Here is a 55171-nt window from a genome sequence, read left to right on the forward strand (position 1 = left end):
ATAAAGAGTAGGCAGTGCTCGGCAAACAACAACTTATTTTTTTACATTTTGCAACAGTGGCAATAACACCATACAACGCGCTTTTCCATCAAAATTAAAATGATAGTGCACTGTGCTGCTCCACTTATTCAATAATAAATCTTAGGCTATCGCACTAACGTCTCATTTTTATAATACCCGTCACTACCCCAAAAATATCGAGGATACCGTCGCTGCCGATAATAATCGGGCTATAGGCATCGTTCATTGGATTAAGTTGAATAACAGGCCGCAGCTGTAGCTGCTTAACGGTAAACTCTCCGTCCACCGCCGCAATCACAATATCACCGTGCTTTGCCGTCACGGCGCTGTCGACCACCAGCAGGTCGCCGGTGCTAATCCCACCGTCAATCATGCTGTCACCGGAGGCCTTAACAAAATAGGTGGCCGAAGGATGCTGGACAAGCAACTCATTGAGGTCGATTCGCTGTTCAACATAGTCCTGCGCGGGGCTGGGAAAACCGCACGAAACAGAGGTTGAAAACAACGGCAGCGCAACGACTTCGCGCAGTTCAGAAAAAGTAAAAAAACGCATGATAACCGCCAAACCAAGATACTGTATTTATATACAGTATACATATAATGCGTAGCTATCAAGCGCCCACAGAAGCGGGAAACGAAGATACCGCAACAAAATCGACCTGTTTTAAGGGGTTATCAGCGATAAAAAATATTGCCAGTGACACCGCGTTACTCGTGAAAACTACCCGCAATAATGACTCACGAAATAATTACCAGTGTTAATTGTTTTCACGGTAACAGTGGCTGTGATTAAACATCCATCACTTAGCGCAGATAAATCTGATAATGCTGCGGATACGTATTTAAATCATCAAAACATGACGTAAGTAAAAACCCCTTGTGCTGTTTAGGCTCCCCTTTCTTTAATCGAAAGTTACAAATTACCTTCCATTTATCGTCAAGCGGTTTTGAAATAACCTGTCAACTTAATGACTTGTTATCAATGACATTATCTGTAAACTGTTTCTCCAGTTCACCTGAAAATTGATATTTCTACGGTATCATTACGATCGCCATTATCGTGATGGACTGGAATCTGATAATAAAAAATAATACTCACGTGGTTTAATGTTACAAATGAAAAGAAACTCAACAGAAAAGAAAAATAAAGACTCATTTATTACATCTCGTTACATAATACTCTGTGTGGGTATTCTATTTTGTCTTGCTGTTTTATTAGTTCGGGTGGCCGATTTGCAGTTTTTGAACCACCCCATGCTGGCGCGTGAGGCCGATCAGCGTTCGTTACGAACGGTAGTGCTGCCAACAAACCGTGGCACGCTGGTCGACCGTAACGGCGAAGCGCTCGCCATGAGCGTGCCATCGCGGGATATCGTGGCCGATCCGATGAAAATTGTGGCAGCCAGCCCTAACTTCCACGATCCCAAATGGCAGTATCTTGCCTCCGCGCTCAATACCACCGCCGATCAAATCGCCAACAAAATTTATGAAAATGGACATCGCCATTTTCTATTTCTTGGGCGCAAAATCGAACTCGGTATCGCTAAAGATATTGCGAATCTGCATATGAAAGGAATTAGCGAAGTTTATGATGACAGCCGCTATTACCCGATGGGGGAATCCGCCGCACCGTTAATTGGCATCGTGGGTGCTGATAATATCGGGCTGAATGGCGTCGAAAAAGGCTACGACAATATTCTGCAAGGGGAACCGGGAAAAGAGATTTATCGTAAGGATGGCTCCGGCGGTATTATCAGTGTATTAAATTATGATGCACCAAAACAGGCACCGACCGTACAGCTGAGTATCGATAAATTCGACCAGTACACGTTGTACAGCAAACTGCGTGACGGCGTGTTATTGAATAAAGCGGATTCTGGTGCGGCGGTGCTGGTAAAGATTGATACCGGCGAGATCCTCGCGATGGCCTCTTACCCATCTTATAACCCGAACAACTTTGATAATGCCACCCAGACCCAGATGCGCGATGTGGCAATTAACGATAGCTTCGAGCCCGGATCAACGGTCAAACCGCTGGTGATCATTGAAGGGCTGGAGCGAAATATCATCCAGCCTAATACGTTGCTAAATACCACTCCGTATCGCGTCAATGGGCACCTGATCCGCGATGTGGGTCATTGGCCTCAACTGACGCCGACCGGTATTTTGCAAAAATCGAGCGATATTGGTGTTTCCCATATTGCGCTCGCCATGCCTGCACAGGCGCTTGTGGATACCTATCAGGCATTTGGTCTCGGTAAGCCTACTGAGCTTGGGCTAAGCGGTGAAAGCGTGGGCTATTTCCCGCTTCATCGCCAGCAGTGGGCCGACATCGAACGCGCCACCTTCTCTTTCGGCTACGGTCTGCGCGTGACGCCGCTACAGATTGCCCGAGAATACGCCACCATGGGGTCGTATGGTATTTATCGTCCGTTGTCGATAACCAAAGTGACGCCGCCCGTGCTGGGGCAGCAGATTGCCGACCCGGAAATTGTAAAAACGGTCGTGAGAATGATGGAGAGCGACGTTCTCCCCGGAGGGAGCGGCGTGCGCGCGGCGGTGCCGGGATACCGGTTGGCCACCAAAACCGGTACGGCAGAAAAGCTTGGCGATAGCGGAAAATATGATGGTGGTTACGTGAACTATACCGCAGGCGTTGCCCCGGTCAGCCACCCGGAAGTGGCGTTGGTGGTGGTAGTCAATAATCCGACGGCAGGCACGCACTTTGGCGGTTCGGTTGCGGCACCGATATTCGGCAACATCATGGGGCCGGTGTTGAAAAATATGAATATTGCGCCGGATGCGTTGCAATAACGGTGGTGCCGGTGCGGTCCCGGCGGCGCTGCGCTTGGCCGGGCTACGGGCTGATGAATTTGAATGTTGTGCCAGATGGGTTGCAATAATGGTGGTGCCGGTGCGGTTCCCGGCGGCGCTGCGCTTGGCCGGGCTACGGGCTGATGAATTTGAATGTTGTGCCAGATGGGTTGCAATAATGGTGGTGCCGGAGCGGTTCCCGGCGGCGCTGACGCTTGGCCGGGCTACGGGCTGATGAATTTGGATATTGTGCTGGATGGGTTGTAATAACGGTGGTGCCGGAGCGGTTCCCGGCGGCGCTGACGCTTGGCCGGGCTACTTATTGCTGTAGGCCGGATAAGGCGTAGCCGCCATCCGGCAATCTATCCTAACTCACCACGGCGGTCGTCAGACGCGATGAGCAGCATAAGCGTTCCTGCTCATCGAAGATCTCAATCTGCCAGACCTGATGCCGACGTCCAACGTGCAAAGCCTTGCAAACGCCGCGCACTCGCCCGCTGCGTGCAGAGCGAATATGGTTAGCGTTCACCTCAAGCCCCACCACCCGCTCTTCACCTTCGGTACACAAATATCCGGCAACCGATCCCAGAGTCTCCGCCAGTACCACCGATGCGCCACCGTGCAGCAGGCCAAAGGGTTGATGCGTTCGGCTATCGACCGGCATGGTCGCCTCGAGTGAATCCTCAGCAATACGTTCGAACTGAATATCCAGTAAGCCAACCATATTGCCTTCCCCCATCGCGTTGAGGGCAGCCAGCGTCGTTTGTCGTTTCCAGATCATCCCATTATCTCCAGTAAAGCCTGCAATGGATGGCGAACGCCGTTACCCTCAATCCGCTTCACCTGACTACGGCAAGAGTAGCCCGTCGCCAGACAGCGGTTACGCGGCAGCCTCTGCATCGCCTGATGCCAGGAAAGCTCATAGATGCCGAGCGAATGCGCATGGTTTTTCACTTCGTGACCGTAGGTACCCGCCATGCCGCAGCAGCCTACGCTGACGTTTTCAAGCGTCGCCCCGAAGCTCGCAAAGATAGCGGCCCACTGTTTTGTCGCCGTCGGCAGTGCCGTCACTTCCGTACAGTGACCAAACAGATACCACGGCTCGCCCGCAGCTTGTGAAGACGCCGAGCTTTCCAGTACCTGTGGCAACCATTCATGAACCAGCATCACGTTGAAATCGCCGCGTTTATCGCCCAGAACCTGTTTATATTCATCGCGATAACACAGCACCAGCGCCGGATCGACGCCCACCATCGGCATTCCCAACGCAGCCACCCGATTCAAATAATCTGACGTTTTTTGCGCTGTTTTCATAAAACGATTGACGAAGCCTTTGATATGCTGCGCCTTACCATTCGGTGAGAACGGTAACAACACCGGCTGATAACCCAGTTTATCGATCAAGCGGACAAAATCTGCCACTACCTGCGCATCGTAATAGCTGGTAAACGGATCTTGTACCACCAGCACGGTCTGCGCCTTCTGCTCAGGCGTCAGCGTTTCCAGTTGTTCAAGCGTGAGGTTCGCCGAGCGGTGCGCCACCATCTGTTTTTGCAACGACGGCGCGGACAGCATCGGTAAATCGACCATGCCAATATGCTTTTCTGACAGCCTGCGCATCCACGGTTGGCTCATGAAGAAGTTAAAGGTCTTCGGCGCTCGCGCCATCAATGGCGCATAGCTCTCGACCGTTGCCACCAGATGGTCGCGCACTGGCCGCAAATAGCGAGTGTGATACAGCTGTAAGAAGCGAGAACGGAATTCCGGCACATCGATTTTAATCGGACATTGAGTAGAGCAGGCTTTGCAAGCCAGGCAGCCGGACATCGCCTCTTTCACTTCATGCGAGAAATCATATTCGCCTCTGCGGGCATGCCAGCTATTGCGCGTGCGCTCGACCAGCGCGCGCAGGCTAAGACGTTTTTCCGACAGCTCTTTTTCCAGCTGTTCAGGTGAAACGCCGCGGTCGGCCAGCAAACGTAACCACTCACGCACCAGCGTCGCGCGCCCTTTCGGGGAGTGCATACGGTTATTGGTGATCTTCATCGATGGGCACATCGGGCTGTTTACATCGAAGTTAAAGCACAAACCGTTGCCATTGCACTCCATCGCGCCGCGCCAGGATGCGCGTACCGCAATCGGAATCTGCCGGTCGTAAGTGCCGCGCTTCACCGCATCAACCTTCATCATCGGTGCATCAATCCCTTCCGGTGGACAGATTTTCCCCGGATTAAGGCGATTGTGCGGATCGAATGCCGCTTTGACTTTGCGCAGTTCACTGTACAACTGCTCGCCAAAGAAGGCCGGGCTATACTCGGCGCGGAAACCTTTGCCGTGTTCTCCCCACAGCAGGCCGCCGTATTTGGCGGTCAGCGCCACCACATCGTCGGAGATCTTTTTCATCAGGATCTCCTGCTGCGGGTCGCACATATCCAACGCAGGACGAACGTGCAGCACGCCTGCGTCAACGTGACCAAACATCCCGTAGCTTAGACCGTGGCTATCAAGCAGCGCGCGGAACTCCACGATGTAATCCGCCAGATGCTCCGGCGGCACGCAGGTATCTTCGGCAAAAGGAATCGGTTTCGCCGCGCCTTTTGCATTGCCCAGCAGGCCCACCGCTTTTTTCCGCATCGCGTAAATACGTTCGATACCCTCTAATGCATCGCAGCGCTGCCAGCCGATGACCCCGCCTTCTTGCTGGGCTATCCGTTCATCAAGACGTTGGCACAGCGCGGCAACCTGACTTTCAATCAGCGCCTCGTCGTCCCCGGCAAATTCGACGATATTGAGCCCGAGCATCTCTTTATCGGCAACATCGGTAATCAATTCGCTGACCGAATGCCAGACAATATCTTCCCGCGCCAGATTCAGCACCTTCGAATCCACGGTTTCAACCGACATGGCCCGGGCTTCAACCATAAACGGCGCATTGCGTAGTGCGGAATCAAAGGAGTCATATTTGATGTTGACCAACCGACGTACCTTCGGGAGCCGCGTGATATCCAGGCGCGCCTCGGTAATAAAGGCCAGCGTCCCTTCGGAGCCGGTCAGAATCCGCGTGAGGTCAAACTCGGTCATTTCGTCGTTAAAGACATGGCGAAGGTCATAGCCGGTCAGGAAACGGTTAAGTTTTGGGAATTTATCGATGATTAACTGGCGATTATCACGACAGCGTTCAAAAACGGTGCGGTAAATTCGCCCCGCCGCCGACTGCTCTTTGGCCAGCATTTCAGCCAGCGTCACAGGCACAGGCTGGGTATCGAGGATATCGCCCCCCATCAGGACGGCGCGTACGCCCAGGACGTGGTCTGAGGTTTTACCATACACCAGCGAACCTTGCCCGGAGGCATCGGTATTGATCATCCCCCCCAGCGTCGCACGGTTACTGGTCGACAGTTCAGGGGCAAAAAAATAGCCGTAGGGTTTTAAATACTGGTTAAGCTGATCTTTGATAACGCCCGCTTCTACGCGCACCCAACCCTCTTCCGGGTTAATTTCGATGATGCGGTTCATATAGCGCGACATATCAATAATAATGCCCTGATTTAACGCCTGGCCATTGGTGCCAGTCCCGCCGCCGCGCGGCGTAAAAATCAAGGATTGAAAACGTTCTTCGGCCGCAATACGTGCCAGCAACGCCACATCGGCCGTGGAGCGCGGGAAAACAACTGCATCGGGAAGAAGCTGGTAGATACTGTTATCCGTCGCCATCGTCAGCCTGTCGGCGTAGCGCGTCGCGGTATCGCCGGTAAAGCCTTGTTGCTCCAGTGCTTTTAAATAATTCAATACCAGCGGTATTTCGCCGGGTGCCTGGGAAATCAGTGGGATCATTAGGTTTGACCCTTTCTTGAATGTTGTGTTGTACGCACAAAATCTTCCCGACTCGTATGAATACGACAAACGGCAAAGATAGTGTGTATAAATGATTAATCGTTTGCGTCGTGCCATTATCGTTTTATCACATTTTTTTCTTATGCGCCCGGTAGATTTTGCCGCAGAATCAGCAGCGGGAATTTATTGATATTATTATCAATGAACGGATTTTCGCGACGTCAACGCTCTGGCGCGCAACAGAAGGTAACGCTTATTTATGAACACGGTTCTTAAGCCACGGGATATTCCGCAAATACTGCTATCAGTGGTGTTTATTACACTGATGATCATCGCTTGTTTATGGATTGTTCAGCCGTTTATTCTGGGCTTCGCCTGGGCCTCTACAATCGTTATTGCCACCTGGCCGGTTTTGATTAAACTTCAGCGCCTTCTTTTTGGCCGCCGCTCTCTCGCCGTGCTGGTCATGACGCTGCTGCTTTTTTTGCTGTTCGTCATTCCTATCGCCCTGCTGGTCAATAGCCTGGTGGACGGTAGCGCGCCGCTGATTCACGCTATCACCAGTGGAACACTCACGCTGCCCGATTTTGGTTGGCTGAACGGAATTCCGTTTGTTGGCGCGAAGCTGTATAGCGGCTGGCACAGCCTGCTCGACATGGGTGGCAGCGCATTAATGGCAAAAGTTCGTCCTTACCTCGGCACCACCACCACCTGGTTTGTCGGTCAGGCCGCACACGTTGGGCGTTTCCTGCTGCACAGCGGCTTGATGCTGCTCTTTAGCGCCTTGTTGTACTGGCAAGGTGAGAAAGTCGCTTTTGGTATGCGTTATTTCGCCACCCGTCTGGCAGCGAAACGCGGTGATGCCGCAGTGCTATTAGCAGGCCAGGCGATTCGCGCCGTGGCGCTGGGCGTGGTGGTGACGGCGCTTGTGCAGGCCGTGCTTGGCGGAATTGGTCTGGGGATTTCAGGCGTACCTTATGCAACGCTGTTGACCGTGGTGATGATCTTCTCCTGTCTGGTGCAGTTGGGGCCGCTTATCGTATTGGTTCCCTGCATTATCTGGCTCTACTGGACGGGAGACACCACCTGGGGCACGGTGCTGTTGGTGTGGAGCGTGGTTGTCGGTACGATGGATAACGTGATTCGACCAATGTTAATTCGTATGGGCGCCGACTTGCCGATGATCCTGATCCTCTCCGGCGTTATCGGGGGACTGGTGGCATTCGGCATGATTGGTCTGTTTATCGGCCCGGTTTTGCTGGCCGTCTCCTGGCGTCTGTTTGATGCCTGGCTGCATGAGGTTCCACCGCCGTCCACCGACCCGGACCAGGTTCTGGAAGAACTCGCGGAGCTAGAGCAGAATAACTACCCGAAACAGTAAGATAACGAAAGGCGGGTTACCCCGCCTTTTAGTTAAGAAAAACTGTTCATTCCCTTACGGCACACCCACGATCCCGCTCTCAAATCACGTCATGCCTCGGAAATTATTCACATTTATTTAACTATTGGGATGAATCCGATCGACGCAAAAAACTCACATGCCTACTATTAGTCACAAGGTAGTAAATCAACCCCTTGATTTATATATCCCCTGAGAGAAACACCGAATTGCTGTGTGTAGTCTTTGCCCATCTCCCACGATGGGCTTTTTTTTGTCTATCGCACGCTCCTCTTTGGGAACGGGTACGAGCGATCATCACCGGAAGTTTTCTCCCGTTAACTCACTTCGCAGTGACTCATCATTCGCCAGTCTGATGGCAACGTACGAGTTTCCCCACTCACCAGTACGGTAACACGACCGCAAATATCCGCCGATGAACGGCCTATCTGGAGTTCAAACTCTCCAGGCTCAACGATGCGCTGCCCCTCATAACTGGTGAAATTCAGCATATCGACTGGCAGGGTGAAGGTTAGCGTTTTCCGCTCGCCAGGTGACAACGTCACGCGTTTAAAGGCTTTTAGCTCCTGCAACGGACGCACCATAGAGGCAACGTTATCGCGGACATAGACCTGCACAACTTCACTGCCACTACGCTCACCGACATTAGTTACCGTTACGCTCACGCCAATTTCCCCGTCGATAGCCACCTGAGTCTGCGCAAGCTGCGGTGCATCAAAGCGAAAATCGCCCCAACCTATGCCGTAGCCAAACGGATACAGCGCGCCGAAATGGAAAGCGAACGGCGTACCGCCGCTTTTCAGCTTATGGTTGTAGTAAAACGGCATCGCCCCTGCACTCTTCGGTACGCTGACGACCAGCCTGCCCTGAGGTTCAGCACGGCCGGTTAATACGTCGGCAATCGCCCAACCGCCTTCCTGACCGGGTGCCCAGGCCAGCATTAACGCCGCGACTTTAGACTCAAGCCCTTGTAAATTATACGGACGCCCGCCGGTCATCACGACCACCACCGGTTTCCCCGTCTCCACCAGCGCCTGTAATAGCTGCTGCTGAACGCCCGGCAGATTGAGGCTGTCGGTATCAGAGCCTTCCCCCACGGTGCCGCTCTGGAATAAACCCGCAAGATCGCCCACGCAGGCCACAACCACGTCGCTGTCCTGTGCGGCACGAACGGCGTCTGGAATCAGGCTGAGATCGCAGGAGACCGGTGAACACTGCATCGGTTTACCGGAGCTGTCTCCCGGGAACACCGGCGCGCCTGCCATACGCTGTTCGATAATATGACAACCTTTAGCATAGCGAACCTGGCTATCGCCGAGAAAATGACGCAAGGCCGCAAGCGGTGTCGTCACCTGGGTGGTCTTTTCCAACATATCGCTGATGATCAGATGCACCGGGAAACTGTAGCCGCTTAACAGTGCCAGCGGATCGTCGGCCGTTGGCCCCACCAGCGCCACGCGGGGTTTACCGGTGAGCGGCAGCGCACCGCGATTCTCCAGCAGCGTTATCGATTGAGTCGCCACTTGTCGTGCAACCTGACGCGTGGCATCGGATTGCAGGGAAATCGAATTTTCATCGGTATAAGGATGTTCAAACAGCCCAAGGCGGAATTTCTCCGTCAACGTGCGTCCGACAATTTCATCAATTTTCGCTGTAGTGATCAGGCCGCGTTCAACCGCTTCTGCAAGATGGCGAGCACAGTCATCCTTAGGCAATTCCACATCCAGACCCGCGTTAAAGGCCAGCGCCGCTGATTGCGCCGCATCCTGGGCAACGCCATGATGCTGATGCAACAGGCTGACGCCGCCGTAGTCTGCAACCACAATGCCATCAAAGCCCCAACGTTCACGCAGTACCGTGGTCAATAAGAAGCTGTCGCTGTGTCCGGGTTGATTATCAATGTCGTGGTAGGCGGGCATGACCGAACCCGCATTTGCCTGTTTTACCGCCATTTCAAACGGCAGCAGAAAAGTATCATTCAGCTCCCGGAAACCCAGATGTACCGGAGCATGGTTGCGCGCACCTTCGCTGAAGGAATGTCCGACGTAATGTTTAAGAGTCGCCAGCACATCGCGCTTCTCCCCCTGCAAACCTTCGACATACGCGCAAGCCATCACCCCCACCAGCCACGGGTCTTCGCCAAACGTCTCCTCGGTACGCCCCCAGCGCACATCGCGAGAGACATCCAGTACAGGAGCCAGCCCCTGCTTGCAGCCGGTGGAACGAGCCTCTTCACCAATTTGCTGCGCCGCACGTTTCACCAATTCAGGATCCCAGGTGGAGCCGTAGTTCAGCGACGAAGGAAGCAGCGTCGCATCTTTGCACAATAACCCCACCAGACATTCCTCATGGAACAGCGCCGGAATGCCCAGCCGCGTCTCTTCCATCATCATTTTTTGCAGACGGTTAGCCGCTCGCACGCCGGTTTTTGCCTCAACAATATGCGTTCCCAGCGGGCGGGTAATCTGCCCCACGCCCAGTTTCAGCCGCTCACTCAGCGCAGCCTGCTCGCTAACGCCGGCAAATTCATCGCTCATGTCCGTGCGTTCGCGATGCTGACCATCTTCCGATAACACCAGCCACCAGGCGTGCATCTGGGCATATTTCTCTTCCGGCGTCATCCGCGCCAATAAGTCGCTTACGCGTTCGTGAATCGGGCGTTGGGGATCTTTATAAATCGGGGTCATAGCCATTCTCCTGAGTCGCTGTTAGCTCCCCGAAATCATTCGTTTATGAAGACGGGTAGTGGCAATTGCGAATCAGTATTCAAAAGTGACGGGCGGGGAACAATTGTAGAAATTGCTAGCAGATTTATGATTTTTGGTTTCTTTGCGGAAGTGTGATCGACCGCAACACAAGATGGGCAAAAAAAATCCCGGACACGCGCCCGGGATTTTAACAAGAGAACAAATTATTTATTCAGTTCAGCCAGGCTAAGCCAGGTTTGCACCACGGTATCCGGGTTCAGAGACAGACTGTCGATCCCTTCTTCCATCAACCAGGCCGCGAAATCTTCATGGTCAGATGGACCCTGACCACAAATCCCCACGTATTTCCCCTGTTTCTTTGCCGCGCGAATCGCCATCGACAGCAGCGCTTTCACCGCCTCGTTACGCTCGTCAAACAGTGCCGAAACGACACCGGAGTCACGGTCAAGGCCCAGCGCCAGCTGCGTCATGTCGTTCGAACCGATAGAGAAACCGTCGAAATGTTCAAGGAACTGTTCTGCCAACAAGGCATTGGACGGAATTTCACACATCATGATGATCTTCAGCCCGTTCTCGCCGCGCTTAAGTCCCTGACGCGCCAATTCATCCACTACCGCTTTCGCCTGCTCAACGGTGCGGACAAACGGCACCATAATCTCAACGTTGGTCAGCCCCATGTCGTTGCGAACACGTTTTACCGCATCGCACTCCAGCGCAAAGCAATCGCGGAAGCTGTCGGCAACGTAACGCCCCGCACCGCGGAAGCCCAGCATTGGGTTCTCTTCTTCCGGCTCGTAGCGCGTACCGCCCACCAGGTTGGCGTACTCGTTAGATTTAAAGTCAGACAGACGGACAATCACGCGTTTCGGATAGAATGCAGCACCCAACGTTGCGATCCCTTCGGTCAGACGGCCAACGTAAAACTCTTTTGGCGAGTCAAAACCTTTCATCATTTCGCGGATTTCGTTTTGCAGCTTCGGTTCCTGGTCATCAAATTCCAGCAACGCCCGCGGGTGAACGCCGATCATACGGTTGATGATGAATTCAAGACGCGCCAGACCAACGCCTTCGTTTGGCAGGCAGGCGAAGTCAAATGCACGGTCAGGGTTACCGACGTTCATCATGATTTTCAGCGGCAGATCCGGCATGGTATCCACGGTAGAGCTGTTGACGCTGAAGTCCAGCAGGTCGGCGTAGACGTAGCCGGTGTCGCCTTCGGCACAGGAAACGGTGACTTTTTCGTTATCTTTCATGCGTTCGGTGGCATCACCACAGCCCACGACGGCCGGGATGCCCAGCTCACGCGCGATAATCGCCGCATGGCAGGTACGACCGCCACGGTTGGTGACAATCGCCGCCGCTTTTTTCATGATCGGTTCCCAGTCCGGGTCGGTCATATCGGTGACCAGAACGTCACCCGGCTCAATACGATTCATTTCACTGATATCGTGAATCACCTTCACGCTACCGGCACCGATGCGGTGGCCGATGGCGCGGCCTTCAGAAACAATTCGTCCCTGGGAATGCAGCGTGTAACGCTCCATGACCTGCCCACGGGAACGCACGGTTTCCGGGCGCGCCTGAACGATATACAGTTTGCCCGTGTGGCCGTCTTTTGCCCACTCGATGTCCATCGGGCGACCGTAGTGTTTTTCAATCTGCACGGCCTGTTTGGCCAGCTCCTGCACTTCATCGTCGGTCAACGAGAAGATATCGCGCTGTGCTTGCGGCACGTCTTCGATACGAACCTGCTTCCCATGCTCCTGCGTCGGCGCGTAGACCATACGGATCTTTTTCGATCCCATCGTGCGGCGCACGATAGACGGACGACCGGCTGCCAGCGTCGGTTTGTGCACGTAGAACTCATCAGGGTTCACCGCGCCTTGCACCACCATCTCACCCAGACCCCAGGCAGAGGTGATAAACACCACCTGGTCGAAACCGGATTCGGTATCAATGGAGAACAGTACGCCTGAGGAGGCCAGATCTGAGCGCACCATCAGCTGTACGCCTGCGGAAAGCGCGACGCCACGATGGTCGTAACCCTGGTGAACACGATAGGAGATAGCGCGATCGTTGAACAGTGAGGCAAACACGTGCTTCACCGCCACCAGTACGGCGTCAAAGCCGTGGACGTTGAGGAAGGTCTCCTGCTGCCCGGCGAAAGACGCGTCCGGCATATCTTCTGCGGTTGCGGATGAACGCACGGCAAAAGATGCATTGGCGTTATCTGCAGCCAACTGGTCATACGCTTCGTGAATAGCCTGTTCCAGTTCGCTCTGGAAAGGAGTGTCGATAATCCACTGACGAATCTGCGCGCCGGCTTTCGCCAGGGCGGTAACATCGTCAATATCGGTGTCATCCAACAGTTGATAAATCTGCTGGTTCACGCCGCTCTGGTCGAGGAACTGATTAAACGCATCGGCGGTAGTGGCAAATCCGTTAGGGACGCTAACGCCCATGCCGGAGAGATTCGTAATCATTTCACCCAAGGAGGCATTTTTGCCTCCAACTCTGTCTACATCATTCATGCCGAGTTGGTTATACCAAAGCACCAGCGGTGACGAGCCATTGTTGGACATCGAGACAATCCTTTTTTGATTAAAGAAGCAGTGATAAGTAACGACTGACTACTTAAAATATCCTCGCATATTTAAACGGCTGAAAAAAACGGTGAATCGAGTAAGCAAATTATTTTTTTACTTTTTAGGATTGATCCCCTCTTATTCATAAACTACTGATTAGGCTAAAAAGGCACAATTACATACGGTCTATTTCCGGTCTTCGAAAAATGAAATGGGTAGTTCATTAAAAATAAAAATAGCGTTTCATTTTTATTTTTAAGACAAAGGCTGCGGGGTTGTGTTTAAATTTAATTTACGCTTTCAGGCAATTAACGGGGAAATAGATTATGGAAAACGCAGTCGATCGTCAGGTGTTTTATATTTCCGATGGCACCGCGATTACAGCAGAAGTGCTTGGCCATGCGGTGATGTCTCAGTTTCCGGTGGCGATAAACAGCATTACGCTACCGTTTATTGAAAGTGAAAGCCGGGCGAAGGCGGTGAAGGAACAGATCGATGCTATTTATCAGCAAACCGGCGTGCGTCCACTGGTTTTCTACTCCATTGTTATTCCCGAAATTCGCGACATTATTTTGCAATGTGAAGGATTTTGTCAGGATATCGTGCAAGCGCTGGTTGCTCCGTTACAAGAAGAACTCAAACTCGATCCGACCCCGATTGCACATCGAACTCACGGCTTAACCCCCGGCAATCTCACCAAATATGATGCGCGAATCGCCGCTATCGATTACACCCTGGCGCATGATGATGGCATCTCACTGCGCAATCTCGATCAGGCGCAGGTCATTTTACTGGGGGTTTCACGCTGTGGAAAAACCCCTACTAGCCTCTATCTCGCCATGCAGTTTGGCATTCGTGCCGCCAACTACCCGTTTATTGCCGACGATATGGATAACCTGATCTTGCCGGCCTCGTTAAAACCGCTGCAACACAAGCTGTTTGGCTTGACCATTAACCCGGAACGTCTGGCCGCCATCCGCGAGGAAAGGCGTGAGAATAGCCGTTATGCCTCCCTGCGGCAGTGTCGTATGGAAGTTGCCGAGGTTGAAGCGTTATACCGGAGGAATCAGATCCCGTGGATCAACAGCACCAATTATTCCGTTGAGGAAATTGCTACTAAAATCATGGACATCATGGGATTAAGCCGCAGAATGTACTAATACACTAGTACGATACAGCGAATTTGTTTATCATAGCAGTGTGATTGAGCGCACATTACGCTCCGTGCTTGAAATCAGCGGAGATTGGTTTATCGTGATGTGCATCACTTCCCAGCATATTGACTGGCGAAGCAACAAATTTCTGAGACCCCCATGAATAAGACCGATGAATTGCGTACGGCCAGAATTGAGAGCCTGATTACGCCTGCTGAACTTGCCGAACGTCACCCGGTATCACCGGACGTTGCGGCGCATGTTACCGCTTCCCGCCACCGTATCGAGAAAATTCTCAACGGTGAAGATCGCCGATTGCTGGCGATTGTAGGCCCCTGCTCGATTCACGATCTTGATGCCGCCATGGACTACGCCCGCCGTTTACAGGTGCTGCGCGAAAAACACCAGGGCGAGCTGGAAATCGTTATGCGCACCTACTTTGAAAAACCACGCACCGTGGTCGGCTGGAAAGGATTAATTTCTGACCCCGATCTTAACGGCAGCTATCGGGTGAATCACGGTATTGAGCAGGCGCGTAAATTATTACTGCAAGTCAATACATTGGGTGTTCCTACCGCTACCGAGTTTCTCGATATGGTGACCGGTCAGTTTATCGCCGATCTCATTAGCTGGGGCGCCATTGGTGCACGTACCACCGAAAGCCAAATCCACCGCGAAATGGCCTCCGCGCTCTCCTGCCCGGTCGGTTTTAAAAACGGAACGGATGGGAATACGCGCATTGCGGTTGATGCGATTCGTGCCGCCCGCGCCAGCCACATGTTCCTGTCGCCGGATAAGAGCGGTCAGATGACCATCTACCAGACCAGCGGCAACCCGTATGGTCACATCATTATGCGTGGCGGTAAAAAACCGAACTATCATGCGGATGATATTGCCGTCGCTTGCGATACGCTGCATGAGTTCGACTTACCTGAACATTTGGTTGTCGATTTCAGCCACGGTAACTGTCAGAAACAGCATCGCCGTCAGCTGGAAGTGTGTGACGATATCTGCCAGCAGATCCGCAACGGTTCTTCCGCCATTGCCGGCATCATGGCGGAAAGCTTCCTGCGCGAGGGCACGCAGAAAATCGTCGCCGGTCAACCGCTCACCTACGGCCAGTCCATTACTGACCCTTGCCTGAGCTGGGAAGACACCGAGATCCTGTTGGAAAAACTCGCCGCCGCCGTCGCAACCCGCCTGTAATCTCCCCGCCCGCCTTTCAAGGCGGGCGATTTTCGCCCCCACAAAATATAAAAAATACTTGCGGTTAATCAGCGCATTACTGATAATGGTTATCATTGTTAAATTGATTTTCATTATGAAAGACGCTAATGGATACCTGCGCAGAACTGGAACATCCCAAGGATAATACCCCTCGCCCCCTCCCAAGCGATCGGCGGATTGACAGCCAGACGCTGCTGGGTCAGGAAGGTCGAGTGATTATTGAACACGGGGAACAGCAATACCTGCTGCGTCAAACCCAGGCTGGCAAACTCATTTTAACGAAGTAATTGCGCCGCCAGTCGGCGACGCAATCACGAAGACATTAGCTCGAGCAGCTCACTTCCAGATGTTTACCCCAGTCCGGTGGACGGCGAGCGTAATCATCATGACGTTCAGACCAGGGGTCGCGAAGCGCTTCATGCAGACGGTGTAACTCGTGATAATCACCCTTTTCTGCTTGCTCGATTGCCCGTTGTGCCAGCCAGTTACGCAATACCACCGCCGGATTCGCGAGCTTCATCGCCTGTTGACGCGCCGAGTCCTCAACCTGTTCATGCTGTAAGCGTGTGCGATATTGCGTAAACCAGTCATCAAACGCCGCGCGGTCGATAAACTCATCGCGCAGCGGCGACGCCGAACTTTTTTGCTCGGTCTGGCTTAATAAGCGAAACGTCAGAGTGTAATCGCTCTTCTCACGCTCCATCAGCGCATAAAGACCGTTAAGCAGGTCATTATCGCCAGTCTCATCACTAAACAAGCCCAGCTTTTTACGCATCCGCTGACCATATTCACGGAAGAGAATTGACTGATAGCTATCCAGCGCGGCATTGAGCGCATCGGTGGTCATCAGCGGCGACAGCGTCTGTGCCAGACACTGTAAGTTCCACAAACCTACCGCCGGTTGATTATCAAACCGGTAGCGCCCCTGATAGTCAGAATGGTTGCAGATATACTGCGGTTTATAATCGTCAAGGAACCCGAACGGACCATAATCCATCGTCAGGCCAAGAATCGACATATTGTCCGTATTCATCACGCCATGAGCGAAACCGACCGTTTGCCAGCGGGCTATCATCTGTGCCGTTCGGGTGACGACATCCTGAAACCACAGCACATACCGGTTAGCGTCGTCGACTAGATGCGGCCAGTGGTGACGGATAGTGTAATCCGCCAGCTTACGCACATTGTCGATATCTCGACGGTAATAAAAATGTTCGAAATGACCAAAGCGGATATGGCTTTCGGCAATACGCATCAGCATCGCCCCCGTCTCGACGGTTTCGCGCTGAATTGGCGTATCGCTAGCAACGATTGACAGCGCACGGGTGCCGGGGATCCCCAGATAATGCATCGCCTCTGATGCCAGGCTTTCTCGCAATGTTGAACGCAGAACCGCGCGGCCATCTCCCATCCGCGAATACGGCGTGAGTCCGGCCCCTTTCAGGTGCCAGTCGACGCTCTTACCATTGGGTAATTGCTGCTCGCCGAGTAAAATTCCACGCCCATCGCCAAGCTTTCCGGCCCAATTGCCAAACTGATGGCCGCTGTAAACCTGTGCCAGGGGTGACATGCCCGGAAGCAGGGCTTCACCGCCCCAGACGCCTGCGCCATGCTCAGGAGTAAAGAGCGCTTCGGGAATAGCTAATTCCTGCGCTAGCGGCTCGTTATGCCAGACAAGACGGGCATTGTGTAAAGGCGTCGGCCGAAGTGCCGTGTAAAACTCTGGCAACTCATCGCGCCAGCGGGTGTTAAATGACAGGTTCATGGTTCCTCCTGTCCGTAGTGTATTGGGTTACTGTAGGTTAAACACCCGGGTAAGTGCAGGGTTATTGTTGCACTAATGTTATTAGCGATGATTCGGACACGACCGGCCACAAACTCCCTAACATGCCACTAAAGCCAAACGGTTCTACGCGCTGCCGGGTGGATTCATCATCCACACCAGAGATCATAATTGCCTGACAACAAGGCTGGATCTGGCTCACAATCGCCCGCATAAACGGCTCAAAAGAGGCTGACTTGAGCTGGCGTTGGACAAAATTTCTATCCAGCACCACGCGGCTAAAAAGCCCAGCGAATACGGCTTTTGTCGAGGCTTCCCCGGAACCAAAATCACTGAGTACCAGCGGGAAACGTTGAGATAATTGGGCTAGTGGATGCTGTTCATTTATCTCATCAAGCCCAGGGAAACTTTCGCTAACGGCTAATTCAAGGAAAGGAAAACGTAGGGCTTCCGCCGCAAGGTCATCCTGGGTGAGTAAGGCATCAACAACGCCAGGAGGAATGGCGATCCACGCTTTAAGCCCATGCTGTAAGAAAAAAAACTGATAGGTCATCAGGAGAGCGAGTTTTTCCTGAAATAACGTTATTTCTTCTTGTGGTGTTAAACGCGGCAACACCAAACTGGTTGGGATGCGCACGTGATTATTAAGGTCGCTGAAATGACTGACCACTTTCAAACCAACCAGTTGCTCCTCACTATTTCTGGCGGGGAGAAAAAACAACTGAGAACAATATGTATTATCCAGCGATATAATCATTGCGACTGCCCTTCACTAAAAGTCATGTCCGGGTTCCTGACGTCACAAAGCGAAAACCTACGGTAATGGGTGCCATGCTTATTCCGTTCATCGGTTCCTTTTTAATTCATTGGTCCGTCACTGGATCGTAATGATTGTAATCGAAACTAATGGATTAGCACAATCAACCTTAAGTTCCATGATCTCGCCCGACTAAATGCGTATTCCGATTATGGTTTTATTTAATTTTTATCAATACGATAAAAAAGGAGGCATTGCGCCTCCCTTACCCTATTTTTTTAAATTCTCCGGGCCTGCCAGAAATTTTTTCGCCAGTATACATTGTTCAACGATGAGCGAGTGACGCCCTGGCTTGTGGAGGCGTGGATAAATTTATTATCGGTGTCATAGATTCCAACGTGCAGACCACTTTCACCGGAGCCGGTTTTGAAGAACACCAAATCGCCGGGCAGCAGATCTTCTTTATCTATTTCCGTGCCAAGTTTAGCCTGCTGGCGCGTTTCTCTGGGTAACTGCATTTCGAACTTATCGCGGAATGTCATCAGAACAAACGCTGAGCAATCTACACCCCGACGGCTCATTCCGCCATAGCGATAAGGCGTACCATGCCAATGGTGCAGCTGGTCGTTTAAATTGGCGATCACGGTAATTGAATCCGCAAGCCGAGGATTCGGCGGTGGCGGACGATGGCTGCTACAGCCAGCCAAAATGAATGCTAAAAGAAAAATAGCCCAGAAACGCATATCCCGCGCATCCTCTGTTTTTTAATCTGCTAACAAATTATATCGATAAGCAATTGGCTGGCAAGCCATGCACCCTCAGCAAGACCGAATATGGATTATTTTTATCACCTTTCATCGTAAATGAGCATTTGATGACCGGCTATTTCTAACTTCTGGAAAGTCATATTATACGCGGTGGCTAAATGTTCCGGTTGCAGCACAGCCTCGGTGCTACCGCTGGCAATCAGTTTGCCGCCACATAATAACCAGACCTGGCCCGCGTGGCGCAAAGTATAGTTGAGATCATGACTGCTCATCACTATTGTCACGCCGGCCGTGCTAAGCTCGCCAAGCAGTTTATCCAACGCGGCCTGCTGAGCAACGTCAAGGCTATTCATGGGTTCATCAAGCAACAACAGCTGCCCCTGCGGATTATCCTCAGGATGAATCTGCAAAATCACCGCGGCCAGCCGCACGCGTTGCCATTCTCCCCCCGATAGCTGACTAACATTGCGCCCCAGCTTGTTGTCCAAACCCAGCGCATGCGTCACATGCACCGCCAGGGCTGAAGAATGAGGAGTTTGTTGATGCAGCATCAGGAACTGCCAGACCGGCATGGCAAAAGGCGGCGATTGGTGTTGGGAAAGATAGGCCCGATGACGAGCAAGTGCAGATGACGACCACGACGCTAACGGCTGGTCGTTTAATGTCACAATGCCCTTCCCCTGACTGAGCCCTGCCATTCTTGCCAATAACGTACTTTTTCCGGCGCCGTTGGGGCCAACCAGATGGATTATCTCGCCGTGACCAACATCAGCGCTTATTCCCTGAAGCCGAGTGTTTTCACTCAGATCCCGAAGCTGCATCAACGGCATCATGACTGAGCGAGAGCCTGTTTAATCGCCGCGACCAGCTGCGGATCGTCTGGCGTCATATCCGGTGAAAATCGATTGATCACCTCACCATGACGGCCAATTAAGAATTTCTCAAAGTTCCACAGAATATCGCCGGGATGCGCAGGTGCGCGCCCTTTGCTCGCCATCCGCTCATAGAATCCACTCCCTTCCGGTGCGAGAGCTTTCGGTGCAATGCGCTTTAATTGCGCATAGAGAGGATGGCTGTTTTCACCATTCACCTCAATTTTGCTAAACAGCGGGAACGTCACACCATAGGTCATGCTGCAAAACGTTTTGATTTCATCAGCACTGCCCGGCTCTTGCCCCAGAAACTGGTTACAAGGGAATCCAAGAACGGTGAATCCTTGGTCCTGTAAAGATTCCTGTAACGCTTCCAGCTGTTCGTACTGTGGCGTAAGCCCGCATTTAGACGCGACATTAACAATCAGCAGCACCTTGCCCTGATATTCTTCCAGGGTGGTATTTTCACCGTCAATGGTCGTGACCGGCGTGTTCAGAATGGTGGTTTGCATAGCATCCTCTTTTCAGGTTAAGCCGGGTCTAACGCCCGGACTTTAATAGTAACCAGATAAATACCGGCGCGCCTAGCGTTGCCGTGACAACGCCTATCGGCAATTCAGCCGCTGACAGCGCCAGCCGCGCCACAATATCAGCAAATAGCAATACACTCGCGCCCGCCAAAGCGCTGGCAGGAAGCAGCACGCGATGATCTGTTAAACCACACAGCCGCAGCATATGCGGTACGACCAGCCCAACAAAACCAATCGCACCGGCGAGTGCCACGCTCACGCCCACCAGCCAGCCTGTCGCCATGACCAGCAGTTTTCGCCACAGCGCAATAGGCACACCGAGCTGGCGCGCGGAGGTATCGCCTAAGGCTAACAAATTGAGCGGTTGCGATTGCAGGCAGACCCAGAAAATCACCGGCAAAAGCGCAATCATAAGCCACAGTTGCTGCCAGTCTACGCCACCAAATCCGCCCATCATCCAGTACATTAACTGACGCAGGTCGAAAGAGGTTGAGAAATAGACCGCCCAGGTCATCAACGCGCTACAGATGATACCAAGCGCCACGCCTGCCAATAGCAGTCGGCTGGTGGACAAATGTCGACGCGCAAAACGCATCAGGATGGCGGTAATAAACAGTGCGCCAGCTATAGCAGCCAGCCCCGGAGCCCAACCGGGTAAGGCCCCTTGTCCGAGCATAATCACGGCGATAAGCCCGACGCCTGCGCCATTAGAAACGCCCAGAAGCCCAGGTTCAGCCAGCGGATTTTCAAACAATGCCTGCATCACCGCACCGGAAAGCGCTAGCGCTGCGCCAACCAGTAGCACCGCCAGCGTGCGCGGAAGGCGAATTTGCCAGATAAAGAGCTGCCCTTTTGCAGTGAACCACTCCATCGGGGAAATCCATTGGTCACCCGCACACAGGCCAATAACCAGCATGACAACCAGTACCAGCGTAAGCGCGGTAAGCCAGCAACGGTTTCGCCGCTGCTGTTGATGTACATAGACCTGCATAATGCTCCAGGAGCTTGCTAAGAAGCATTTAATTTTACGGTGGAAGAGCCTGTTAAGAAAAGAAAAAGGCCGCATAAGCGGCCTTTTTAGTTAGTTCAGATTACTCTTCTTTGGGTGTTGCATTCTCGACCCGACTTTTTAACTTCTGTCCTGGTCTGAAGGTCACCACACGCCGGGCTGTAATGGGAATATCTTCACCCGTTTTTGGGTTACGTCCCGGGCGTTGATTTTTATCACGCAGATCAAAGTTCCCAAAACCGGAAAGCTTGACCTGCTCGCCATTTTCCAGAGCACGACGGATCTCTTCGAAAAATAGCTCTACCAGCTCTTTGGCATCCCGTTTGCTAAGCCCAAGCTTATCAAACAGATATTCTGACATTTCAGCTTTTGTAAGCGCCATAGGTTCAATCCCTCAGTGATGCCTGGAATCGCTCTTTTAATGCCTCTACACATTTGGCGACGGTAGCGGCAATCTCCTCTTCTTCGAGTGTACGGCTGGTATCTTGTAAAATCAGGCTGATAGCAAGGCTCTTGAAGCCCTCCGCAACACCCTTACCACGGTACACGTCAAACAAGTTTACGCCAACTATCTGATTTACGCCAACTTTCTTACATTCGTTTAAAATATCAGCCGCGGGTACATTTTCAGCAACCACAACGGCGATATCACGGCGGTTAGCCGGGAAGCGTGAAACGTCCTGCGCCTCTGGAACGACGCGGTCTGCAAGCTTGTTCCACTCCAGTTCGAAGGCCAGCGTGCGACCATTCAGATCCAGTTTACGCTCAAGTTCAGGATGAATAACACCAATGAAACCAATGCGTTCATCTTTCAGATAAATCGCCGCAGACTGCCCCGGATGCAGCGCTGGATTCGCTTCTGCTTTGAACTGAATTTCAGATAATTTACCGGTCAGTTCAAGAACGGACTCCAAATCACCCTTCAAATCATAGAAATCAACGGACTCTTTTGCCAGATTCCAGTGCTCTTCATAGCGGTTGCCACAAATCACGCCACCCAGCATCACATCCTGACGGATACCCAGCGGCGCTTGCGTGTCTGGCACAAAACGTAAGCCGGTTTCAAAAATGCGCACGCGGTTCTGCTGACGATTTTGGTTATACACTACCGTTGACAGCAGGCCGGTCAGCAGCGACAGACGCATCGCCGACATTTCGCTGGAAATTGGGCTTGGCAGAATCAGCGCTTCATCGCCAGGATGTACCCATTGCTGGATTTTCGGATCCACGAAACTATAGGTAATGACTTCCTGATAGCCTTTGTCATTCAGCATGGTTTTCACACGCTTAAGCGACAAGTTAGCTTCTTTATGGCTTCCCATAATCAGGCCAGCTTGAACCGGTTCGTTCGGAATACTGTTGTAGCCGTAAACACGTGCCACTTCTTCGACCAGATCCTCTTCGATCTCCATATCGAAACGCCAGGTTGGCGCAACGGCCTGCCATTGGTCATTACCGACGGTCACTTCACAACCCAGGCGAGTCAGAATATCGGTCACTTGCTCATCAGCAATATGGTGGCCGATGAGGCGATCCAGTTTGCTACGGCGCAGGGTGATGGTCGCACGTTTCGGCAGTGCTGCTTCGTGGGTCACATCAATGATTGGGCCCGCTTCACCGCCGCACAGTTCAATCAGCAGACCGGTCGCACGTTCCATTGCTTTGTATTGCAGGGCCGGATCAACACCACGCTCATAGCGATGGGATGCATCAGTGTGCAGACCATGGCGGCGAGCCCGTCCGGTGATGGACAGTGGGCTAAAGAATGCCGATTCCAGCAGGACATTTTGGGTTTCATCGTTAACACCAGAGTGCTCACCGCCAAAGATACCCGCCATCGCTAGCGCTTTGTTGTGGTCAGCAATCACCAGCGTGTCGGCGCTAAGCTTCGCTTCGTTACCGTCAAGCAGAACCAGCGTTTCGCCCTCTTTTGCCATGCGAACTTTAATCCCGCCTTCGATACGATCTTTATCGAACGCGTGCATCGGCTGACCCAGTTCCAGCAGAACATAGTTGGTCACATCTACAACGGCATCAATAGAACGGATGCCGCAACGACGCAGTTTCTCTTTCATCCACAGCGGGGTCGGTGCTTTGACGTTAATCCCTTTCACCACACGGCCCAGGTAACGTGGGCAAGCGTCGGCGGCTTCCACATCAATAGGCAACACATCGGAGATAGTCGCCGCGACAGGCGCGATTTCTGGCGCATTCAACGGCAGCTTGTTGAGTACCGCCACGTCGCGAGCAACGCCAATAATGCCTAAGCAGTCTGCACGGTTCGGCGTGACGCTGATTTCGATGGTGTTGTCATCAAGTTTCAGATATTCACGGATATCCGTTCCCAGCGGCGCATCGGCAGGTAGTTCAATAATACCGGTGTGATCGTCGGAAATACCCAGTTCAGAGAAGGAGCACAGCATCCCTTCTGAAGGTTCACCGCGCAGTTTGGCGGCTTTAATTTTAAAATCGCCCGGCAGGACGGCACCGATAGTCGCCACGGCAACTTTGAGCCCCTGACGGCAGTTTGGTGCGCCGCAGACGATGTCCAGCAGACGTTCACCACCCACGTTCACTTTTGTGACGCGCAGCTTGTCAGCGTTTGGATGCTGAGCGCATTCCACGACTTCACCCACGACAACACCATGGAAGCTACCGGCAACAGCGTCAACGCCGTCAACTTCCAGGCCTGCCATGGTGATCTGCCCTGACAGCGCTTCGCTATCAATAGCCGGGTTAACCCATTCGCGTAACCACAGTTCACTGAATTTCATTGTTTTATCCTGCCCTTATTTAAACTGTTTGAGGAAACGCAGATCGTTTTCGAAGAACGCACGCAAATCGGTGACACCGTAACGCAGCATGGTTAAACGCTCCATACCCATGCCAAATGCGAAGCCGGAGTAAACCTCTGGATCAATACCGACATTACGCAGCACGTTCGGGTGCACCATACCGCAACCCAGTACTTCCAGCCATTTGCCATTCTTGCCCATAACATCAACTTCAGCGGATGGCTCAGTGAACGGGAAATAGGACGGACGGAAACGAATCTGCAAATCTTCCTCAAAGAAGTTGCGCAGGAAGTCGTGCAGCGTCCCTTTCAGGTTGGTGAAACTAATGTTTTTATCAACAATCAGACCTTCCATCTGATGGAACATCGGGGTGTGCGTCTGGTCGTAGTCGTTACGATATACGCGGCCCGGCGCGATAATACGGATTGGCGGCTGTTGATCCTTCATGGTACGGATCTGTACGCCGGACGTCTGAGTACGCAGCAGACGAGTCGCATCAAACCAGAAAGTGTCGTGGTCAGCGCGTGCTGGGTGGTGCGTTGGGATATTCAGCGCATCGAAGTTGTGGTAGTCGTCTTCAATTTCTGGGCCCGTTGCAACGGTAAAACCGAGCTCACCGAAGAAACTTTCAATACGGTCGATGGTTCGTGTCACCGGGTGCAGACCACCATTTTCAATGCGGCGTCCCGGCAGAGAGATATCGATAGTCTCTGCGGCCAGGCGAGCATTTAACGCAGCGCTTTCCAGGTCAGCTTTGCGCGCATTCAGCACCTGCTGTACCTGCTCTTTGGCTTCGTTAATCACCGCACCCGCTGCTGGACGCTCTTCCGGCGGCAGCTCACGCAGGGTAGTCATTTGAAGGGTCAGATGCCCTTTCTTGCCCAAATATTCGACGCGGACATTGTCTAACGCGGCAACATCTGAAGCCTGGTTAATGGCGGCTGTTGCACTGGCAACCAGCTCTGCGAGATGTGACATGGTTTTCCTCGTTATGTGGCGATATTCATAAGCGACATATACATTTTATCTTTCAAGCTGCCTTACAAAGCCCGCGAAAGCGTGTTGTGATGCAACTTGAAAATTATGTGTATAAACAAAAAAAAAGCCTCCATCAGGAGGCTTTCTGGCGCTGTTTTCCGTTTCTTCTTTCACGCGCGAGCCCCCTGTATTCAGGTGCTAAAGTAAAAGAAGAAGCGGAAAATAGCAGCATTCATGCTTGCGTTACCTTGTGTGGTAGAAAATGTAGAGCCTTTATTGAAAGGGCTACAGGAATAAATGTCAATGCGCTGAAGCAGTTAAAATGAAAAGAGGGAGACAAGCTCCCTCTTCCAACTGGCTTACGCCAGTGCTGCTTTCGCTTTTTCAACTAACGCGGTGAACGCGATTTTGTCGAATACTGCGATGTCAGCCAGGATCTTACGGTCGATTTCAACAGAGGCTTTTTTCAGGCCGTTGATGAATTTGCTGTAAGAAATACCGTTCTGACGTGCTGCTGCGTTGATACGCGCAATCCACAGTTGACGGAACTGACGCTTTTTCTGACGACGGTCACGATAAGCGTACTGACCTGCTTTGATAACAGCCTGGAAGGCAACGCGGTATACGCGAGAACGCGCACCGTAGTAGCCTTTAGCTTGTTTCAAAATTTTCTTGTGACGTGCACGGGCAACTACACCACGTTTTACGCGAGCCATATGTGCTCTCCTGTATCTATTCTAATTAAAAAGTTAAAAGGGTTAACGACTTATGCGTACGGCAGGCACGCGATTACCAGGCCCAGATCGCCTTTAGAAACCATGGCTTTTGGACGCAGGTGACGTTTACGCTTGGTAGCTTTTTTGGTCAGAATGTGACGCAGGTTTGCGCGTTTGTGCTTAAAACCACCTTTACCGGTTTTTTTGAAGCGCTTAGCAGCACCGCGTACGGTCTTAATTTTTGGCATTTTAATAACTTCCACTTCGCATTGTTAATAAACGAAACGTAGGCGAACAATACTCGTGAAGCCCAAAGGCTTCACGAACGTTGTTACTTGAAGGCCTTACTGTTTCTTCTTAGGGGCAAGCACCATGATCATCTGGCGGCCTTCGATCTTCGTAGGGAAGGATTCGACCACTGCCAGTTCACTCAGATCGTCACGGACGCGCGTAAGCACTTCCATACCAATCTGCTGGTGAGCCATTTCACGACCGCGGAAACGCAGCGTGATTTTAGCTTTATCACCCTCTTCGAGAAAGCGAACCAGGCTGCGGAGTTTTACCTGGTAGTCGCCATCATCGGTACCAGGACGGAATTTGATTTCCTTAACCTGGATAACTTTTTGTTTCTTCTTCTGTTCCTTAGAAGACTTACTTTTTTCATAAAGGAACTTGCCGTAGTCCATGATACGACAAACTGGCGGTTCGGCGTTAGGGCTGATTTCAACTAAATCTACTCCAGCTTCTTCAGCTTTTTCGATAGCTTCTCTCAGACTCACAATACCCAAAGCTTCGCCTTCAAGACCTGTTAAGCGAACTTCCAGGGCGCGAATCTCGCCATTGATACGATTCGGACGTGCCGTTTGAACTCGTTTTCCGCCTTTAATACCTTATTCCTCCAGTTGTTTTAGACTGCGGCTGCGAATCTCTTGTTGCAGCTTCTCGATAACTTCATTTACGTCCAGGCTGCCCAAGTCTTTGCCACGACGGGTACGCACGGCAACTTTGCCTGCTTCTACCTCTTTGTCGCCACAGACCAACATGTAAGGGACACGACGTAAAGTGTGCTCGCGGATTTTAAAGCCAATCTTCTCATTTCTCAAGTCTGCTTTTACACGAATGCCTGCATTTTGCAATTTACGGGTCAATTCGTTGACATATTCAGCTTGAGAATCAGTGATATTCATGACCACAACCTGCACTGGTGCAATCCAGGTTGGGAAGAAACCGGCGAACTCTTCGGTCAGGATGCCAATGAAGCGCTCCAGTGAACCGAGAATTGCACGGTGAATCATCACCGGTACCTGACGCTCGTTGCTTTCGCCAATATAAGAGGCGCTTAGACGAGACGGCAGAGAGAAGTCTAACTGTACAGTACCGCACTGCCATGCACGATCGAGGCAGTCATAAAGGGTAAATTCAATTTTTGGACCGTAGAATGCGCCCTCACCCAGTTGATACTCAAACGGGATGTTGTTTTCTTCCAGCGCTACGGCCAGATCCGCTTCCGCACGATCCCACGTTTCATCGCTACCGATACGTTTCTCAGGGCGCGTTGAAAGTTTGACGACGATTTTCTCGAAGCCGAAAGTGCTGTACATATCATAGACTAAACGAATGCACGCGTTAACTTCATCACGCACCTGTTCTTCAGTACAGAAGATGTGGGCGTCATCCTGAGTAAAGCCGCGTACACGCATCAGTCCATGCAGAGCACCTGATGGTTCGTTACGGTGGCAGCTACCGAACTCCGCCATACGCAGCGGCAGATCGCGGTAAGATTTCAGACCCTGGTTAAAGATCTGCACGTGCCCCGGGCAGTTCATCGGCTTGATGCAGTATTCACGGTTCTCAGAAGAGGTGGTGAACATCGCATCTTTATAGTTGTCCCAGTGGCCGGTTTTTTCCCACAGCACACGGTCCATCATGAACGGGCCTTTCACTTCCTGATACTGGTATTCTTTGAGCTTAGAGCGCACGAAAGTTTCCAGTTCACGGAAGATTGTCCAGCCATCGTTATGCCAGAATACCATACCCGGCGCTTCTTCCTGCATGTGATACAGGTCAAGCTGCTTACCAATTTTACGGTGATCGCGCTTCGCCGCTTCTTCAAGACGCAACAGGTAGGCATTGAGGGCTTTTTTGTCCGTCCATGCGGTACCATAAATACGTTGCAGCATCTTGTTGTCGCTATCGCCGCGCCAGTAAGCGCCAGCGGTTTTCATCAACTTGAAGTAGTGACAGAAACGCATGTTCGGCACGTGCGGACCACGGCACATGTCGACGTATTCTTCGTGATGATACAAGCCAGGCTTGTCATCGTGCGAAATATTCTCATCAAGAATGGCGACTTTGTAGTTTTCACCACGTTTCACGAAGGTTTCGCGAGCTTCATGCCAGCTAACTTTCTTCTTGATGACATCATAGTTTTTCTCGGCGAGCTCATGCATACGTTTTTCGAGCGCGTCGATGTCTTCCTGGGTCAGCGTATGGTCTAGATCAACGTCATAATAGAAGCCGTTGTCGATAACCGGGCCGATGGCCATTTTAGTGTTTGGCCAAAGCTGTTTGATAGCATGACCAAGTAGGTGTGCACACGAGTGACGAATGATCTCCAGACCTTCTTCATCTTTTGCAGTGATGAGCGAAAGTGTGGCGTCGTTTTCGATCAAATCGGAAGCATCAACCAGTTCACCGTTAACGCGCCCAGCGATGGTGGCTTTTGCCAGACCGGGGCCGATGTCCAGTGCGACATCCATAGGGCTAACGGCGTTGTCGTAATGGCGTTGGCTGCCATCAGGAAGAGTAATTACAGGCATTTAATGTCCTTATTTGCAGTGGTGCCCCACACGAAAGAGCACATACAAAACTATATGATTAAATTTATCAACACGTTAAGGACTGATTTCCGCTTCACTCTGCGAAAAATGAGCAATGAGTACACAGCACCCAGAACCACCTACATCCACTTGTTGATAATACCGTGGGTTAGTTTACACATCATCTGTACGGGATAAAAGGCGCAATTACCCTTCCCTGTATGCATTGCTATTTTTAACAGCGATTCTGATACACTGACTCAAAGTTGATATAAGAAAAGGACGTGGCGATGCCAGGCGACCGATTTGCAAAAAAACACTGGAAAATGGTACTGGTGCTAATAGCCATCTGCGGGGCGATGCTTTTGCTCCGGTGGGCTGCGATGATTTGGGGGGATTAAGGTGTGATTCACGTTGCAGAGGTCGTCATGAGTTATACATTTTCTACAGCGTGGCCAGGGAATTAAATTATATACAAAAAATGCGCTTCACGAATATTATTTGACAATAAATGCGAATTAATACAATTGATACTGACAAATCAAATACAAAAATGACAATTCCTAATTTGCTGAAAACAGCAGCAAGAAAAACCGGTACCACTCTACCCGGTTTTCTCTGCCGGAATTAATAATCAATAAAAAATCAAATTATTACAGCACAGAAATATTAGGACCAGCCGCCTGCAACCAGGGTATGCACGTTAAACGCGTCATCCATGGACTGACCGGTAGACTGAGAGCCTGGGGCGATGTTGGAGCCTGCTTCAACGTCATATGCGCTGGAGATACCAACGTGCTGAGCAGTGGTTACGGTAGTGGAACTGGCTGGCTGTGTTGCAGGTTCAGCGGCAAATACGCCAAAAGAAAGTGCAGACAGCAAAATAGCTGCAGATGCGATTTTGATATTTTTCATAATGTTTATTCTCTTACTTGATTAAGACTTTGAAACGCTGAGGCATCATATTGCCCATGAACACAGTGTAGATCCAGATCACACTTTTGGCTAGTCAAAATATTTAGCCATTCGTGTCAAATTTATTGAATATATGTCTGAAGAGGCAAATATGGAGATATTATGGAGAACCTGTATTTTTAATTAAATAAAACAACGGTTGGATTAAATAATAACACAAAACGATAAATATCAGAACACAGGCCGGGTATTTCCCGGCCTGAAAAATGATTACATGGTATAGCCTAACGTCAACGAAGTACGACGGTCGGTATGATTGGGCGCCGAAGCCGGTGGCTCTGAGTTCCAGGTCACGTTATAAGCAACCTTCAGACCGAAGTGGGCATTAATTGCCACATTCAATGCGGTTTCGGAGTTAACGGTTGTGTCGTCAGCGCCGAGAACCGATACACCTTGCGTGAATTTAGCGGTATCAGTCATCTGCCAGGCATAAGCACCTGAAGCATAGCCGAGCGCTTGCGTTTCGGTATTACCGTCGGTGAACTCGTCATAACGAACGCCTGGACCAAATTCAAACCGGAGGGTATGGATAGGCCCGGTCAGGAATTGGTAGCCGTAACCTGCGGTGAAAACGTCACGCTCATGATAACCATTGTAACGGTCGGTTAACCAGCTAGCCTGGCCAAACAGATAGTCGATGCTGGTCATATTGTAGCGGCTACGCCCGCCGACCGAATATTTCTCAGAGGAACGATCATCATTTGCTGAGGTATTACTGGCTGCGCCCCACAAAGACCAGGCGGTGGAATCACCGTACCAGGTGAGCGTGGAATCAGCGGTCGCTGAGGTACTTTTGGTATTACCTGATTGCGACAGGTAGCCCGCATTAACACTACCTTCAAAAGGCTTCGTCGCGGTGGTTGGGTCATCCATGACAGTAAAAACGGTATCACTGGCGGAAGCATACGTAGACGCAAAGGCGCCCCCCAGCAGCACAACCGCTACCGGTACTGTCTTCAAAAGCTTCATTTCGTTTCTCTAAAAGATACTTGGTTTAACGTGGTGTTTTGCAGTGTGCGATTAGACTCTCAGAAGTTGAAAACTTCAATAGATGTTGAGGGGCGAACGAAGAAATATTTCACACAACCTTACGACCTGTAATGCCTTTACAGGGTGTTACATTGGCCTCAGCAAGCCTTAATCTAAATCAGCACACCTTATTGCGCGTAGCCTGGCCGCTGATTTGAATATAAAAACAGAGACTCGTTTACATTTTCCTATAAAAATCATGTTGTTGCTTCTTTCATTATTTCGCCACAAGTGCCAGACTGAAAGCGATGTTTTTTCGAACAGTCAATCTGTTCATAAAAGGAGGTTATCAGTATGGTTAAAATATACACACTTACGCTTGCTCCTTCTCTCGACAGTGCGACTCAAACGCCGCAAATATATCCCGAAGGTAAACTCCGCTGTAGCGCCCCTGTGTTCGAACCCGGCGGCGGCGGTATTAACGTGGCCCGCGCCATAACATTTCTGGGCGGCACGGCCAGCGCAATATTTCCCTCCGGTGGTGCCACCGGTGAACATCTGGTCGCCCTACTTCAAGCGGAAAATGTTCCGGTTGAAAATATTGAGACCCGCGAGTGGACGCGTCAGAACCTCCATGTTCACGTAGAGGCCAGCGGCGAGCAGTATCGCTTCGTGATGCCGGGGGCGACGCTTCACGCAGATGAGCTGCAACGCTTGCAGGAAAAAGTACTCGAGATTGAAGCCGGATCGCTGCTGGTTATCAGCGGTAGCTTGCCGCCGGGTGTCGCACTCAGTGCGTTTGTTTCCCTGATTAAGGCCGCTCAAGCGAAAGGTGTACGTTGTATTATTGATAGTTCAGGCGATGCGCTGGCGGCGGCCCTGGAGATTGGTGAGATTGAACTGGTGAAGCCGAATCAGAAAGAACTCAGCGCGCTGGTTGCCCGTGAACTTATCCAGCCTGACGATGTGCGTAAGGCGGCTCAGGAAATTGTGCGCAGCGGCAAAGCGCTCCGTGTTGTGGTGTCGTTAGGCGCGCAGGGGGCGCTGGCCGTTGATGCAAACAGCTGTGTGCAGGTTGTCCCGCCGCCTATCAAAAGTCAGAGCACTGTCGGTGCTGGCGATAGTATGGTCGGGGCGATGACATTAAAACTGGCTGAAAATGCCAGCCTTGAGACACTGGTACGCTATGGCGTTGCCGCCGGGAGCGCGGCGACCATTAATCAAGGAACGCGCCTGTGTTCGAGCGAAAACACGCAGAAAATATTCGATTATTTGCAACAGCACTAATTGCTCACGATATCCGGCTCATGGCTCGTCCATGAGTCGCGAAATTAGCGTGATCGACTATGCTAACAAAAGTCCATTGTTAACAATGGGGTGCGAAATGGTCATAGACTCATCATCGTTATGGATGAACGACCATATAGCTATCTTAGAGAGCCAGCGCCTTTACCTCTGTTTTGTATACTCTTTTTATCCGATGTGCGGTGTAGCTCGTATTTTTACCCAGTATTTGTGCGCTAACCTTATGATATGGCGGAAAACATGGGGAGAGATATCATGTGGCAAACGATCGGTAGCCTGTTAAGCGAACAACTTGGACGTGGCGAAATCGAACAGCGCACGGAGTTGCCTGGCGGAGAGATACATGCCGCATGGCACCTGAAGTTCGCGGGTCGAGACTTTTTCGTTAAATGCGATGAACGAGAACTACTGCCTATCTTTACTGCGGAGGCCGACCAGCTCGAATTGCTCTCCCGCAGCCGTACCGTGACCGTCCCGGAGGTTTTCGTCGTCGGAGCAGACCGCGACTCCAGTTTCCTGGTCATGGAATACCTGCCGCCGCGTCCGCTAGATGCACATAACGCCTTTTTATTGGGGCAACAGCTGGCGCATCTCCATCAATGGAGCGACCAGCCACAGTTTGGCCTCGACTTTGATAACGATCTCTCAACGACCCCACAACCGAACGCCTGGCAACGCCGCTGGTCGAATTTTTTTGCGGAGCAGCGTATCGGCTGGCAGCTTGAGCTTGCGGCTGAAAAAGGCATGAAGTTTGGTGAGATAGACTCGATTGTCGAACACGTCCAACAGCGTCTGAGCTCGCATCAACCTCAGCCGTCGTTACTGCACGGCGACCTGTGGTCGAACAACTGTGCTCTGGGGCCAGACGGGCCATACATTTTTGATCCTGCCTGCTACTGGGGAGATCGTGAATGCGACCTGGCAATGCTACCGCTTCATCCCGATCAGCCACCGCAGATATACGATGGCTATCAATCCGTTTCGCCCCTCCCCGCTGATTTTCTCGAGCGCCAGCCGGTCTATCAACTTTATACATTGATTAACCGCGCTATTTTGTTCGGTGGGCAACATTTGGTTCAGGCTCAAAAAGCGCTGGATAAGATGTTAGCGGCGTAAAAAAAAGCCCCTTCCGGGGCTTTTTTTAGTTCATCTGCACGCCTTTCAGGCGGAATTCAATATTCATGATAAGGCCGGTGCCCGGTTTACCCGCTTCATAGCGCCATTTGCGCATCGCGGTTTTGACGTCACGTTCAAACATGTTAGATGGCTGGGCAGACAGAATCTGGACGTTATCAACACGACCATCGGCAGTCACATCAAATTTCACCCGCACTTTCCCTTCTATGCGCAACGCCTGCGCGCGGGTCGGATAGCCCGGCTGCTGGCGAGTCAACGCACGTGGCCCGGTAGGAGCATTAACCGACGGCGCGCTGGCCCCTGGCTGATTGTTTGCCACAGAGCGTGCTGGCGGAGCATCACGGTTAACCGTCGATAAAGGACGTTGTTCAACCGGCTTCACTTCTGGCTTCGGCTGTTCAACCTTTTTCACCGGCTTCGGTTTTGGCTTAGGCTTTGGTTTCGGTTTGTGGATAACAACCGGCGCCTTCGGTACCTCTGGAATAGGCTCCGGCTCAGGTTCTGGTTCCGGCTCAACGACAGGTTGCGGCTGTGCTACGGCCTGAGGCGGTTCTAAGTCTTCAGGTGCAACCATCGTGATAGTGATTGGTTGAGCAGGTGCGGGCAGCTCAATAACCTGATGTACCGAGGTATAAAGTAGACCGGCCACAACGGCAACGTGGATACCAACAGAGAGTAACGTCGGCCACGGGAAGCGGCGAGGTAAATCAAGGGTCATTGCAGTCATAGTCGTTACAGTTGAAAAATGAGAACTCGATTTTAAATGCAAATAGCAATCATATTCAATAAGACATCTTATCCACGGTCAACTTTCTCCCGCAGTTGACCAAAAAAAACGCGCAAGTTCGCGACTTTAAGGCCATGGAAAACTTTGCATTGCAGTCAAAGACGCTTTGCCTTACCGTGATCCGCAAATTATTTAAACAGGAGTTCCGCCCGTGCTTTACGTCATTTATGCCCAGGATATCGCCGACTCTCTTGAAAAACGTCTTTCCGTACGCCCCGCTCATCTGGCACGTCTGCAATTGTTGCATGATGAAGGCCGACTGCTAACCGCAGGCCCGATGCCTGCCGTAGACAGCAACGAGCCGGGTGCCGCAGGGTTTAGTGGATCGACCGTGATTGCTGAATTTGCATCTCTGGAAGCGGCTCAGTCCTGGGCACAGGACGATCCGTATGTCGCGGCAGGGGTTTACCAGCAGGTTTGGGTGAAACCGTTTAAAAAAGTATTCTAATCGGCACTGAAGGCTTCAGGCCTGGCAGAAAAACTGAGGGCACCATTGACGGTGCCCTTTTTCATTATCAGAGATCGTAAATTGCATAAAGCAGGCAATTTCGCTGCCGGCTGCCAAGATACTTTCTGATAGAATGGATGCGCATATTTCGGCGAGACTGGGACTCCAGCCAACGCGATTTACGGCGGTTTGCCTGTCTCAGCATCCGCCAGCGCCCCACTTCGGGTCTACTACGCTTCATTTCTAATGCTCTTTCTAAAAAAAGACGCCTCATTATAGCCCCTTGCTTTAGGCTGACCAGTGCTTTCTCAATGCGTTTTTATTTGCCAGATGCCGCCTGATGCGTAAACTCTTAACAACTGGCTTTCAAAAGGATTTTCGAAATATGACAACCGTCTACACCGTTGTAAGTTGGATGGCTATTCTGGGGTATTGGTTGTTAATCGCCGGGGTAACATTACGCATCTTGATGAAACGCCGTGCGGTTCCTTCTGCCATGGCCTGGTTGCTTATTATTTACATTCTGCCGTTAGTCGGCATCATCGCCTATCTCTCTTTAGGTGAGCTCCATTTAGGAAAGCGCCGCGCCGAGCGTGCGCGTGCTATGTGGCCTTCGACCGCAAAATGGCTTAACGACCTTAAGTCCTGCGAACATATTTTCGCCGAGGATAACAGCCAGGTAGCCTCCTCGCTCTTTAAACTCTGTGAGCGTCGCCAGGGCATTGCCGGGCTGAAAGGCAATCAACTGCAGTTGCTCACCGAAACTGACGATGTCATGCAGGCTATCATTCGCGATATCCAGCTGGCGCGGCACAATATTGAGATGGTCTTCTATATCTGGCAACCCGGCGGTATGGCCGATCAGGTGGCGGAATCGCTGATGGCCGCTGCACGTCGAGGTGTCCATTGCCGCTTGATGCTGGACTCAGCCGGTAGCGTTGCCTTTTTCCGCAGCCCCTGGGCGGCGATGATGCGCAATGCGGGCGTTGAGGTTGTCGAGGCGCTTAAAGTTAATTTAATGCGTGTGTTTTTACGCCGCATGGATTTACGTCAGCACCGTAAAATGATCATGGTGGATAATTATATTGCCTACACCGGCAGTATGAATATGGTCGACCCACGCTTCTTTAAACAAGATTCCGGTGTCGGCCAGTGGATTGACCTGATGGCGCGTATGGAAGGCCCTATCGCCACCGGTATGGGTATCGTGTATTCCTGTGATTGGGAAATTGAGACCGGCAAACGTATTTTACCGCCGACGCCGGATCTCAATATTATGCCGTTTGAAGAAGCAAGCGGGCACACGATTCAGACAATTGCCTCAGGCCCCGGCTTCCCGGAAGATTTGATTCATCAGGCGTTGCTGACCGCCGCCTATTCCGCGCGCGAATACCTGATTATGACCACGCCTTACTTTGTGCCGAGTGATGATTTACTGCATGCCATCTGCACCGCAGCCCAGCGCGGCGTCGATGTGAGTATTATTATGCCGCGTAAAAATGACTCCGTTCTGGTGGGCTGGGCAAGTCGGGCGTTCTTTACTGAGCTGCTCGAGGCGGGGGTCAAAATTTACCAGTTTGAAGGCGGCCTGTTACACACCAAGAGCGTATTGGTTGACGGCGAACTGAGTCTTGTTGGCACCGTTAATCTCGATATGCGCAGTTTGTGGCTTAACTTTGAAATTACCCTGGTTATCGACGATGCCGGATTTGGTGCCGATCTCGCCGCTGTACAGGACGATTATATCTCCCGTTCTCGCTTACTCGACGCGCGGTTGTGGGTAAAACGTCCCTTCTGGCACCGTCTTGCAGAGCGACTGTTTTACTTCTTCAGTCCGTTGCTGTAAAACGTGCCCAACAGTATTTAACAGGTAGTCATCATGGATATGGATTTAAATAATCGCCTGACCGAAGACGAAACACTCGAGCAGGCTTATGACATTTTTCTTGAGCTGGCGGGCGACAATCTCGACCCTGCTGATATCATTCTGTTCAACCTGCAGTTTGAGGAGCGCGGCGGCGCCGAGCTTTTCGACCCAGCAGAAGACTGGCAGGAACACGTCGATTTCGACCTGAACCCTGACTTCTTCGCAGAAGTGGTGATTGGTCTTGCGGACACCGACGGCGGTGAGCTGAACGATATCTTCGCGCGCGTGCTGCTGTGCCGTGAAAAAGATCACAAACTCTGCCACATCTTGTGGCGTGAATAAGTTAGAGAGTGCTAAAAGGGCCGCGTTAAGCGGCCCTTTTTTATGTCAACGCGCCGCCTTTATTCGTGAGGAAGCGCGGTACCGCAAGTGTTGCAATAGTGTGCCTTAAGATCGTGATCGCGCTGTTTACAGTGCGGACACACGCGTTCATGGCGGCGTTTTTCAAACTCATTGGTCATCTGGGCGGTGATAATTCCGGTCGGGATGGCAATCACCGAGTAACCGATTAAGATAAGTATCGACGCCACCGCTCTGCCCGGTGCGGTATGCGGCGTAATGTCGCCATAGCCCACCGTCGTCACCGTCACAATCGCCCAATACACCGACGTGCTCAGCGTGGTAAATCCATTGACCGGCCCTTCTATGCCATACATCAATGCACCCGCGACAACCATCACAATCCCGATAAAGGCATAGAACAGAATAAGCTGATGTCGGGAATTAACGATAGCGCGCCAGAGACTGTTCAGCGCAGGCATCAGGCGCAGCAGTTTAAGAATACGGAATACGCGGATTACGCGCATTGCTCGCCAGGCGAACAAATATTCCACGCCAATTTCTGGCCACAGTAAAATAACGTACAGCGGCAGAATGGTCGCGAGATCGATAAATCCCCAGAAGCTGAATACATAGTTCGCAGGTTTCGGCCAGCAAAATACCCGCAATAAATACTCCAGCGTAAACATCAGGGTAAAGCCGGCTTCCAGTATCACGAACGCATGCCATTCGTCGAAAGTCAGATGGTAGGTTGTGCCAATCCCTGATTCGATAAAAATAACGATAACGCTTAAAAGCGCAAACAGTCCGCATAACGCTTCAAACCGCCGGCCAGTACGTGTACGTTGATCGAATAAGAAATAATAAAGACGATGGCGCAAAGCGCTAATAGCCGCCACGTTTTCTCCTCGTCAAAAAAAGGGCTGGCAACTTGCCAGCCCTGACGATTATAACGGGTCAACCTTGAGACAGGAAACCGCGTGTCGGAAACTTCCTTCCAAAAGAGGACGCGTTTGCGCACATTCTGGCCCGGCCAGCGGACAGCGTGTACGGAATACGCAGCCTGACGGCGGGTTAATAGGCGAAGGCAGCTCACCTTCGAGCAACTGAATGGTTTTGTTTTTCTCCCGATCCGGGTCGGGAACCGGGACGGCGGACATCAGCGCTTTGGTATAAGGGTGCAATGGGTTGTTGTACACCTCATCATAAGTGCCAAGCTCGACCGCATGCCCAAGATACATCACCAGTACACGGTCAGAAATATGCTTCACCACCGCTAGGTCGTGGGCGATAAAGATAAGCGATAAGCCCATCTCACGCTGTAACTGCTGGAGTAAGTTGACCACCTGAGCCTGAATTGACACATCCAGCGCGGAAACAGGTTCATCGCAGATAATCAGCTTAGGTTCAAGAATAAGCGCTCGGGCAATACCGATACGTTGACACTGGCCGCCGGAAAACTCATGCGGATAGCGGTTAACGAGGTTGGGCAGCAACCCCACCTTCATCATCATGGTCTTCACTTTGTCACGGACTTCCTGACGTGACATTTTTGGGTAATAGGTCCGCAGGGGTTCGGCAATAATTTCGCCGATGGTCATACGTGGGTTAAGTGACGCCAGCGGATCCTGAAAAATCATCTGAATATCGCTGCGCACTTCACGCCATTCGTTTGGCTTCATCCCCAGTAAATCTTTACCCAGCCACGCTACTTTACCGTCCGTCGCTTTGACCAGCCCAATAATCGCCCGGGCAAACGTCGACTTGCCGCAGCCAGACTCGCCCACCACGCCCAGGGTTTCCCCCTCATATAAACGCAGGGTGACGCCATCGACCGCTTTCAGCGATTTCGGCGGCTGCCAGAACCACTGCTTGCCATCTTTAATCTCGAAGTGGACTTTTAAATCCGCAATCTCAAGCAGAATTTTTCTTTCGTCGATCACAGCGCTCATACCAGCTCCCCCACGGTTCTAAAGCAGGCACGCAAACGGCCTGGCGCAAACTCTTCCAGCGGCGGCGCGGTATTGCAGACGTCCATCGCATGCGGACAACGAGGCTGGAATGGGCAACCCGCAGGCAGTCGCAGGAGATTGGGTGGATTCCCGGGGATCGTCAGCAAAGATTCACCTTCAGCATCAAGACGCGGTACGGCATTGAGCAGGCCGATAGAGTAAGGATGCGCCGGTTGATAGAAAACATCCCGTGCATTCCCGTATTCCATTGTCCGCCCCGCGTACATCACCAGCACTTTATCGCAGATACCGGCAACCACTCCCAGGTCGTGGGTGATCATGATAATGGCGGTGTTAAACTCACGTTTAAGCTCGTTCAACAGCGTCATGATCTGTGCCTGAACCGTCACATCGAGCGCGGTCGTCGGCTCATCGGCAATCAACAGTTTTGGACGACACAGCAGCGCCATTGCGATCATCACGCGCTGACGCATACCGCCGGAGAACTCATGCGGGTACATCTTCATGCGTTTGCGCGCTTCCGGCATTTTGACCGCATCCAGCATTCTGACCGACTCTTCAAACGCCTCAGCCTTCCCCATGCCTTTGTGCAGCATCAGAACTTCCATCAGCTGTTCGCCAACCCGCATATAGGGGTTAAGCGAAGTCATCGGGTCCTGGAAAATCATCGAAATTTGTTCAGCGCGCAAGGTGTTCAGCTCACGCTCAGGAAGGTTCAGGATCTGCTTACCGTTAAACAGCGCCGAACCACCGATCCGCCCATTGCTGGCCAGAAGCCCCATCAGCGCAAATGCGGTCTGCGACTTACCAGAACCCGACTCACCAACAATTCCCAAGGTTTCGCCCGCGCGCAGGCTAAAGTTGAGATCATTTACGGCAGTCACGTCGCCGTCTGGCGTTTTGAAGGTTACGCGCAGATCTTTTACATCCAACAGTCGCTGCGATGCTGTTGCCGTTTCAATTATGCTCATGGCAACACTCCTTAACGGTCTTTCGGGTCGAGGGCATCACGCAGGCCATCGCCGATAAAGTTGAAACAAAACAGCGTCACGACCAGGAAACCGGCCGGGAACAGCAGCAGCCACGCCGACACTTCCATCGAGTTCGCGCCATCGCTCAACAGCGCACCCCAGCTACTGAGCGGCTCTTGCGTACCCAGCCCCAGGAAGCTCAGGAAGGATTCGAACAGAATCATGCTTGGCACGAGCAGCGAGGCGTAAACCACCACCACGCCTAAAACGTTAGGCACAATATGGCGAACCACAATGTTAAAGGTAGAGACACCGCCTACCTGCGCGGCTTCAATGAACTCTTTACGTTTTAAGCTCAACGTCTGGCCGCGCACAATACGCGCCATATCCAGCCAGGATACCATCCCAATCGCCACGAAAATCAGCAGGATATTTTGCCCAAAGAAGGTCACCAGCAAAATAACGAAGAACATAAATGGGAAGGAGTTGAGGATTTCCAGAATACGCATCATCACTGAATCGACTTTGCCGCCCAGATATCCTGACAGAGACCCATAAAGCGTCCCGACCACCACGGCCACCAGCGCCGCTGCAATCCCTACCATCAAGGAGATTCGTCCACCAATCGCAACACGTACCAGCAGGTCACGTCCTGATGAATCGGTACCAAAATAGTGACCGGACTCCATATCCGGTGGGTTTGACATCATGCCCCAGTCGGTATCGAAGTAGGAGAATTGCGACACCATCGGCGCCAGGGTTACAAACAGAGCAATCAGCACCAGAACAATGAGACTGGTTACCGCCGCACGGTTATGCATAAAGCGTCGACGCGCATCCTGCCAGAGGCTACGTCCTTCGACTTCTAGCTTCTCGCTGAAGTTTTCCAGCGCCTCGCTGTTTTTCTTACTTAACATCATGGCGAACTCCAGCCTTAGTAGCGAATTTTCGGGTCAATCACGGCATAGAGAACGTCTACTACCGCGTTAAACAGGATCGTCAACGCGCCAACCAGAATCGTCAGGCTCAGCACCAGGGAATAATCGCGGTTAAGCGCCCCGTTGACGAACAGCTGTCCAATCCCCGGCAAACCGTAGATCGTCTCAATGACCATCGAACCGGTAATGATACCGACGAAGGCAGGCCCCATATAAGAAAGCACAGGCAGAAGTGCGGGTTTTAATGCGTGGCGGAAAATTATCCGGCGCATCGGCAAACCTTTAGCGCGAGCGGTGCGAATAAAGTTGGAGTGTAAAACTTCAATCATTGAGCCACGCGTAATACGCGCAATGCTGGCGATATAAGCCAGAGAGAGCGCGACCATCGGCAGGATCATAAATTTAAGCGCCCCGCCGTTCCAGCCGCCACCGGGCAGCCAATGCAGCGTAATGGCAAAAATCATCACCAATAGCGGCGCAACAACGAAGCTGGGTATGACGACGCCGGTCATTGCCACCCCCATAACCGCATAATCCCACCTGGTGTTTTGTTTTAATGCCGCAATAACCCCGGCCGTTACGCCCAGTATCACCGCGAGGAAGAAAGCTGCAGCGCCGAGTTTGGCCGATACCGGGAAACTGACGGCGACCAGATCGTTAACCGTATAGTCTTTATATTTAAATGAAGGGCCGAAATCACCGTGGGCTAATTGCTTAAGGTAATTACCGTACTGAAGCAGAATAGGATCGTTTAAATGGTATTTCGCTTCGATATTCGCCATGACTTCCGGCGGCAGCGCGCGTTCACTGGTAAACGGACTTCCCGGCGCAAGGCGCATCATAAAGAATGAAATAGTAATAAGAATAAATAGCGTCGGAATCGCTTCCAGACAGCGACGTAGTATAAATTTTAACATTGCCCGTACCTTCTGGCATGTGCCTTTGCACTGCTCTTAAAAATAAGACACGATGGGGCGAATCAGCGTTCGCCCCACGTATTGCCATTAATGCTTGATAACGTAAAGGTCTTTAGTATAAACGTTATCCATCGGGTCTTTACCGGTATATCCGCCAACCCATGGTTTCACCAGACGGGCGTTAACGTAGTAATAAACCGGTACAATTGCCGTATCTTTATCCAGCTGTTGTTCAGCCTTCGCATAGGCAGCGGTACGATCCGCATCACTTGACGCTTTCACCGACTCAGCCATGATTTTGTCAAACGCTTCACTCTTATAGTGTGCGGTGTTCATTGAGCTGCCTGACAGCATGGTATTCAGGAAAGAGGTCGGTTCGTTGTAGTCCGCACACCAGCCAGCACGCGCAACGTCGTAGGTTCCCTGGTGACGAGTATCGAGGAAGGTTTTCCACTCCTGGTTCACCAGCTTCACTTCAACGCCGAGGTTTTTACGCCACAGTGATGCCGCCGCGATAGCAAGTTTCTTGTGCAGATCGGAAGTGTTATACAGGAGGTTGAAGGTCAGTGGCTTATCGGCGGTATAGCCCGCTTCCGCCAGCAGTTTTTTACCTTCTTCGTTACGCTTATCTTGTGACCATTTGAACCATTCTGGCTCGGTCAACTTAGCACCATCGGTATAAGGTGGGGTGTAGCCGTAGGCTGGCAAATCGCCCTGACCTTTTACTTTATTCGCGATGATATCGCGATCCAGACCTAACTTCAGCGCGGTACGCACACGGGCATCGGTAAACGGTGCTTTCTGGTTGTTAATTTCGTAGTAATAGGTACATAGATACGGATCAACGTGAACTTCGTTCGGGATCTCTTTTTTGAGTTTCTGGAACAGTTCAATCGGCAGCTGGTTATAGGTCATATCCAGCTCGCCGCTGCGATAACGGTTAACATAGGTCACTTCTGAAGAGGTTGGCAGCCAGGTCACTTCATCAACAACCGTTTTCTTGTTATCCCAGTACTGCGGGTTGCGCGTCATCACAATACGTTCGTTTACCACCCAATCTTTCAGGGTGTAAGCGCCGTTGGTGACAATGTTACCCGGCTGAGTCCACTTCTCTCCAAACTTATCAATCGCCTGTTTGTAGACAGGAGACATTGCTGGGTTAACCAGCAGTTTGTAGAAATACGGTACTGGCTCGCTGAGCGTAACTTCCAGAGTGTGGTCATCCAGCGCTTTCACGCCTAGCTCGCTTGGGGCCTTTTTACCGTCGATAATCTCATCAACGTTAACAATGTGGCCGTATTGAGGATAACTGGCATAGGGGGAGGCGGTTTTCGGATCCACCAGACGCTGCCAGCTATAAACGAAATCTTGTGCGGTAACCGGTTCACCGTTTGACCATTTAGCATCTTTACGCAGATGGAATGTCCAGACCTTAAAGTCTTTATTATCCCAGCTCTCCGCAACGCCCGGGACCGGGTGACCGTCTTTTGGTGAGGTATTTAGCAGACCTTCAAACAGGTCACGACTAATATTCGCCTCGGGAACCCCTTCAATTTTATTGGGATCGAGGGATTGTGGTTCTGCGCCGCTGTTACGTACCAGCGTTTGTTTGCTCGCCAACTCAGTACCTGCAGGAACATCTGCAGCCATCGCATTCCCTGCAATCAGTGCGGTAAGGATCCCAGCCGCAACCAGGCTTTTTTTTGTGATGATGGACATTGTGTTGATACTCCGTTCATTATTATTACTGACTGATGTCAGCTGTTTAGTCCCCTTGCGGGTTCCTGTGCAGCGCAGGAGATTTTTGCGTCTGCCAGGTCATTTACTGCCTGCTATCACCGACTTTTTTATTACGGCCGCTCTATGGCAACCTGACGTCGATTCTTGTAAAAGCTCCCCCCTGTCGGGAGCCTTTTTGAATATTCTGTTCACAACCGTTTACAACTTGAAACGGTTACCCTCTACGGCTCTAAATCTTGCAAAATAACTTAGGCCGGAAAGTACCAAATGCCCGACACTGCCGCCAATATAATTTGCAAATTTGTTAAGCAATTCTCTTTTGATCAATAACTCGCCCCTTTGGCGACAGATTAATCACAATAAGAGAACGAATAAAATAAATATTTATCAATTAGATATGAGGAAAAAGCTGTCCAGCTTACGTCTCGGCTCATTAGCGCTTGTTTTTTGCACAAAAAATTAACAGTTGTTCATTTCTTAGCACATAACTCTGTGAGCAAACTGAAATTACTAATATCATTTCGATTATCTAACAGCAAGCACCAGAGTATTGTGTGAAGAAAATAACATTTGAGATAACGAGGAATGCGATGGGGGAAGAGTCCATCTGAATGATTTTAATGGATTTTTATATCCATCGGAATTGTTTATCGCTGGAGGATGAACGTGCAGCTAAGATAGTTTTTTCTGATATTCACGGCGGCAGCAAGGAGATTGTTCCCCCCTGCTACCGCCAGACAATTATCCAACCAGACCGGGGAAAATCGATTTGATACCGGTGACAATAAATTCGATACCCAACGCCATCAATAAAAGCCCCATGATTCGCGTCACAACGTTAATGCCCGTTTGCCCAAGCATACGAACAAGCCAGGGAGCAAGACGGAAAATTCCCCAACAGCATGCGGCAAACAGCGCAATAGAGAGCGAAAAACCTAATAGATAAGTCAGAGAGTGATAACGCGTCCCCCAGACAATAGTAGAACTTATCGCCCCCGGCCCCGCCATCAGCGGCAGAGCTAACGGCACCACGCCAAGACTTTCACGTACAGCAGTTTCTGACTTTTCCTGTTTATTCTGCTTATCTTCTCCCAGCTTTCCGCTGATCATCGACATCGCAATGGTGACAACCAGAATCCCCCCGGCGATACGGAAAGAATCAATGGAAATGCCGAACAGTTGCAGAATCAAATCACCGAGGAACAGTGAGGTCAGCAAAATAATCGCCACCGACAGACTGGCGGTCATGTTGGTTTTATTGCGTACTACCGCCGTTTGATAGCTGGTGAGACTGATAAAAACGGGGATCAATCCCACCGGATTGACTAACGCAAAGAGTCCGATAAAAAACTTAAAGAAGATTGGAAAATCAAACAGCGCTTGAGTCACATTCACCCCAGTGGACCATGAAAAGTTGTAGTTGACGAACATAAAACCGTGAAATGCGCTGACAATACCCTTTTTATTAGCCGCCTTCATTAGAATTATCCATAAAAGAAGGGATAAAACAGGGTGTTAAGTATTTGTATAAATTATGCTAATGTCTCCATCATCACCACTCACGATTGATTAACAGTTTCTCTGTTTTACTAAAGGCACCCTGCTGAAAGGTGTCAGCTTCGACTAAACTTGATTTAGATCACGTAAATCGTACTCAGAAGTGGGTAATCTGCCTACACCGGAAGTGAAGTAGCTTAATAAAAAAGGCGTACTTCAGACGGTAAGCTCCTTGGCTAAATCGAAGCTCTTTTAGTAAATCAGTGAATCAGCACGTGAGTAACTTATTGTTTTATTTGCTTTTTCACCAGCTGCAGGTGATTTGTCTATAATGACTTGTCGAGCAGATGATTCACTAAAAAAGTTTAACATTATCAGGAGAGCATTATGGCTGTTACTAATGTCGCTGAACTTAACGCACTTGTAGAGCGCGTAAAAAAAGCCCAGCGTGAATATGCCAGTTTCACTCAAGAGCAAGTTGACAAAATCTTCCGCGCCGCCGCCCTGGCCGCTGCAGATGCTCGAATCCCTCTCGCAAAAATGGCCGTTGCCGAATCAGGCATGGGTATTGTTGAAGACAAAGTGATTAAAAACCACTTCGCGTCTGAATATATCTACAACGCCTATAAAGATGAAAAGACCTGTGGTGTCCTCGATGAAGACCACACTTTTGGTACGATCACCATTGCTGAACCTATCGGCATCATCTGCGGTATCGTTCCAACCACTAACCCAACTTCTACCGCAATCTTCAAATCGCTGATCAGCCTGAAGACGCGTAACGCCATCATCTTCTCTCCGCACCCACGTGCGAAAGATGCAACCAATAAAGCAGCAGATATCGTTCTGCAGGCTGCTATTGCCGCTGGCGCACCTAAAGATCTGATTGGCTGGATTGACCAACCTTCCGTTGAGCTGTCTAACGCGCTGATGCATCACCCGGATATCAACCTGATCCTTGCGACCGGTGGTCCAGGCATGGTTAAAGCAGCATATAGCTCCGGTAAACCAGCCATCGGCGTTGGCGCAGGTAACACTCCAGTTGTTATCGACGAAACGGCTGATATCAAACGTGCCGTTGCTTCTGTACTGATGTCTAAAACCTTCGATAACGGCGTAATCTGTGCTTCTGAACAGTCTGTTGTCGTTGTTGACTCTGTATACGACGCAGTTCGCGAGCGTTTTGCAAGCCACGGCGGTTACTTGCTGCAAGGCAAAGAACTGAAAGCCGTTCAGGACATCATCCTGAAGAATGGCGGTCTGAACGCAGCTATCGTTGGTCAGCCAGCGCATAAAATCGCTGAACTGGCAGGTTTCACCGTACCAGCAAGCACCAAGATCCTGATTGGCGAAGTCACCGTTGTTGACGAAAGCGAGCCATTTGCACACGAAAAACTGTCTCCAACTCTGGCAATGTACCGTGCAAAAGATTTCGAAGACGCTGTTGATAAAGCTGAAAAATTGGTGGCAATGGGCGGTATCGGTCATACCTCTTGTCTGTACACCGACCAGGACAACCAGCCAGAACGCGTCGCTTACTTCGGTCAGCTGATGAAAACCGCGCGTATCCTGATTAACACCCCTGCTTCTCAGGGTGGTATCGGTGACCTGTATAACTTCAAACTCGCACCTTCCCTGACTCTGGGTTGTGGTTCATGGGGTGGTAACTCCATCTCTGAAAACGTTGGTCCTAAGCACCTGATCAACAAGAAAACCGTTGCTAAGCGAGCTGAAAACATGTTGTGGCACAAACTTCCGAAATCTATCTACTTCCGTCGTGGCTCTCTGCCAATCGCGTTAGATGAGCTGATTACCGATGGCCACAAACGTGCGCTGATCGTGACTGACCGCTTCCTGTTCAACAACGGTTATGCCGATCAGATCACTTCCGTACTGAAAGCAGCTGGCGTTGAAACTGACGTGTTCTTTGAAGTTGAAGCTGACCCAACCCTGACCATCGTTCGTAAAGGTGCAGAGCTGGCAAACTCCTTCAAACCAGACGTTATTATCGCGCTGGGCGGCGGCTCCCCAATGGATGCTGCTAAAATCATGTGGGTTATGTACGAGCACCCAGAAACGCACTTCGAAGAACTGGCGCTGCGCTTTATGGACATCCGTAAACGTATCTACAAGTTCCCGAAAATGGGCGTGAAAGCAAAAATGGTTGCGATCACTACCACTTCCGGTACCGGTTCTGAAGTCACACCGTTTGCGGTTGTAACCGACGATGCGACTGGCCAGAAATACCCACTGGCTGACTACGCGCTGACTCCAGATATGGCTATCGTTGATGCTAACCTGGTTATGGATATGCCGAAGTCACTGTGTGCATTCGGTGGTCTGGATGCCGTTACTCACGCTCTGGAAGCTTACGTTTCTGTACTGGCGTCTGAGTTCTCTGACGGTCAGGCTCTGCAAGCGCTGAAACTGCTGAAAGAAAACCTGCCAGCGTCCTACCATGAAGGTTCTAAGAACCCGGTAGCTCGTGAACGCGTTCACAGTGCAGCCACCATCGCGGGTATCGCGTTTGCGAACGCCTTCCTGGGTGTATGTCACTCCATGGCGCACAAGCTGGGCTCTCAGTTCCACATTCCTCACGGTCTGGCGAACGCCCTGCTGATCAGCAACGTTATTCGTTATAACGCGAACGACAACCCAACTAAACAGACTGCATTCAGCCAGTACGACCGTCCACAGGCTCGTCGTCGCTACGCTGAAATCGCAGATCACCTGGGTCTGTCTGCACCGGGCGACCGTACCGCAGCGAAAATCGAGAAACTGCTGGGCTGGTTGGACGAAATCAAAGCGGATCTGGGTATTCCTAAGTCTATCCGTGAAGCTGGCGTTCAGGAATCTGACTTCCTGGCACACGTTGACAAACTGTCTGAAGATGCGTTTGACGACCAGTGTACTGGTGCTAACCCACGTTATCCGCTGATTGCTGAACTGAAACAGATCCTGATGGATACCTTCTACGGTCGTAACTACGTTGAAGGCGCATCTGAAGTGAAGCAAGAAGTTGTGCATGCTAAAGCTGAGAAAAAAGCGAAGAAATAATTCGTTTTAACTCCGACTGAAAAGCAAAGCCCCATCAATGATGGGGTTTTTTTTGTTACTGATAAAAAGATGACAACCCCTTACGGTTCCCCTGCCCCTGTGAGAGCAGGAGACGCATTCTGAGAGGATTAGCCAGGCTGACGGCTATGGATGTGTCTATCCTGGATAACAGCCAGAGAGCCCTTTTCCAGCGCTTCTTTATAATGTTTACGGCATACGGAAACGTAGCGTTCATTGCCACCGATAACGACCTGCTCACCTTCATTGTACGGCCGTCCTTCCTGATCGAGACGGAGTACCATGCTGGCTTTACGCCCACAGAAACAAATCGTTTTTAATTCCACCAGCTTGTCTGACAGCGCCAATAAATACTGGCTACCGCCAAATAACTCACCCCGGAAATCCGTTCTCAGCCCGTAGCACAAAACCGGGATATCCAGATTATCAACCACGTCAGACAACGCGTAGACCTGCTCACGCGTCAGGAACTGGCATTCATCAACCAGCACGCAGTTAACAGGCTCTCGTGCGTTCTCAGCGCTAATTTCAGCGAATAAATTACTGCTTTGATTAAACAGCTTTGCCGGGGAAGAGAGACCAATACGCGAGCTCACCTTACCGGCGCCATAACGGTCGTCTATTTCAGCGGTATAAACGACGGTACGCATACCGCGTTCCTGGTAATTGTAGGACGACTGTAACAGCGCCGTCGACTTCCCCGCATTCATCGCTGAGTAGTAGAAATAAAGTTGTGCCATGGGCCAAAAGATCCTAATCGATGCGTTTTTTAAACGGGCCGCAGTGTAACATATTTTGCCTTTCGGCTTCCCGCGTCATCCTGCCAATTTGTATCAGCGCACACAAAGATAACCAGCCGGGACGAAACTCTGTTAACCGCAAGTTAATGATAATATTTGCTAACATCATCCAAACAGTTATATTCATCACGCTTACATGGGTAACATCATCATAATACTACGATATTTTACGCGCCGTCTGGCTACGAAGCGCTACCTTCAGGCATCTAATATGGAAATAGGTAGCAGGGTTAATAGTTGATACTATTAATGAGTCCGCACCAAAAATGTGACTCCCCGCAATTTGTATGCTGAAAGACAGTCCACGGTTATCCGGGAATTAACGCGGTCTTCGTTGAAATAACATCGCCATAACTAAGGGCTTGTTGCATGCGCTGCCGCATTTTAAGTCCACTATTGCCATCACCAAACATTGAACGCTTTTATCATAGGAAAACAATGCCGCAACACGCCTGGCTGGCTAATAGTCTTATAGCTGACGTGATAAGCAAGGCATGAACACTGGTAAGACAAGCACTGGTTAAGCGAAGCAGTCCTTTTTACAACTAAAAAAATAATGCACAAAATTGATGCATGCCGGGTAATACATAAGGTTGATATTTATCCACACGGAGTATATTTCACGGTAAAAACCGCCTGCACCCCGCGTGTAATCCCGTCAGGCGGCCGGACAATAAGTACGGTTACCGTGTACATGCCCCCTGGCAATTTAACTTATAAATATTAAAGACAGCACCAAATAACACGTTATTTTGAATTCCTTACATTCTTACCTATTGCACAACTGAATTTATCGCTCTATTATTACTTCAACAAACCACCCCACAATATAAGTTTGAGATTACTACAATGAGCGAAGCACTTAAAATTTTGAACAACATCCGTACTCTTCGTGCGCAGGCAAGAGAATGCACCCTTGAAACGCTTGAAGAAATGCTGGAAAAATTAGAAGTTGTTGTTAACGAACGCCGTGAAGAAGATAACGCTGCAGCTGCAGAAATCGAAGAACGCACTCGTAAACTGCAACAATATCGTGAAATGCTGATTGCTGATGGTATTGATCCTAACGAACTGCTGAATAGCATGGCTGCTGCTAAAACTGGCACCAAAGCTAAACGTGCTGCACGTCCGGCCAAATACAGCTACGTTGACGAAAACGGCGAAACCAAAACCTGGACTGGCCAGGGCCGTACTCCAGCAGTAATCAAAAAAGCAATGGATGAGCAGGGTAAATCTCTGGACGATTTCCTGATCAAAGGTTAATCCTTACGCTTTGTGAAAATCCCGCTACGGCGGGATTTTTTATATCCAGCGTCTGAATTTCTTATGTTATCTACCGCCAATATTCGCTTTTTTTTATCCATTCGTGTTATCTGGATATAAAAAAACCGGGTTTCCCCGGTTTTTAACAGTCATTGCCAAATTACTTAGCGATGTCCAGAGTCTCTTTCAGCCAGGTTTTAAAATCTTCACCCAGCGTATTGTGACGGACGCCGTATTCTACAAACGCCTGCATATAACCCAGTTTATTACCGCAGTCATGGCTCTTGCCTTTCATGTGGTACGCTTCAACCGTCTCTTTTTCAATAAGCATGTCGATAGCGTCAGTTAACTGAATCTCGTCACCCGCTCCTGGAGGCGTTTTCGCCAGCAGTGGCCAGATTTCCGCACTCAGGACATAACGACCTACCACAGCGAGGTTAGACGGCGCGACATTGGCTTTTGGTTTCTCAACGACACCAACCATCGGTACGCTGTCACCAGGGTTCAGAGTTGCACCTTTGCAGTCTACAACGCCATAAGCGGTAACATCAGCGACTGGCTCAACCATAATCTGGCTTGCGCCCGTCTCATCAAAACGAGTAATCATTTCAGCCAGGTTATCGCGGCTCAGATCGGATTCATACTCATCCAGAATCACGTCCGGCAGAATAACGGCAACCGGCTCATCACCAACCACAGGATGCGCGCACAATACAGCGTGTCCCAGGCCTTTAGCCAGACCCTGACGTACCTGCATAATAGTGACGTGTGGTGGGCAAATAGACTGCACTTCTTCAAGAAGCTGACGTTTTACGCGCTTCTCCAGCATGGCTTCAAGCTCAAAGCTGGTATCAAAGTGGTTTTCGATGGAATTCTTGGAAGAATGGGTAACCAGTACAATTTCAGTGATACCAGCTGCAATACACTCGTTCACAACATACTGAATTAAAGGCTTATCCACCAGCGGCAGCATCTCTTTAGGAATTGCTTTCGTTGCTGGCAACATCCTTGTACCTAATCCCGCAACCGGGATCACAGCCTTTGTTACTTTCGAATTTAGGGCAGCCATTCAAATCTCCTGAACTGTTCAAACTTTGAACTTGCTCGTTAATTAATTACGCGTTGAGTATATCATCACAGGCTCATAAGGCTGCTCTGAAAAGGACGCGCTGACCTTGAATTAAGATTAATACCGTAAGACATGGTACTGATGATAATGAACATGCCAGATACGCATGCCTGACGCTGGACACGACGACTAAAGATAATAGGTCAGCCCGGAGTACCCGACGAGTATATCCATATCAATTTGCAGATAGTATCACTGCGAAAGATAAGCCGTTAAAACTATCCCTGTAAAAAAATGCGTTTGCTCATTCCGCAGACAACATTAAGCGTAATCGGCCGCCATTTCCCCAAATCTGACATTGCCATGAAGTACAGCGCTGGCTTATTTGATTGAGATACGCGCTACCCAACGTCCCTAGCGGTACGCCATTACTTATTTGAATCTGGTGTTCACCGGTATTTAAAGTCCCGTTCAAACCTGCGGATACCAGGATAAGGTTGTTTAACCCGCTGTGATAATATCCGACCAGTAATGGAAATTGTCCGGGCAGATTAGCCTGGCGCAGTAGCTGATTGACCTGCTTTAACAGCGCGCCTAATTCAGGGAGGCGCTGCCCCTGATGGGAAAGCTGTTCTTGCAGCAGACCGTTAAATAGCACGCGCAATAACAACGCAGCGAGTACGCCATTATCCCCTGCCCTTGTGACATCAAGACAATAAAAAGCCAGATCGTGCTCGGATAAAGGCGCAATATCTAAAACCAGCCCCGGCGCGTCTACCGCCATGAGCTGGCGATAATTTATCCGGCAATGTGAGATATGTTGCTGCACCGGCGGCTGTAACTCTTGTAGCAGCTTAGCGGCCGCCGCAGGATTGTTTACCAGCGCATCCCAATCTTCGAATAAACGTTCTTCTTCCTCGACCCGCGAATTAAACATATTGGGATAGAGGCAAGCCAGCACGGTTTCCCGCAGACGGTTGAGGTCTTTAACCGGTTTTAATAATACATCCTGAACGCCAAGCCGAAGCGCTTTAGCGATATCAGCCATATTCTCGGTGGCTGAGATGACAAGAATGGGCAATGAATGGCCTGCATTACGCACACGTTCGACCAACTCTAAGCCATTCATGCGTGGCATAGCGAGATCGCAGATCATCAGGTCTGGAGATTCGTTCGCCATTTGCGTCAGCGCTTCCACCCCATCCTGAGCCAGCAGAGTCTTCGCACCGAGTGACGAAAGCCATGAATCGATGAGTGAGCGGAAAACAGGCTCGTCTTCGACAATCAATATTTGTTTTCCCGCCAATGGCTGCGTCATGTTCTCTCCCCTGCCCGACGATAAGTAAATAGTGGCATGCTATTGTGGTAATCGCCTTTCAGATTTTGCTGAAGTAGTCGAAAAAAAATGCCTTAAAGCGAACTTTGCACCAAAGGCAGAAGCTCATCTGTCTTTTTTTCTACCGCTTGTTGACCGGCGGCTATTGCAGATGAAGCCCGATGAAAATCCAGAGTCGAAATCTGGGGACAAAACGGCTGTAATAAAATGTCCGGTGGATCGCCTGCCATACGGTTACGTTTAAGCCGGTTTTCCAGAACTTGTATCGAGGTGGTCATAATTTCCATCGCCGTCGGCGCCACCACCGAACGACGACTCGCCACGCGACCCAGACGCGTTCGCAGGCGTTCACGCCATGATAATGCATCTGCCGATGCATTTATCTCTTCATCACTGTGAATATTGACGGACAGGAGATCCTGCTGCATGAGATGTGCGTCATGTTGCAAATCGACAGCAATAACAATGTCGGCACCCAGCGCTCGTGTGAGTGAAACCGGCACCGGATTGACGACGGCACCATCAACTAACCAATAACCATTGTGCAATACGGGCGCCATCAGGCCCGGAATGCTACAGGATGCGCGCACAGCCATGTGCAAATCGCCGTCAGTAAACCACAGCTCCCGCCCGGTGCTCAGATTCGTCGCGACGGTCGCGAAACGGCGTTCACAGTGCTCAATCTTTTCCACCGGCATAATCTGTCGGTACTGGTTAAACACCCGTTCGCCACGCAGCAAGCCCCCACGACGCCATGAGAGGTCCATCAAGCGCAGAACATCCCAGTAGCTAAATGAGCACACCCACTTTTCCAGTTCGGGAAGACGGTTACTGGCATAAGCGGCGCCGACCAGCGAGCCGATGGAGCATCCCGCAACGATATCGACTTCTATTCCCATTTTCTGAAGCGCTTTAATTACGCCTATATGCGACCAACCTCGCGCAGCCCCTGAACCTAACGCCAGGCCGATTTTAACTTTTCTCATTGTTACCGCTCGATATCCTCTTGCTTCGGGCGTGGCATCATTGCCACCGCTCGGTTACCATAGTGCCATCAGGCGCTACGCCACCATAAATATGTCAATTCAGGGAGACATCTTTGTCCGAACTTTGCCCTTGTGGCAGCGCTCTGGAGTATAGCCTATGTTGCCAGCGTTATCTGTCAGGCAACGAATGCGCTCCAGACCCGTCACATCTTATGCGTTCACGCTACTGTGCCTTCGTGAAGAAGGATGCTGATTATTTGGTGAAAACCTGGCATCCCTCCTGCCAGGCTGACACATTCCGTGACAATATCCGCAGCGGATTTGCCGATACTCAATGGCTAGGACTCACCGTCTTTGCCACCGAAGAGGGTCGCAATCCAGATGAAGGCTTTGTCAGTTTTGTTGCCCGCTTTAATGAAGGTAACAAGAATGGCGCCATCATTGAGCGTTCACGATTCTTAAAAGAAAACGGACAGTGGTATTATATCGACGGTACACGGCCAGTAATTGGCAGAAATGATCTTTGCCCATGCGGCTCAGGTAAGAAATTTAAAAAATGCTGCGGGCAATAGACCCGGAAGCTTCGCAAACATTATCAACAGGATCCACCCGGCAATGCATTCCATTCAACGAAAAGTTTTACGTACAATCTGTCCTGACCAAAAGGGCCTTATCGCGCGCATCACCAACATCTGCTACAAACATGAACTCAATATTGTGCAGAACAATGAGTTTGTCGATCACCGCACCGGTCGTTTCTTTATGCGCACCGAGCTTGAGGGGATCTTTAACGACACCACGCTACTTGCGGATTTAGACAGCGCGTTACCAGAAGGTTCCGTGCGCGAACTAAACCCGGCTGGACGTCGTCGAATTGTGATTCTGGTGACGAAAGAGGCCCACTGTCTGGGCGATCTGCTGATGAAAGCCAACTATGGCGGGCTGGACGTTGAGATTGCAGCCGTTATTGGTAACCATGAAACACTACGTTCTCTGGTTGAGCGCTTCGACATCCCGTTCCAGCTCGTCAGCCATGAAGGCCTGGCGCGCGAAGAGCATGATAAGCAGATGGCCGATGCCATTGAAGCCCTGCAGCCAGACTACGTCGTACTGGCCAAGTACATGCGCGTATTAACGCCTGAGTTTGTGAGTCGTTTCCCAAATAAAATTATCAATATTCACCACTCGTTCCTGCCGGCGTTTATCGGTGCACGTCCCTACCATCAGGCTTATGAACGCGGCGTGAAGATTGTCGGCGCAACGGCGCACTATGTTAACGATAATCTGGATGAAGGCCCAATCATCATGCAGGACGTCATTCACGTCGACCACACCTATACGGCAGAAGATATGATGCGTGCCGGGCGTGACGTTGAGAAAAACGTTCTGAGTCGTGCGCTGTACCAGGTACTGGCGCAGCGTGTGTTTGTTTACGGCAATCGGACGATTATTCTTTAATCGTTAGCGAAATGAATTGATTAGCTTTAATCCGTTACGGATGAAAAGTACGCAAACAGTTCATTTTCGACAAAGGAATGCTTTACAGCGGCGCGTCATTTGATATGATGCGCCCCGCTTCCCGAGAAGGAAGCAGGCCAGTAAAACCAAGCATTACCCCGTGGTGGGGTTCCCGAGCGGCCAAAGGGAGCAGACTGTAAATCTGCCGTCATCGACTTCGAAGGTTCGAATCCTTCCCCCACCACCATCTCAAAGCTTTATCTCTACAATATGAATTACCCCTGGTGGGGTTCCCGAGCGGCCAAAGGGAGCAGACTGTAAATCTGCCGTCATCGACTTCGAAGGTTCGAATCCTTCCCCCACCACCATCTTCTCTCGGTAGTCACTCCTCTAACTAAATATCCAAATCTGCCTTAATTATCTCTTTGAGTTTTCTCATTCTATTTTGTCTCTCTGCCATATATATCCCGGCGGGGGGGGGGGGGGGGGGGGGGGGGGCGGGGGGGGGGGGGGGGGTGGGGGGGGGGGGGGGCCCCCCCCGCCCCCCCCCACC

At 50.9% G+C, this 55171-nt stretch carries 49 protein-coding genes, 2 tRNA genes, 1 other RNA gene and 1 other annotated feature; of the genes, 18 read left to right on the forward strand and 34 right to left on the reverse strand.

The features are described from left to right. Nucleotides 1–154: 154 nt before the first annotated feature. A complete protein-coding gene (locus ACIPDS_RS04875) occupies nt 155–574 on the reverse strand; it encodes a translesion error-prone DNA polymerase V autoproteolytic subunit (protein WP_400733209.1) in 420 nt (139 codons plus the stop codon). Between the two features lie 701 nt (nt 575–1275). Here ACIPDS_RS04875 and ACIPDS_RS04880 point away from each other — a divergent pair. Continuing rightward, nucleotides 1276–2835 (forward strand): penicillin-binding transpeptidase domain-containing protein, encoded by a 1560-nt coding sequence (locus tag ACIPDS_RS04880; protein WP_400733481.1) that lies wholly within the window; start codon nt 1276–1278, stop codon nt 2833–2835. 367 nt (nt 2836–3202) lie between these two features. Here the strand turns inward: ACIPDS_RS04880 and menI are convergent, their stop codons facing one another. Together menI and ACIPDS_RS04890 are read right to left on the reverse strand one after the other, a co-directional pair. Continuing rightward, on the reverse strand, nt 3203–3616 hold the full coding sequence (gene menI, locus ACIPDS_RS04885) for a 1,4-dihydroxy-2-naphthoyl-CoA hydrolase (protein ID WP_400733211.1): 414 nt from the start codon (nt 3614–3616) through the stop codon (nt 3203–3205). Next, the gene (locus tag ACIPDS_RS04890; protein WP_400733214.1) at nt 3613–6669 is read right to left on the reverse strand and encodes an FAD-binding and (Fe-S)-binding domain-containing protein; all 3057 of its coding nucleotides are present in this window, start codon (nt 6667–6669) and stop codon (nt 3613–3615) included. Before ACIPDS_RS04890 ends, menI begins: the two co-directional genes overlap by 4 nt. Before the next feature lie 259 nt (nt 6670–6928). Here ACIPDS_RS04890 and ydiK point away from each other — a divergent pair, with 259 nt between their 5' ends. Together ydiK and rprA are read left to right on the forward strand one after the other, a co-directional pair. Further along, a complete protein-coding gene (gene ydiK / locus ACIPDS_RS04895) occupies nt 6929–8050 on the forward strand; it encodes an AI-2E family transporter YdiK (protein WP_400733217.1) in 1122 nt (373 codons plus the stop codon). Between the two features lie 175 nt (nt 8051–8225). Then, nucleotides 8226–8325: antisense sRNA RprA (gene rprA, locus ACIPDS_RS04900), an RNA gene on the forward strand. 60 nt (nt 8326–8385) lie between these two features. On the opposite strand, the gene ACIPDS_RS04905 is transcribed toward rprA, so the two are convergent. Next, complete coding sequence (locus tag ACIPDS_RS04905) at nt 8386–10755, reverse strand: glycoside hydrolase family 3 N-terminal domain-containing protein (RefSeq protein WP_400733219.1); 2370 nt, start codon at nt 10753–10755, stop codon at nt 8386–8388. A gap of 224 nt (nt 10756–10979) precedes the next feature. After that, nucleotides 10980–13358, reverse strand: a complete 2379-nt coding sequence (gene ppsA / locus ACIPDS_RS04910; protein WP_400733222.1) for a phosphoenolpyruvate synthase — start codon at nt 13356–13358, stop codon at nt 10980–10982. 329 nt (nt 13359–13687) lie between these two features. Between ppsA and ACIPDS_RS04915 the strand changes: the two genes are divergently transcribed. The 3 genes from ACIPDS_RS04915 to hemP all read left to right on the forward strand — a co-directional run bounded on the left by ACIPDS_RS04915 (nt 13688) and on the right by hemP (nt 16029). After that, complete coding sequence (locus ACIPDS_RS04915; RefSeq protein ID WP_166513805.1) at nt 13688–14521, forward strand: pyruvate, water dikinase regulatory protein; 834 nt, start codon at nt 13688–13690, stop codon at nt 14519–14521. A gap of 153 nt (nt 14522–14674) precedes the next feature. Continuing rightward, complete coding sequence (gene aroH, locus ACIPDS_RS04920) at nt 14675–15721, forward strand: 3-deoxy-7-phosphoheptulonate synthase AroH (protein ID WP_400733226.1); 1047 nt, start codon at nt 14675–14677, stop codon at nt 15719–15721. A 128-nt stretch (nt 15722–15849) separates the two neighbouring features. After that, on the forward strand, nt 15850–16029 hold the full coding sequence (gene hemP / locus ACIPDS_RS04925) for a hemin uptake protein HemP (RefSeq protein ID WP_400733229.1): 180 nt from the start codon (nt 15850–15852) through the stop codon (nt 16027–16029). Nucleotides 16030–16064: 35 nt separating this feature from the next. On the opposite strand, the gene selO is transcribed toward hemP, so the two are convergent. From selO to thrS, 14 genes are all read right to left on the reverse strand, one after another. Beyond that, on the reverse strand, nt 16065–17507 hold the full coding sequence (selO, locus tag ACIPDS_RS04930; RefSeq protein WP_400733231.1) for a protein adenylyltransferase SelO: 1443 nt from the start codon (nt 17505–17507) through the stop codon (nt 16065–16067). Between the two features lie 61 nt (nt 17508–17568). Then, the gene (locus ACIPDS_RS04935) at nt 17569–18282 is read right to left on the reverse strand and encodes an EAL domain-containing protein (RefSeq protein ID WP_400733234.1); all 714 of its coding nucleotides are present in this window, start codon (nt 18280–18282) and stop codon (nt 17569–17571) included. A 278-nt stretch (nt 18283–18560) separates the two neighbouring features. Continuing rightward, entirely contained in the window at nt 18561–19025 is a 465-nt protein-coding gene (locus tag ACIPDS_RS04940) for an NlpC/P60 family protein (protein ID WP_166514465.1), read from the reverse strand. A 104-nt stretch (nt 19026–19129) separates the two neighbouring features. Beyond that, nucleotides 19130–19882 (reverse strand): vitamin B12 ABC transporter ATP-binding protein BtuD, encoded by a 753-nt coding sequence (gene btuD, locus ACIPDS_RS04945; RefSeq protein ID WP_400733237.1) that lies wholly within the window; start codon nt 19880–19882, stop codon nt 19130–19132. Beyond that, a complete protein-coding gene (locus tag ACIPDS_RS04950; protein ID WP_166513799.1) occupies nt 19879–20433 on the reverse strand; it encodes a glutathione peroxidase in 555 nt (184 codons plus the stop codon). The genes btuD and ACIPDS_RS04950 overlap by 4 nt, the downstream gene beginning before the upstream one ends. 28 nt (nt 20434–20461) lie before the next feature. Beyond that, a complete protein-coding gene (btuC, locus tag ACIPDS_RS04955) occupies nt 20462–21442 on the reverse strand; it encodes a vitamin B12 ABC transporter permease BtuC (protein WP_400733240.1) in 981 nt (326 codons plus the stop codon). 100 nt (nt 21443–21542) lie between these two features. After that, nucleotides 21543–21842 (reverse strand): integration host factor subunit alpha, encoded by a 300-nt coding sequence (gene ihfA / locus ACIPDS_RS04960; RefSeq protein ID WP_003030571.1) that lies wholly within the window; start codon nt 21840–21842, stop codon nt 21543–21545. Nucleotides 21843–21846: 4 nt separating this feature from the next. Next, entirely contained in the window at nt 21847–24234 is a 2388-nt protein-coding gene (pheT, locus tag ACIPDS_RS04965; protein ID WP_400733243.1) for a phenylalanine--tRNA ligase subunit beta, read from the reverse strand. Nucleotides 24235–24249: 15 nt separating this feature from the next. Further along, the gene (gene pheS / locus ACIPDS_RS04970) at nt 24250–25233 is read right to left on the reverse strand and encodes a phenylalanine--tRNA ligase subunit alpha (RefSeq protein ID WP_400733245.1); all 984 of its coding nucleotides are present in this window, start codon (nt 25231–25233) and stop codon (nt 24250–24252) included. Nucleotides 25234–25350: 117 nt separating this feature from the next. Continuing rightward, nucleotides 25351–25474 (reverse strand) — a sequence feature (Phe leader region). Next, nucleotides 25425–25469, reverse strand: coding sequence for a pheST operon leader peptide PheM (pheM, locus tag ACIPDS_RS04975; protein ID WP_001386830.1), 45 nt, complete (start codon nt 25467–25469; stop codon nt 25425–25427). (Overlaps the previous feature by 45 nt.) A gap of 118 nt (nt 25475–25592) precedes the next feature. After that, nucleotides 25593–25949 (reverse strand): 50S ribosomal protein L20, encoded by a 357-nt coding sequence (rplT, locus tag ACIPDS_RS04980; protein ID WP_052284424.1) that lies wholly within the window; start codon nt 25947–25949, stop codon nt 25593–25595. Nucleotides 25950–25999: 50 nt separating this feature from the next. Continuing rightward, nucleotides 26000–26197, reverse strand: coding sequence for a 50S ribosomal protein L35 (gene rpmI / locus ACIPDS_RS04985; protein WP_012017121.1), 198 nt, complete (start codon nt 26195–26197; stop codon nt 26000–26002). Nucleotides 26198–26293: 96 nt separating this feature from the next. Next, a complete protein-coding gene (gene infC / locus ACIPDS_RS04990; RefSeq protein WP_071830666.1) occupies nt 26294–26836 on the reverse strand; it encodes a translation initiation factor IF-3 in 543 nt (180 codons plus the stop codon). Between the two features lie 3 nt (nt 26837–26839). After that, nucleotides 26840–28768, reverse strand: a complete 1929-nt coding sequence (gene thrS / locus ACIPDS_RS04995; protein WP_166513795.1) for a threonine--tRNA ligase — start codon at nt 28766–28768, stop codon at nt 26840–26842. 290 nt (nt 28769–29058) lie between these two features. Between thrS and yniD the strand changes: the two genes are divergently transcribed. Beyond that, complete coding sequence (yniD, locus tag ACIPDS_RS05000) at nt 29059–29169, forward strand: small membrane protein YniD (protein WP_400733248.1); 111 nt, start codon at nt 29059–29061, stop codon at nt 29167–29169. A 268-nt stretch (nt 29170–29437) separates the two neighbouring features. Here the strand turns inward: yniD and ACIPDS_RS05005 are convergent, their stop codons facing one another. Continuing rightward, nucleotides 29438–29683, reverse strand: a complete 246-nt coding sequence (locus ACIPDS_RS05005; protein WP_062778987.1) for a hypothetical protein — start codon at nt 29681–29683, stop codon at nt 29438–29440. Between the two features lie 270 nt (nt 29684–29953). Next, a complete protein-coding gene (locus ACIPDS_RS05010; RefSeq protein WP_400733252.1) occupies nt 29954–30712 on the reverse strand; it encodes a YdiY family protein in 759 nt (252 codons plus the stop codon). Between the two features lie 354 nt (nt 30713–31066). Here ACIPDS_RS05010 and pfkB point away from each other — a divergent pair, with 354 nt between their 5' ends. Next, nucleotides 31067–31999, forward strand: a complete 933-nt coding sequence (gene pfkB, locus ACIPDS_RS05015) for a 6-phosphofructokinase II (RefSeq protein ID WP_400733255.1) — start codon at nt 31067–31069, stop codon at nt 31997–31999. A 273-nt stretch (nt 32000–32272) separates the two neighbouring features. After that, nucleotides 32273–33133, forward strand: coding sequence for a fructosamine kinase family protein (locus ACIPDS_RS05020; protein ID WP_400733258.1), 861 nt, complete (start codon nt 32273–32275; stop codon nt 33131–33133). Nucleotides 33134–33158: 25 nt separating this feature from the next. Here ACIPDS_RS05020 and tonB read toward each other — a convergent pair whose 3' ends face one another. Continuing rightward, on the reverse strand, nt 33159–33872 hold the full coding sequence (gene tonB, locus ACIPDS_RS05025; RefSeq protein ID WP_400733497.1) for a TonB system transport protein TonB: 714 nt from the start codon (nt 33870–33872) through the stop codon (nt 33159–33161). 220 nt (nt 33873–34092) lie between these two features. Here tonB and ACIPDS_RS05030 point away from each other — a divergent pair, with 220 nt between their 5' ends. Beyond that, nucleotides 34093–34389 (forward strand): YciI family protein, encoded by a 297-nt coding sequence (locus tag ACIPDS_RS05030; protein ID WP_400733260.1) that lies wholly within the window; start codon nt 34093–34095, stop codon nt 34387–34389. Nucleotides 34390–34456: 67 nt separating this feature from the next. On the opposite strand, the gene ACIPDS_RS05035 is transcribed toward ACIPDS_RS05030, so the two are convergent. Then, nucleotides 34457–34630, reverse strand: coding sequence for a YciY family protein (locus ACIPDS_RS05035; protein WP_166513788.1), 174 nt, complete (start codon nt 34628–34630; stop codon nt 34457–34459). A 144-nt stretch (nt 34631–34774) separates the two neighbouring features. On the opposite strand from ACIPDS_RS05035, the gene cls reads away from it, so the two are divergent. Both cls and ACIPDS_RS05045 read left to right on the forward strand, forming a co-directional pair. Next, nucleotides 34775–36235 (forward strand): cardiolipin synthase, encoded by a 1461-nt coding sequence (gene cls / locus ACIPDS_RS05040; RefSeq protein ID WP_166513787.1) that lies wholly within the window; start codon nt 34775–34777, stop codon nt 36233–36235. A 33-nt stretch (nt 36236–36268) separates the two neighbouring features. Then, nucleotides 36269–36598, forward strand: coding sequence for an HI1450 family dsDNA-mimic protein (locus ACIPDS_RS05045; protein ID WP_166513786.1), 330 nt, complete (start codon nt 36269–36271; stop codon nt 36596–36598). 59 nt (nt 36599–36657) lie between these two features. Here the strand turns inward: ACIPDS_RS05045 and ACIPDS_RS05050 are convergent, their stop codons facing one another. The 7 genes from ACIPDS_RS05050 to ACIPDS_RS05080 all read right to left on the reverse strand — a co-directional run bounded on the left by ACIPDS_RS05050 (nt 36658) and on the right by ACIPDS_RS05080 (nt 44523). After that, nucleotides 36658–37494, reverse strand: coding sequence for an ion transporter (locus ACIPDS_RS05050; protein ID WP_166513785.1), 837 nt, complete (start codon nt 37492–37494; stop codon nt 36658–36660). 48 nt (nt 37495–37542) lie between these two features. Further along, entirely contained in the window at nt 37543–38547 is a 1005-nt protein-coding gene (oppF, locus tag ACIPDS_RS05055; RefSeq protein ID WP_166513784.1) for a murein tripeptide/oligopeptide ABC transporter ATP binding protein OppF, read from the reverse strand. Beyond that, entirely contained in the window at nt 38544–39539 is a 996-nt protein-coding gene (locus ACIPDS_RS05060; RefSeq protein WP_400733266.1) for an ABC transporter ATP-binding protein, read from the reverse strand. The genes oppF and ACIPDS_RS05060 overlap by 4 nt, the downstream gene beginning before the upstream one ends. A gap of 11 nt (nt 39540–39550) precedes the next feature. Beyond that, nucleotides 39551–40459, reverse strand: coding sequence for an oligopeptide ABC transporter permease OppC (gene oppC / locus ACIPDS_RS05065; protein ID WP_166513782.1), 909 nt, complete (start codon nt 40457–40459; stop codon nt 39551–39553). A gap of 14 nt (nt 40460–40473) precedes the next feature. Beyond that, entirely contained in the window at nt 40474–41394 is a 921-nt protein-coding gene (gene oppB / locus ACIPDS_RS05070; RefSeq protein WP_400733270.1) for an oligopeptide ABC transporter permease OppB, read from the reverse strand. Nucleotides 41395–41481: 87 nt separating this feature from the next. Continuing rightward, nucleotides 41482–43113, reverse strand: coding sequence for an oligopeptide ABC transporter substrate-binding protein OppA (oppA, locus tag ACIPDS_RS05075; protein ID WP_400733272.1), 1632 nt, complete (start codon nt 43111–43113; stop codon nt 41482–41484). Nucleotides 43114–43875: 762 nt separating this feature from the next. After that, the gene (locus tag ACIPDS_RS05080; RefSeq protein WP_400733500.1) at nt 43876–44523 is read right to left on the reverse strand and encodes a YchE family NAAT transporter; all 648 of its coding nucleotides are present in this window, start codon (nt 44521–44523) and stop codon (nt 43876–43878) included. 495 nt (nt 44524–45018) lie between these two features. Here ACIPDS_RS05080 and adhE point away from each other — a divergent pair, with 495 nt between their 5' ends. Next, on the forward strand, nt 45019–47688 hold the full coding sequence (gene adhE, locus ACIPDS_RS05085) for a bifunctional acetaldehyde-CoA/alcohol dehydrogenase (protein ID WP_166513779.1): 2670 nt from the start codon (nt 45019–45021) through the stop codon (nt 47686–47688). A 128-nt stretch (nt 47689–47816) separates the two neighbouring features. Here the strand turns inward: adhE and tdk are convergent, their stop codons facing one another. Continuing rightward, complete coding sequence (gene tdk / locus ACIPDS_RS05090) at nt 47817–48446, reverse strand: thymidine kinase (RefSeq protein ID WP_166513778.1); 630 nt, start codon at nt 48444–48446, stop codon at nt 47817–47819. A gap of 909 nt (nt 48447–49355) precedes the next feature. Here tdk and hns point away from each other — a divergent pair. Continuing rightward, entirely contained in the window at nt 49356–49769 is a 414-nt protein-coding gene (gene hns / locus ACIPDS_RS05095; RefSeq protein ID WP_166513777.1) for a histone-like nucleoid-structuring protein H-NS, read from the forward strand. 160 nt (nt 49770–49929) lie between these two features. On the opposite strand, the gene galU is transcribed toward hns, so the two are convergent. From galU to rssA, 3 genes are all read right to left on the reverse strand, one after another. Beyond that, nucleotides 49930–50838 carry a UTP--glucose-1-phosphate uridylyltransferase GalU gene (gene galU / locus ACIPDS_RS05100; protein ID WP_166513776.1) on the reverse strand — a complete coding sequence of 303 codons (909 nt, stop codon included), beginning with the start codon at nt 50836–50838 and terminating at the stop codon, nt 49930–49932. 304 nt (nt 50839–51142) lie between these two features. Continuing rightward, nucleotides 51143–52156, reverse strand: coding sequence for a two-component system response regulator RssB (gene rssB / locus ACIPDS_RS05105; protein WP_166513775.1), 1014 nt, complete (start codon nt 52154–52156; stop codon nt 51143–51145). Nucleotides 52157–52248: 92 nt separating this feature from the next. Beyond that, the gene (gene rssA, locus ACIPDS_RS05110) at nt 52249–53160 is read right to left on the reverse strand and encodes a patatin-like phospholipase RssA (RefSeq protein ID WP_400733277.1); all 912 of its coding nucleotides are present in this window, start codon (nt 53158–53160) and stop codon (nt 52249–52251) included. Nucleotides 53161–53273: 113 nt separating this feature from the next. On the opposite strand from rssA, the gene ACIPDS_RS05115 reads away from it, so the two are divergent. From ACIPDS_RS05115 to ACIPDS_RS05130, 4 genes are all read left to right on the forward strand, one after another. After that, entirely contained in the window at nt 53274–53732 is a 459-nt protein-coding gene (locus ACIPDS_RS05115; RefSeq protein ID WP_166513773.1) for a YchJ family protein, read from the forward strand. Nucleotides 53733–53775: 43 nt separating this feature from the next. After that, a complete protein-coding gene (gene purU / locus ACIPDS_RS05120) occupies nt 53776–54618 on the forward strand; it encodes a formyltetrahydrofolate deformylase (protein WP_166513772.1) in 843 nt (280 codons plus the stop codon). 162 nt (nt 54619–54780) lie between these two features. Continuing rightward, nucleotides 54781–54865: transfer RNA gene (locus ACIPDS_RS05125), tRNA-Tyr, on the forward strand. A 36-nt stretch (nt 54866–54901) separates the two neighbouring features. Further along, nucleotides 54902–54986, forward strand: a tRNA-Tyr gene (locus ACIPDS_RS05130). The last annotated feature ends 185 nt before the right edge of the window (nt 54987–55171 follow it).

This window comes from Kluyvera sp. NPDC087067 (assembly GCF_044745165.1).
Classification (GTDB): Bacteria; Pseudomonadota; Gammaproteobacteria; order Enterobacterales; family Enterobacteriaceae; genus Kluyvera.

Coding starts and splice junctions, on each gene's coding strand:
- ACIPDS_RS04875 (WP_400733209.1), bottom strand. CDS start 574: ATGCGTTTTTTTACTTTTTCTGAACTGCGCGAAGTCGTTGCGCTGCCG.
- ACIPDS_RS04880 (WP_400733481.1), top strand. CDS start 1,276: ATGCTGGCGCGTGAGGCCGATCAGCGTTCGTTACGAACGGTAGTGCTG.
- menI (WP_400733211.1), bottom strand. CDS start 3,616: ATGATCTGGAAACGACAAACGACGCTGGCTGCCCTCAACGCGATGGGG.
- ACIPDS_RS04890 (WP_400733214.1), bottom strand. CDS start 6,669: ATGATCCCACTGATTTCCCAGGCACCCGGCGAAATACCGCTGGTATTG.
- ydiK (WP_400733217.1), top strand. CDS start 6,929: ATGAACACGGTTCTTAAGCCACGGGATATTCCGCAAATACTGCTATCA.
- ACIPDS_RS04905 (WP_400733219.1), bottom strand. CDS start 10,755: ATGACCCCGATTTATAAAGATCCCCAACGCCCGATTCACGAACGCGTA.
- ppsA (WP_400733222.1), bottom strand. CDS start 13,358: ATGTCCAACAATGGCTCGTCACCGCTGGTGCTTTGGTATAACCAACTC.
- ACIPDS_RS04915 (WP_166513805.1), top strand. CDS start 13,688: ATGGAAAACGCAGTCGATCGTCAGGTGTTTTATATTTCCGATGGCACC.
- aroH (WP_400733226.1), top strand. CDS start 14,675: ATGAATAAGACCGATGAATTGCGTACGGCCAGAATTGAGAGCCTGATT.
- hemP (WP_400733229.1), top strand. CDS start 15,850: ATGGATACCTGCGCAGAACTGGAACATCCCAAGGATAATACCCCTCGC.
- selO (WP_400733231.1), bottom strand. CDS start 17,507: ATGAACCTGTCATTTAACACCCGCTGGCGCGATGAGTTGCCAGAGTTT.
- ACIPDS_RS04935 (WP_400733234.1), bottom strand. CDS start 18,282: ATGATTATATCGCTGGATAATACATATTGTTCTCAGTTGTTTTTTCTC.
- ACIPDS_RS04940 (WP_166514465.1), bottom strand. CDS start 19,025: ATGCGTTTCTGGGCTATTTTTCTTTTAGCATTCATTTTGGCTGGCTGT.
- btuD (WP_400733237.1), bottom strand. CDS start 19,882: ATGATGCCGTTGATGCAGCTTCGGGATCTGAGTGAAAACACTCGGCTT.
- ACIPDS_RS04950 (WP_166513799.1), bottom strand. CDS start 20,433: ATGCAAACCACCATTCTGAACACGCCGGTCACGACCATTGACGGTGAA.
- btuC (WP_400733240.1), bottom strand. CDS start 21,442: ATGCAGGTCTATGTACATCAACAGCAGCGGCGAAACCGTTGCTGGCTT.
- ihfA (WP_003030571.1), bottom strand. CDS start 21,842: ATGGCGCTTACAAAAGCTGAAATGTCAGAATATCTGTTTGATAAGCTT.
- pheT (WP_400733243.1), bottom strand. CDS start 24,234: ATGAAATTCAGTGAACTGTGGTTACGCGAATGGGTTAACCCGGCTATT.
- pheS (WP_400733245.1), bottom strand. CDS start 25,233: ATGTCACATCTCGCAGAGCTGGTTGCCAGTGCAACAGCCGCCATTAAC.
- rplT (WP_052284424.1), bottom strand. CDS start 25,949: ATGGCTCGCGTAAAACGTGGTGTAGTTGCCCGTGCACGTCACAAGAAA.
- rpmI (WP_012017121.1), bottom strand. CDS start 26,197: ATGCCAAAAATTAAGACCGTACGCGGTGCTGCTAAGCGCTTCAAAAAA.
- thrS (WP_166513795.1), bottom strand. CDS start 28,768: ATGCCTGTAATTACTCTTCCTGATGGCAGCCAACGCCATTACGACAAC.
- yniD (WP_400733248.1), top strand. CDS start 29,059: ATGCCAGGCGACCGATTTGCAAAAAAACACTGGAAAATGGTACTGGTG.
- ACIPDS_RS05005 (WP_062778987.1), bottom strand. CDS start 29,683: ATGAAAAATATCAAAATCGCATCTGCAGCTATTTTGCTGTCTGCACTT.
- ACIPDS_RS05010 (WP_400733252.1), bottom strand. CDS start 30,712: ATGAAGCTTTTGAAGACAGTACCGGTAGCGGTTGTGCTGCTGGGGGGC.
- pfkB (WP_400733255.1), top strand. CDS start 31,067: ATGGTTAAAATATACACACTTACGCTTGCTCCTTCTCTCGACAGTGCG.
- ACIPDS_RS05020 (WP_400733258.1), top strand. CDS start 32,273: ATGTGGCAAACGATCGGTAGCCTGTTAAGCGAACAACTTGGACGTGGC.
- tonB (WP_400733497.1), bottom strand. CDS start 33,872: ATGACCCTTGATTTACCTCGCCGCTTCCCGTGGCCGACGTTACTCTCT.
- ACIPDS_RS05035 (WP_166513788.1), bottom strand. CDS start 34,630: ATGAAGCGTAGTAGACCCGAAGTGGGGCGCTGGCGGATGCTGAGACAG.
- cls (WP_166513787.1), top strand. CDS start 34,775: ATGACAACCGTCTACACCGTTGTAAGTTGGATGGCTATTCTGGGGTAT.
- ACIPDS_RS05045 (WP_166513786.1), top strand. CDS start 36,269: ATGGATATGGATTTAAATAATCGCCTGACCGAAGACGAAACACTCGAG.
- oppF (WP_166513784.1), bottom strand. CDS start 38,547: ATGAGCGCTGTGATCGACGAAAGAAAAATTCTGCTTGAGATTGCGGAT.
- ACIPDS_RS05060 (WP_400733266.1), bottom strand. CDS start 39,539: ATGAGCATAATTGAAACGGCAACAGCATCGCAGCGACTGTTGGATGTA.
- oppC (WP_166513782.1), bottom strand. CDS start 40,459: ATGATGTTAAGTAAGAAAAACAGCGAGGCGCTGGAAAACTTCAGCGAG.
- oppB (WP_400733270.1), bottom strand. CDS start 41,394: ATGTTAAAATTTATACTACGTCGCTGTCTGGAAGCGATTCCGACGCTA.
- oppA (WP_400733272.1), bottom strand. CDS start 43,113: ATGTCCATCATCACAAAAAAAAGCCTGGTTGCGGCTGGGATCCTTACC.
- adhE (WP_166513779.1), top strand. CDS start 45,019: ATGGCTGTTACTAATGTCGCTGAACTTAACGCACTTGTAGAGCGCGTA.
- tdk (WP_166513778.1), bottom strand. CDS start 48,446: ATGGCACAACTTTATTTCTACTACTCAGCGATGAATGCGGGGAAGTCG.
- hns (WP_166513777.1), top strand. CDS start 49,356: ATGAGCGAAGCACTTAAAATTTTGAACAACATCCGTACTCTTCGTGCG.
- galU (WP_166513776.1), bottom strand. CDS start 50,838: ATGGCTGCCCTAAATTCGAAAGTAACAAAGGCTGTGATCCCGGTTGCG.
- rssB (WP_166513775.1), bottom strand. CDS start 52,156: ATGACGCAGCCATTGGCGGGAAAACAAATATTGATTGTCGAAGACGAG.
- rssA (WP_400733277.1), bottom strand. CDS start 53,160: ATGAGAAAAGTTAAAATCGGCCTGGCGTTAGGTTCAGGGGCTGCGCGA.
- purU (WP_166513772.1), top strand. CDS start 53,776: ATGCATTCCATTCAACGAAAAGTTTTACGTACAATCTGTCCTGACCAA.